The 57,671-nt window shown below is 62.2% G+C and carries 46 protein-coding genes and 1 pseudogene (2 of these 47 cut by a window edge); 8 read left to right on the plus strand and 39 right to left on the minus strand.

All coding sequences use genetic code 11. The features are described 5' to 3' along the window. The 5 genes in view from FHW69_RS17080 to FHW69_RS17100 are tightly spaced (at most 35 nt apart) and all read right to left on the minus strand, a layout consistent with a single transcriptional unit that may run on beyond the window. Positions 1-825, minus strand: partial view of a type I restriction endonuclease subunit R gene (locus tag FHW69_RS17080; RefSeq protein WP_183424313.1) — the 5' portion only. 2,172 nt of this gene lie to the left of the window's left edge; 825 of the gene's 2,997 nt are visible here — the first part of the coding sequence; it begins with the start codon at positions 823-825; its stop codon lies beyond the left edge, outside the window. Continuing rightward, a complete protein-coding gene (locus FHW69_RS17085) occupies positions 812-2,191 on the minus strand; it encodes a restriction endonuclease subunit S (protein WP_255494877.1) in 1,380 nt (459 codons plus the stop codon). The genes FHW69_RS17080 and FHW69_RS17085 overlap by 14 nt, the downstream gene beginning before the upstream one ends. A gap of 35 nt (positions 2,192-2,226) precedes the next feature. After that, entirely contained in the window at positions 2,227-4,620 is a 2,394-nt protein-coding gene (locus FHW69_RS17090) for a class I SAM-dependent DNA methyltransferase (RefSeq protein ID WP_183424315.1), read from the minus strand. Continuing rightward, complete coding sequence (locus FHW69_RS17095; RefSeq protein ID WP_183424316.1) at positions 4,620-6,377, minus strand: DUF262 domain-containing protein; 1,758 nt, start codon at positions 6,375-6,377, stop codon at positions 4,620-4,622. Before FHW69_RS17095 ends, FHW69_RS17090 begins: the two co-directional genes overlap by 1 nt. 15 nt (positions 6,378-6,392) lie before the next feature. Then, entirely contained in the window at positions 6,393-7,292 is a 900-nt protein-coding gene (locus FHW69_RS17100; RefSeq protein ID WP_183424317.1) for a WYL domain-containing protein, read from the minus strand. A 356-nt stretch (positions 7,293-7,648) separates the two neighbouring features. Here FHW69_RS17100 and FHW69_RS17105 point away from each other — a divergent pair, with 356 nt between their 5' ends. Further along, positions 7,649-8,368 carry a hypothetical protein gene (locus FHW69_RS17105; protein ID WP_183424318.1) on the plus strand — a complete coding sequence of 240 codons (720 nt, stop codon included), beginning with the start codon at positions 7,649-7,651 and terminating at the stop codon, positions 8,366-8,368. Between the two features lie 22 nt (positions 8,369-8,390). Here FHW69_RS17105 and FHW69_RS17110 read toward each other — a convergent pair whose 3' ends face one another. The 5 genes and pseudogenes from FHW69_RS17110 to FHW69_RS17130 all read right to left on the minus strand — a co-directional run bounded on the left by FHW69_RS17110 (position 8,391) and on the right by FHW69_RS17130 (position 11,978). Then, positions 8,391-9,029: an RHS repeat-associated core domain-containing protein gene (locus FHW69_RS17110; RefSeq protein WP_343204045.1), complete on the minus strand. Its 639-nt coding sequence runs from the start codon at positions 9,027-9,029 to the stop codon at positions 8,391-8,393. A 59-nt stretch (positions 9,030-9,088) separates the two neighbouring features. Next, positions 9,089-9,574: a hypothetical protein gene (locus FHW69_RS17115; RefSeq protein WP_183424319.1), complete on the minus strand. Its 486-nt coding sequence runs from the start codon at positions 9,572-9,574 to the stop codon at positions 9,089-9,091. Positions 9,575-9,691: 117 nt separating this feature from the next. Continuing rightward, a pseudogene (locus FHW69_RS17120) lies at positions 9,692-10,767 on the minus strand (IS3 family transposase). 169 nt (positions 10,768-10,936) lie between these two features. Beyond that, complete coding sequence (locus tag FHW69_RS17125; RefSeq protein ID WP_183424320.1) at positions 10,937-11,311, minus strand: DUF6869 domain-containing protein; 375 nt, start codon at positions 11,309-11,311, stop codon at positions 10,937-10,939. 193 nt (positions 11,312-11,504) lie between these two features. Next, positions 11,505-11,978, minus strand: coding sequence for a cupin domain-containing protein (locus tag FHW69_RS17130; RefSeq protein WP_183424321.1), 474 nt, complete (start codon positions 11,976-11,978; stop codon positions 11,505-11,507). Positions 11,979-12,215: 237 nt separating this feature from the next. On the opposite strand from FHW69_RS17130, the gene FHW69_RS17135 reads away from it, so the two are divergent. From FHW69_RS17135 to map, 4 genes are all read left to right on the plus strand, one after another. Then, positions 12,216-12,665: a GNAT family N-acetyltransferase gene (locus FHW69_RS17135; protein WP_183424322.1), complete on the plus strand. Its 450-nt coding sequence runs from the start codon at positions 12,216-12,218 to the stop codon at positions 12,663-12,665. 35 nt (positions 12,666-12,700) lie between these two features. Next, positions 12,701-13,315: a LysE family translocator gene (locus FHW69_RS17140; RefSeq protein ID WP_183424323.1), complete on the plus strand. Its 615-nt coding sequence runs from the start codon at positions 12,701-12,703 to the stop codon at positions 13,313-13,315. A 64-nt stretch (positions 13,316-13,379) separates the two neighbouring features. Then, on the plus strand, positions 13,380-13,592 hold the full coding sequence (locus FHW69_RS17145; protein ID WP_183424324.1) for a ParD-like family protein: 213 nt from the start codon (positions 13,380-13,382) through the stop codon (positions 13,590-13,592). Continuing rightward, positions 13,589-14,371 carry a type I methionyl aminopeptidase gene (gene map / locus FHW69_RS17150; RefSeq protein ID WP_183424325.1) on the plus strand — a complete coding sequence of 261 codons (783 nt, stop codon included), beginning with the start codon at positions 13,589-13,591 and terminating at the stop codon, positions 14,369-14,371. The genes FHW69_RS17145 and map overlap by 4 nt, the downstream gene beginning before the upstream one ends. Positions 14,372-14,397: 26 nt before the next feature. Here the strand turns inward: map and FHW69_RS17155 are convergent, their stop codons facing one another. Further along, positions 14,398-16,035, minus strand: a complete 1,638-nt coding sequence (locus FHW69_RS17155) for a hypothetical protein (RefSeq protein WP_183424326.1) — start codon at positions 16,033-16,035, stop codon at positions 14,398-14,400. Between the two features lie 156 nt (positions 16,036-16,191). Then, positions 16,192-16,839, minus strand: coding sequence for a hypothetical protein (locus FHW69_RS17160; protein ID WP_183424327.1), 648 nt, complete (start codon positions 16,837-16,839; stop codon positions 16,192-16,194). A gap of 181 nt (positions 16,840-17,020) precedes the next feature. Between FHW69_RS17160 and FHW69_RS17165 the strand changes: the two genes are divergently transcribed. Further along, on the plus strand, positions 17,021-18,229 hold the full coding sequence (locus tag FHW69_RS17165; RefSeq protein WP_183424328.1) for a hypothetical protein: 1,209 nt from the start codon (positions 17,021-17,023) through the stop codon (positions 18,227-18,229). A gap of 8 nt (positions 18,230-18,237) precedes the next feature. On the opposite strand, the gene FHW69_RS17170 is transcribed toward FHW69_RS17165, so the two are convergent. Beyond that, complete coding sequence (locus FHW69_RS17170) at positions 18,238-18,630, minus strand: hypothetical protein (RefSeq protein ID WP_183424329.1); 393 nt, start codon at positions 18,628-18,630, stop codon at positions 18,238-18,240. After that, positions 18,627-19,988 (minus strand): MFS transporter, encoded by a 1,362-nt coding sequence (locus tag FHW69_RS17175; RefSeq protein WP_183424330.1) that lies wholly within the window; start codon positions 19,986-19,988, stop codon positions 18,627-18,629. Before FHW69_RS17175 ends, FHW69_RS17170 begins: the two co-directional genes overlap by 4 nt. Before the next feature lie 112 nt (positions 19,989-20,100). Between FHW69_RS17175 and FHW69_RS17180 the strand changes: the two genes are divergently transcribed. Continuing rightward, positions 20,101-20,994: a LysR family transcriptional regulator gene (locus FHW69_RS17180; RefSeq protein WP_183424331.1), complete on the plus strand. Its 894-nt coding sequence runs from the start codon at positions 20,101-20,103 to the stop codon at positions 20,992-20,994. 60 nt (positions 20,995-21,054) lie between these two features. Here FHW69_RS17180 and FHW69_RS17185 read toward each other — a convergent pair whose 3' ends face one another. The 10 genes from FHW69_RS17185 to FHW69_RS17230 all read right to left on the minus strand — a co-directional run bounded on the left by FHW69_RS17185 (position 21,055) and on the right by FHW69_RS17230 (position 38,581). Further along, positions 21,055-21,741 carry a hypothetical protein gene (locus FHW69_RS17185; RefSeq protein ID WP_183424332.1) on the minus strand — a complete coding sequence of 229 codons (687 nt, stop codon included), beginning with the start codon at positions 21,739-21,741 and terminating at the stop codon, positions 21,055-21,057. 323 nt (positions 21,742-22,064) lie between these two features. Further along, a complete protein-coding gene (locus tag FHW69_RS17190; protein WP_183424333.1) occupies positions 22,065-23,207 on the minus strand; it encodes a serine hydrolase domain-containing protein in 1,143 nt (380 codons plus the stop codon). 162 nt (positions 23,208-23,369) lie between these two features. Further along, positions 23,370-23,762 (minus strand): VOC family protein, encoded by a 393-nt coding sequence (locus tag FHW69_RS17195; RefSeq protein WP_183424334.1) that lies wholly within the window; start codon positions 23,760-23,762, stop codon positions 23,370-23,372. Between the two features lie 35 nt (positions 23,763-23,797). After that, a complete protein-coding gene (locus FHW69_RS17200) occupies positions 23,798-24,133 on the minus strand; it encodes a low molecular weight protein tyrosine phosphatase family protein (RefSeq protein WP_183424335.1) in 336 nt (111 codons plus the stop codon). 25 nt (positions 24,134-24,158) lie between these two features. After that, entirely contained in the window at positions 24,159-25,640 is a 1,482-nt protein-coding gene (locus tag FHW69_RS17205) for an alpha/beta hydrolase-fold protein (protein WP_183424336.1), read from the minus strand. Positions 25,641-25,735: 95 nt separating this feature from the next. Next, a complete protein-coding gene (locus tag FHW69_RS17210; protein ID WP_183424337.1) occupies positions 25,736-26,695 on the minus strand; it encodes an LD-carboxypeptidase in 960 nt (319 codons plus the stop codon). Between the two features lie 99 nt (positions 26,696-26,794). Beyond that, positions 26,795-34,162 carry a YadA-like family protein gene (locus FHW69_RS17215; protein WP_183424338.1) on the minus strand — a complete coding sequence of 2,456 codons (7,368 nt, stop codon included), beginning with the start codon at positions 34,160-34,162 and terminating at the stop codon, positions 26,795-26,797. A gap of 188 nt (positions 34,163-34,350) precedes the next feature. Further along, a complete protein-coding gene (locus FHW69_RS17220; protein WP_183424339.1) occupies positions 34,351-35,343 on the minus strand; it encodes an AraC family transcriptional regulator in 993 nt (330 codons plus the stop codon). A gap of 366 nt (positions 35,344-35,709) precedes the next feature. Then, positions 35,710-37,068 carry an Hsp70 family protein gene (locus tag FHW69_RS17225; RefSeq protein ID WP_183424340.1) on the minus strand — a complete coding sequence of 453 codons (1,359 nt, stop codon included), beginning with the start codon at positions 37,066-37,068 and terminating at the stop codon, positions 35,710-35,712. Positions 37,069-37,168: 100 nt separating this feature from the next. Continuing rightward, a complete protein-coding gene (locus FHW69_RS17230; protein WP_183424341.1) occupies positions 37,169-38,581 on the minus strand; it encodes a porin in 1,413 nt (470 codons plus the stop codon). Positions 38,582-38,885: 304 nt separating this feature from the next. Between FHW69_RS17230 and FHW69_RS17235 the strand changes: the two genes are divergently transcribed. Continuing rightward, positions 38,886-41,153: a TonB-dependent receptor gene (locus FHW69_RS17235; protein WP_183424342.1), complete on the plus strand. Its 2,268-nt coding sequence runs from the start codon at positions 38,886-38,888 to the stop codon at positions 41,151-41,153. Positions 41,154-41,186: 33 nt separating this feature from the next. Here FHW69_RS17235 and FHW69_RS17240 read toward each other — a convergent pair whose 3' ends face one another. The 15 genes from FHW69_RS17240 to FHW69_RS17310 form a co-directional block, all read right to left on the minus strand. Continuing rightward, positions 41,187-42,185: a hypothetical protein gene (locus FHW69_RS17240; RefSeq protein WP_183424343.1), complete on the minus strand. Its 999-nt coding sequence runs from the start codon at positions 42,183-42,185 to the stop codon at positions 41,187-41,189. A 144-nt stretch (positions 42,186-42,329) separates the two neighbouring features. Then, positions 42,330-43,739 (minus strand): amidohydrolase family protein, encoded by a 1,410-nt coding sequence (locus FHW69_RS17245; RefSeq protein ID WP_183424344.1) that lies wholly within the window; start codon positions 43,737-43,739, stop codon positions 42,330-42,332. Then, positions 43,736-44,785 (minus strand): lysylphosphatidylglycerol synthase transmembrane domain-containing protein, encoded by a 1,050-nt coding sequence (locus FHW69_RS17250; protein WP_183424345.1) that lies wholly within the window; start codon positions 44,783-44,785, stop codon positions 43,736-43,738. Before FHW69_RS17250 ends, FHW69_RS17245 begins: the two co-directional genes overlap by 4 nt. Further along, entirely contained in the window at positions 44,778-45,509 is a 732-nt protein-coding gene (locus FHW69_RS17255) for a phosphatase PAP2 family protein (RefSeq protein WP_183424346.1), read from the minus strand. Before FHW69_RS17255 ends, FHW69_RS17250 begins: the two co-directional genes overlap by 8 nt. Before the next feature lie 12 nt (positions 45,510-45,521). Further along, positions 45,522-46,601, minus strand: coding sequence for a hypothetical protein (locus FHW69_RS17260; RefSeq protein WP_183424347.1), 1,080 nt, complete (start codon positions 46,599-46,601; stop codon positions 45,522-45,524). Positions 46,602-46,650: 49 nt separating this feature from the next. Continuing rightward, positions 46,651-47,592, minus strand: coding sequence for a hypothetical protein (locus FHW69_RS17265; RefSeq protein WP_183424348.1), 942 nt, complete (start codon positions 47,590-47,592; stop codon positions 46,651-46,653). 59 nt (positions 47,593-47,651) lie between these two features. After that, positions 47,652-50,171, minus strand: a complete 2,520-nt coding sequence (plsB, locus tag FHW69_RS17270) for a glycerol-3-phosphate 1-O-acyltransferase PlsB (protein WP_183424349.1) — start codon at positions 50,169-50,171, stop codon at positions 47,652-47,654. A 54-nt stretch (positions 50,172-50,225) separates the two neighbouring features. Then, the gene (locus FHW69_RS17275) at positions 50,226-51,014 is read right to left on the minus strand and encodes an SDR family oxidoreductase (protein WP_183424350.1); all 789 of its coding nucleotides are present in this window, start codon (positions 51,012-51,014) and stop codon (positions 50,226-50,228) included. Continuing rightward, complete coding sequence (locus FHW69_RS17280) at positions 51,011-51,607, minus strand: HAD family hydrolase (protein WP_183424351.1); 597 nt, start codon at positions 51,605-51,607, stop codon at positions 51,011-51,013. The genes FHW69_RS17275 and FHW69_RS17280 overlap by 4 nt, the downstream gene beginning before the upstream one ends. Before the next feature lie 44 nt (positions 51,608-51,651). After that, positions 51,652-52,056 carry a hypothetical protein gene (locus FHW69_RS17285; protein ID WP_183424352.1) on the minus strand — a complete coding sequence of 135 codons (405 nt, stop codon included), beginning with the start codon at positions 52,054-52,056 and terminating at the stop codon, positions 51,652-51,654. A 46-nt stretch (positions 52,057-52,102) separates the two neighbouring features. Then, positions 52,103-52,828, minus strand: coding sequence for a sterol desaturase family protein (locus tag FHW69_RS17290; RefSeq protein WP_183424353.1), 726 nt, complete (start codon positions 52,826-52,828; stop codon positions 52,103-52,105). Continuing rightward, the gene (locus FHW69_RS17295; RefSeq protein WP_183424354.1) at positions 52,825-53,751 is read right to left on the minus strand and encodes a fatty acid desaturase; all 927 of its coding nucleotides are present in this window, start codon (positions 53,749-53,751) and stop codon (positions 52,825-52,827) included. The genes FHW69_RS17290 and FHW69_RS17295 overlap by 4 nt, the downstream gene beginning before the upstream one ends. Before the next feature lie 41 nt (positions 53,752-53,792). Continuing rightward, positions 53,793-54,869, minus strand: a complete 1,077-nt coding sequence (gene metX, locus FHW69_RS17300) for a homoserine O-acetyltransferase (protein ID WP_183424355.1) — start codon at positions 54,867-54,869, stop codon at positions 53,793-53,795. After that, on the minus strand, positions 54,866-55,894 hold the full coding sequence (locus tag FHW69_RS17305; RefSeq protein ID WP_183424356.1) for an NAD(P)H-binding protein: 1,029 nt from the start codon (positions 55,892-55,894) through the stop codon (positions 54,866-54,868). Before FHW69_RS17305 ends, metX begins: the two co-directional genes overlap by 4 nt. Beyond that, positions 55,891-57,671 carry the 3' portion of a ThiF family adenylyltransferase gene (locus tag FHW69_RS17310; protein ID WP_183424357.1) on the minus strand. The gene runs 199 nt beyond the window's last position, so only the last 1,781 of its 1,980 coding nucleotides appear in the window; its start codon lies beyond the right edge, outside the window; its stop codon occupies positions 55,891-55,893. The genes FHW69_RS17305 and FHW69_RS17310 overlap by 4 nt, the downstream gene beginning before the upstream one ends.

The following is a 57,671-nucleotide window of genomic DNA, read 5'->3' on the forward strand; positions in this document are numbered from 1 at the left end:
AAACCGTGGGAACACCTGCTTGCGCCGCTTCTTGCCCTTTTCGTCTTCCTCTTCCACCACCTGCGTGAAGTTCTCGATGATGTTGGCCAGCGAGTCCTTGATCAGCACCTGCTTCCACAGATAGTCGGTCTTCAGGCCGTGCGGGTTGGGCGGGTTGCCCGCGCCGCTGTTCCAACCCTGGTTGAACGGTAGGAACCACGAGGTCTTCCCGGTGAGATGCGGGCAGAACCGCACCTCGGCGTCGTCCACCGCCATGTGCGCCACGCAGCGCCCCAATTGGAACAGCAGCTCGCCCGGGTTACGGTCAGTTTGGTACTGGGTGATGGCGTCGGCGACGGTCTGCTTGGTCAGCGAGTTTTTCAACTCGAAGGTCATCACCGGCAGGCCATTGATGAAGATGGCGACGTCCAGCGAGCGCTGCGACTCGTCATTGCTGTAGCGCAACTGGCGGGTGACGCTGAAGATGTTCTTGCCAAAGTTCTCGGCAGCGCTGACGTTGCCCGGCGTCGGCAGCAGCTTGTACAGATCAACGTGAACCGGGCCGTGGCCCACGCCCTTGCGCAGCACATCCACCACGCCCCGCTTGGCGATCTCGCCCTGGATTCGGTGCAAGAACTGAGTGCGCTTGATTCCCTCGCTTGCCAGCTCCAGTGTGTCGACCGCCTTGGGCTGGGTGGCCTGCAGAAACGCCAGCAACTGCACCACGTCCACCGCCACGTCGCGGTTGTAGTCGCTGGGGTTGCCCTGCACGTAGCCGCCGCTGTTGCAGAGGTCGCGCACGATCAAGGCCTCCAGGCCCTTTTCGCTGGTGTCAGTCGTCGCCATCGTCTTGCTCCCCATCGGTATCGATTTCTTCGTCGCCGCCCAGTAACGCAAGGTCTTCCTCGGCCACCACGTCATCCGGGCCCGGCACCCAGCCGCGCACATCCACTTGGCCGGTGACGACATCGGCGATTTGCCGGTCGCGGTATTCGCGGATCAGCTTGATTTCGTCTTCCGCCCGCAGGATGGCTTCTTCGAGTGGCTTGCACTCATCGGCAATCCACTTGCAGATGACCTTCTGTTCTCCTATCGGCGGTAGCGGGATGACGGCGTTCTTGACATCGTGTTTGCCGAGGGCGAATCGCGTGACGCCGGTTGCCAACACGTGAAATTGCTCGGCGATCCGCGCAGACCCGATGGCGCGAAAAAGGAACTCACCCTCAATTCGACCGGGCTCGGGTCGCAGCAATCCAAGGTGGTAGGCGCAGACCACACCAGGAAGCCCGACTGGCACCCATGCGGGCACAGCAATGTCGTCCGGCGTTTCGGAATCCTTGGTGATGATGACGTCGCCCGCTTTGAGCGTGAGCCGGGCAATTTCTCCTGCCGTCGCAGTGGCTTGCATCAAATCCATGTCGCCGGTGATCTTGTCGTTCTTGTAGACGTCTGTGTAGTTGCACAGGCGAACTGACGTTTCGTGATCATGCGAATGCTTGTCCACACCACTGAAGCGCACATCAGCGACGTGCTTTACCAGGGCAATATCCCAGTGCAGGGGCACATCCCCCAACCACTCGATGCCAGAAGGCTTAAACCCGACAGAAGAATCGATGCCTCGCGTAACGGCATGATCAATGATGCGCAGCTTCTGCTCGGTGAGCAGGCCGATGAGATCGCGCTTGGCCCTGATCAACCGGGCGATGTGGGTATCCTGCGCCCGCAGGTAGGCGACTATTAGGTCTTGCTCGGTGCGAGGCGGCTGAATCAGGGCTATGTCAAGAAACTGGTTCGGGTACAAGCGCAGACGCGAGGATCGGATGCCGGTTGAGCGCCCAATGTATTCAGCAACGTAGGCACGAGTGCGCAGCAGGTAGTCGAGATACGCTGGGTTAAAGCTGTCGGCACGGTGCGGCCGATACACGCCATAGGCCGGACTGACGATGCCCACGTGCCTGCTCGCACCAAGCGCTGCCATCCATGCCCAAAGCGTGTTGATCACGATGTCTCCGGGACGGCACAGCTTGGAGCCAACATAGCTCGCAGACTTGAACATCGTCACGTTCTTCTGGCTGCGCGGCGTAACCCCGGTCAGGTGCGATACCGACAGCAGCTCCTCTTCGCCAGTGCGCGAGCGCTCATCCACCTCACGGAAGAAGACCTTGGCGCGCTGCTCGTCCCAGTGCTCGGGCACCGGCGGAAGCCATTGCATCTTGGATGTCCGGTATGACTGGTATGCACCGCCCATCACGCAGCCCCCACAATCTTGTGCAGTAAGCCTTCCGTCTGCTCCTCCAGCTTCAAGATGTCGGCGCGGATTTGTTCCAGCGTGCGCAGCGGGGTCGGTTTGTAGAAGTAGCGCGCGAATGAGATCTCGTAGCCGATCTTGGTGGAGTCCATCGCAATCCAGGCATCGGGCGCGTGGGGCAGCACCTCCCGGACGAAGAAGGCTTCGATGCCACCGGACTCCTTGAGCGGCACTTGCTCGGTATCGCGCAGGTCGGTATCGGCCTCGTACTCGACCATGAAGCGATCCTTGCCCACGGTCTCGAGGTACGCGCCGTCGTAGCCGGGTTCGAAATGTTCACCCGCCTTAAGCTTGCTGCGTTTGGCAATGACCGGCGGGGCCGACTCATCGCGCCAACTCACCGCCTTGTAGATGGCCTTCTTCTCGGGAGCACCCAACTTCTTGCTGTGCGCTTTCATCGTGGCGTCAAAGCGCGCGCGGAACTCGTTGTGGTCGTCGAAGACACCTTCGCCGAGTTCCTGCTGCGCCAGCTTTGCCAATTCCATCAGGGTCTTGTCGCGCAGCCACGTCGCTGGGTCGAGCAGCTTTTTGCGCCGCTTCTCCGGCACGGCCTTCTTGGTGGCCTTGGTGTCTTCGTCGTCCGATTCCTCGTCGGCATCCTCGTCGCCGTCATCACCCTTGAGCCACGCCTCGATTTCGGGCTTGAGCTTGGCGAATTCCGTGTACAGCTTGTCGCTGTACTTGGCGTAAATCTCGCTGCGCAGGGCCTCGTCGCCCGTGGCAAAGCGCAGGCTTTCGATGGCGCTGCGTTTGAGCTGACTTTTGAGGCGTAGCGGGCGCTCGACCGTGATCTTCCAGTAGCCAAAGTCAGCGTTGTCGAACCACTTGCTTTCGGGTACTGCCTTTGCGGCTTCTGCATCGGCGGGAGGCTGGTCAAGGTAGTGCTTGAGGATGCGTTCAATGTCCGCGTCCGCCAGCTCGCAGTTCTTCTTGCCGAGGTTGCGCCGCATCGGCAGGAACCACTGCGAGGCGTCGATGAGCTGCACCTTGCCGCGTCGGTGTGCGGGCTTCTTGTTGGCCAGCACCCAGATGTAGGTGGCGATGCCGGTGTTGTAGAAGATGTTGAGTGGCAGGGCGATGATGGCTTCTAGCCAGTCGTTCTCCAGCACCCAGCGGCGCACATTGCTTTCACCTTGGCCCGCGTCGCCAGTGAACAGCGCGGAGCCGTTGTGTACCAGCGCGATGCGACTGCCCAGCGGCGTGTTGTGTTTCATCTTCTGCAGCTTGTTCACCAGGAACATCAGCTGCCCGTCGCTGGAACGGGTGATGAGCTTGAATTCGGAGTCGCCGCCGTGATTGACGATGAAGCGCGAGTCGCTGAATTCCTTCTTGCCGCCCATCCGGTCGAGGTCGGTCTTCCAACTCTTGCCGTAAGGCGGGTTGGAGATCATGAAGTCGAACTCGCGTGAGCGGAACTGATCGGCTGACAGCGTGGACTTGTCCGCGCCGCCGACGATGTTCTCGGCCTCATCGCCTTCGCCCTTGAGCAGCAGGTCGGCCTTGCAGATGGCGTAGGTCTCGGGGTTGATCTCCTGCCCGAACAGGTGGATCGACACTTCCTTGTCGTGGCTGGCGGCCAGTTCGTGCAACGCCTCTTCAGCCACGGTCAGCATGCCGCCCGTGCCGCAACTGCCGTCGTACAGCAGGTAGGTGCCAGACTGGATTTGGTCAGCCACCGGCATGAACAGCAACTTGGCCATAAGCTTGACCACGTCGCGCGGCGTGAAGTGCTCGCCAGCCTCTTCGTTGTTCTCTTCGTTGAAACGGCGGATCAACTCCTCAAACACCGTGCCCATACCGTGGTTGTCCAGCGCGGGCAACTTGACCCTGCCGTCGGCATCCTTGACCGGCAAAGGCGAAATGTTCACTTCGGGGTCGAGGAAGTCCTCGATGAGGTAGCCAAGGACGTGTGCGTCGATAAGTGTTTGGATCTGGTCGCGGAACTTGAACTTGGTCAGGATCTCCTGGACGTTGGGAGAGAAGCCATCAAGGTAGTCGATGAAGTCGTCGCGCAGACGCTGGCCAGCGCTACTGGCCTTGAGCTTTTCGAGTGTGAAGTCCGAGGTGTTGTAGAACGCCTGCCCGGCAGCCATCCGCAGCGCGCCGTCCTGCTCGGCCACCTTGTGCGTGTCGAGGAACTTCTTGCGCTCTAGCACCGCCTGCTTGGTCGACTCCAGCACGGCATCGAGCCGCCGCAATACGGTGAAAGGAAGGATCACATCACGGTACTTGCCGCGCACGTAGACGTCGCGCAGGCGGTCGTCAGCGATATTCCAGATGAAGTCAGCAACCCACTTCAGGTTGCTTTGGTCTTGTTGTTTTACGGGTTTCATTAAGCCTGCCCTTGCGATACTGTTGTTGTGTCAGGCGCTTTGCTGACTGATCCGGTTGGCGGCACTTCAAGTGCCCAGTGTTTCTTGAGCACGCCGACGAGGCGCTCTTGCCGATCAATCAGCATCGCCGGTGTCCATTTATCTTCCGAGCGGACTTCCTGCGTCAGGACGAAAGGTGATGCGGTGCCCTTGCCCTTGAAGTACACGTTTTTCTTCTTGGCGAAGTCGTAGTTGCTGGCTGACGAGTTCTTGTTACGGTCAAGCGGAACCAAGTTGGCCAGGCGGTGTGTCCACGCTTCGCGCTCGTCCTCATCGGGGAACCACTGGAGCCAGTCCGAGCCATCCGGCGGTGTCTGCGGTAGCACGTGCTCCAACGACACGGCGCTCTGCAGTTGCACTCCGGGGGCTCGCACCAATGATTCAAGACGCAAGACCAGCGCCATCCGTGCCTTGGGCAAATCGTCGTAAACGTCGCCATCGAGTGCTGCGACGAACTTGCGCTTCTGCGCGTCAGTCAGAGCTAGCGTTGTGAGATCGGCCAGCTCGCCCTTGAAGGTCTCCGGTTCGATTTCCTTGGCCAGCGCGGCGTAGGTTTCAATGCGCTCGTTGATGCCTACCTTGGTGACCAGCAGGAAATAGGTGAGCCGTTCCAGTGATTCGAAAAATTCCGCGAGTAGCTTGGGCTTTTGCCGGAAGCGCTTGAAATAGACCAGTGCCGGGGGCACCCAGTCTTTGAAGTCCACGCGGTTGAGCCAGGACAGGTGCTCGTTGATCGTCTCGGCGTGCTCGGTGGCCTCGAAGTCGGCGTCGCGCACGAAGTCCCACACTTCGGCGTAGGGCTTGATGACCTTGTCGATCAGGTCGATGGGGGACTTGTACTCGGTGACATGCTCCTGAAATTCCTTGACCAACGTGGCCCGCTGCTTTTGCTTGGCGTAGATGGTGCGGATGTGACCGAACAGATCGCCAAAGGCATCGCGGCCAAGTGCGTTTTCAATCCGGCTCCACTCCTTGGCGTAGGCACGGCTTTTGACATCGCCCGCCGTCGTGCGGATCAGACCCAGCACTTGTGCCTTGATGATGTCGATGGGCGCGAGGTCGAGCCCCCGGTTGTTGAGCACGGAGAAGATGCGGTACGCGGCTTCAAGATCAGGCGTGGAGATGACGACCAGCGAGCAGTCGTTGGCGAGGAACTGCCACAGCGCGATCAGGTCGGCAGGCGGTAGCGCCTTGGCCTTGCCCAGCAGCAGCGTGGCGTTTTCGCGGTAGCGCAGACGGCTGTCTTCCAGCTTGTCGGTGCTGGCGACCAACTGCGCAATGCCACCCGGCTCCTGAATGTTGGTGCGGAAGAAGTTGGCGTCTTCCTCGCGGGCAGTCAGGCGGTATTCGTTTTTCTCGCCGAGGCTGACCTTGCCTTTCTTGTAGAGGAAATCGGTGATGTCGTCGGCGGCGTGCGGCATGGCCTCGCGCAGCACCGCGAACAGCATCGTCAGCGTGGAGAGGCGTTGCTGGCCATCTACGACGGATGATTTCGGCTCTCGGTCGTTTTTGATCAGCACGATGCTGCCGAGGAAGTATTGGCTGGTCGCACCGGAGACGCGGGCGTCCTGCATGGCCGAGATCAAATCGTCGAACAACTCACCCGCCTGCTCAGTCGTCCAGGCGTAGGGGCGCTGGTAGTCCGGGATCTCGAACTGGTAGCTGCCTTCGAAAATCTCGCGGATCAGCTTGTCATGCGCTTCAAGTGTCTTGGCCATCGTGTTCGTTCTTTCCTATCGTTTCTTGGGGCTGGTCGGCGCTTGGTAGCCGGGAGCCAGCTTGGCGTTCTCGACGCCGTAAAGCGCTAGCGGATCGCTGAGCCATAGGCGGTACTGTTCTTCTTTGAGGCGGTGGTCGGGCGAGCAGTCCACGCTCCAGCGCAGCAGCATGTAGCCTGCGACAGCGGCGCGAACGCGCATCCGGATCGATCCGTCGGTCATCCCGTAGTCCATCCTGATGATCTCGGGGCGTTCAAGGCGCGGGTGCGGCACGAAGTCCAGCTCAACGATGCGCGTCCACTGGATATCGTTGTCCGGGCGCTCGTTGGCCTGCGGTTCTTCATCAAGCAAAGTCGGCGTTTCGATGCGGGTGACAACGAAGTCGCGGAATTCGCCAGACTTGCGGTCAAAGGCACGGACGTGCCAGCGCAGACCGGTGTCCACCAGCGCAAACGGCACGATGACTCGCTCGGACTCGCCATTGCTCATCGAGTGGTAGCGAATCGCCACTGCGTGCTTGGCTTGAATGGCACGGCATATCGGAGCCAGTACGTCCATCCGAGGGCTGCTCAAGGCTGCAGGGGACTCACAGGGCAGCAGGGGCTGCGAGTCGACATTCACGCCATCACCGAACCCAAGAGCGAGCGCCGACAAAACACGCTGCGTCGCGTGCTCGAAGATCGGGGAGAACATCTTGCCGATCCGGTAGATCTTGTTGCTGCCATCGAATTCGATGTTCTGCGGCGCGATTTCTCGGTACAGCGCCAGATCGCGCGTGGCACCGGCAGGGGCTACCCCAAAGCGGCTCGCCAAGTCAGGGCGGCCGATTTCACCCATGAAGTAAAGGCGGAAGTCGATGTAAGCCAGCCGCTCCCTTTGAGCGTGGCTCAAGCTCTCGACGCGTTGGGGGTGCATGGTCAGGCGCTCCTCATCCACGTCAGGCGACGGTAAGACCGAAAACGGAAGTTCGATTGCACATTGGTAGGCGATTTACATCATCAAAATGATGACATCATGCGCCATTGCTTGTGCCTAAGCAAGTGATCGGAGCGGCCAAGTCGTCGAATTGAGGGACTCAGGGCCGAGGCGTTACTATCTGGTTCTGATTGCGGACGCGGATTCGGTTCCGTGTTCCACCACCAATATGGCCCCCTAAGTGATTGAATTGCTTAGGGGGCTTTTTTGTTGATGGGTCTGGAATGGTCTGGATTGGCCTACGTTTGGTCCGTTTTTGGGACGTTTTGTCTGAGCGCCAGAACGCAGTCCTCCTGATGGCCTGGCAGTGCGGACTGGGGGGAGACGCTCCCAGGATTGACGCTCCTGCCAACGGACCAAAACCACCTGAAATTATCCATTTCCCTGCCGGTACACCGATTCCGGATCACCTTAAGCCTACGCCGCCCTCCGACATCATGAAAACATGGAAAAGTTTTTTACCCAGTGCCCAGAGCCTTAGCCATATTTCAGCCATTAGGCCGGGGGCATATTTTTTTGATAGAAAGAGCGACCCGAAGTGGTCTGCTATCTATTTCCCTCAAGAAAATGGATTGTGGCTATCGCTATCCTGGGATTATTTTGATGTCGAATTCAAATTCGAAATATATGGCATGTCTGTAGGTCAACTAAAAGGATCCGGCATTAGTTTGAATGAGGCGGGAGTTATTCATGATTTTTCCCAAATAAAGTTTCTTCTAAGAACTGAATGGACCCGTCCCACCAAGCCTGGAGAGGTACCGGATAGCTTTGAAGAAATTATTGAGGAAAATGGTCAGTTATCACAAGTTCCGGACACCGCCGCTTCCGTAGCAACATCCCTTTATGGCGTAATTTTCAGTGGGCACACTGAAGACCCACCAATGATGATTACAATAGACGATGCTGCGAGCTACAGTCTCAAATCCAGCACTGACCCCCTGGAAATAAATGCAATGGAGCGAAGCTGCGACTTACTCACCTTGCCTGAAATCCTGGCATGGAAACCTCCCCAATAAGGCGATGGAAAAGTTCTGAAAGTTACTGAGCGATTGGTAAAGGTGTGACGATTTTCTGCAACCGTATGGGATTGAAGCGTCCTCGTACTTTCGAGGCCAATTGAAAACACGGCGGCGACGCATGAGCTAATGCCGATTTCTCGAAAGTACGAGGACGCTTCACATCATCCCAGCTTCCGTCGTGCGAGTCATTGCCATTCTCGCCGCAGCTTCCCTCCTGACCCTTGCAATCCCAGTGAAGATGCCGGCTCTTGATTTGAGTCGCCTCATCGAAGGTGTAGTCGATTCGGATGGTACAACCGCCGCCACAATCGACTGTCTTCCCCGTTGTATGCCTGACGAGACCAAGCTCGTCCCATGCGAGTAGTGAGTTCCCGGAAACATAGCCATAGGTTGTCGGACCCGCAGTGACTCCCATCGGGTCGCTCTGAATGCATCGCCCAGACGCGGCTTCGTAATCCCGATCTACGTTGTAATTCAGCCCAGACTCCGCATCGAAATACTGCCCTGGTAACCACACCCTTGACGCGACCCTGCAGCGACGCCGGTGGCTGGCCTTGACACAGCGCGGCTTGGCGAGCACGGAGAGCACGAGCGGGCGCGGCAGGCTAAATGCTTGAGACGGCTGTCCAGGCGTCCAGGTCGGCGAGGCGTCACGCACCAGGAAGAGCGCGAGCCGTCTCTTGCGGCGTAGCCCAAAATCGATGGATGAAACACACGTCAAACGATGCGTATGTGTATTGGTCGAAAGGTGCCAGATGGCTGTTCAAGGATGAGCCCGTCATCGTCATCAATGGTGCCTTCTCTATTCGAAGTCATCGCATTGAGCGAAATATTAAACACGTCCGACACTGCATCCCAGGTTCCGACTACCTGAACCAGGTCGTGGGCGGAAATCTCTATCAACGTCGCGTCTTCTCCTTCGACATTTAGGGCGAAGCCGGAGATGTTTCCGTTGCCGAATTTTGGGATCGCTCCCTGGTTGCCTGAACAACCGCCCTTAGGTGAAAGGTTGTCGGATTGGCAGATGATGGCTAGATGGTCTCCGATCGCCAAGCTCGCGTTCGCCCAAGTCTTACTCATGCCCGACAAGTGACGTCCACCGATGGAGAGTGAAGCGACGCTCTGCTCCCAACCCGCAACCACGCTGATCACCACGAACGATGCGTCCTCAATCCAGATCGGGGGATTGTCGTTGATCGTCAAGCCGTATGTCATGTTATTACGCCCATATCACTGACATCAAATCAAAATGCGGATCACATCACCTGATGGATCTTGAAGCGTCCTCGTACTTTCGAGTCATCCAGAAGTAGAGGTGATTTATGATGCCATGGCATAACGGACGGGCAACAGGCCACCGAGAGAGCGATGTGGCCGGTCATGGTTGTAGCGCTGTTGCCAGTCGTCGGTCATACGCCGGACTTCGGCGAGCGTGGTGAAGACGTAGCGATCCAGCACTTCGGTGCGGAAGGTGCGGTTGAAGCGTTCGATGTACTCGTTCTGGGTGGGCTTACCTGGCTGGATGTGCAGCAGTTCGACGCCATGCCGTAGAGCCCACTGTTTGAGGGCCGCGCTGATGAATTCAGGGCCATTGTCTAATCGCAGTCGTCGCGCGGCGCCGCGAAGCTCAACGAGCTCGTCCAGAACGCGAATGACGCGTTGCGAGGACAAGCTCGTATCGATTTCGATACGTAGCGACTGGCAATTGAAATCATCGTTGACGTTGAATGTGCGGAAACGGCGGCCCGACCATAGGGCATCGCTCATGGAATCAGCCGACGAGGTGTGATTAGCCTGCATGGGAATCTCCAGCGGGTCGCGGGTGCGCTCGGATCAACGACGCTTGCCACGACGTAGAAGGTTCAGGCGCAAGCCCACATAGACCCGCCAACTGCGGGTCTTGCCAAAGCCCTGAGGCCGAAGCGCCTGGTCGAACAGCAGGCCGAAGCCGTGACCCGGGTTGCCTTTCAGGTGCGCCTCGATGGCGGTAAACGGAGGGCCATTGTCGCGCACCCGTGATCGGTAGTGGCGCGCCGAACGCGACCGCCTCGGCGCGCGATCCGCACGCCGGGCACTCAGGCCACGATGGGTTTGCATCGCCAGGCTCAGCTCCCGTCGCCCAGCCTGGCTTAGAGCTTTCGCGACAGGACATCCTTCAGCGCGTGGTGCTTCAGCGCCAAGTCGGCGTACATGCGCTTGAGGCGCGCCAACTCAGCTTGGACATCCTTCAGATGCCGTAGCTGCGACACCTCCATGTCGGCGTATTCGTTCTTCCAGACGTAGTAGGTCGGCTCCCTGATGCCGTGCTTGCGGCACGTTTCGGCCACCCTCGCGCCGGCCTCGACCTCTTTGAGGATGCGCACGATCTGCTCTTGGCTGAACTTCGGCTTTTTCATGTAGAGCTCCTTCGGGGGAAACTCTACTTCTATCTGGCTCGAATCAACGAGGACGCTTCACCAATGAGCATGGACGCTTTCGCATCTTCCCTATGCTCGAAGTCAAACATGACGGCGGCTTTGTTGAAGGGTTCGGTTATGCGATTGGTGAAAACAGCCACACGTCTCGTTATTTGCATGTAGATGCGAGATGAACCCGCTCCCAGATGTCGTCGGGGATGCTGTTTTTCCAGACCATCCCGAGCATGGCTTTGAAACGGTCATCTGTTTTGGCGAGCGCTTCGCACCTGTCGATAAAGGCGCTTCCCGAGGTCACCAGGAGATCTTCGAGCGGGCCCGCAGCCAGATTGGACAACATCAAATCGGAGTCGTCCAGACGCCTTATCTCGTTAATGATTTCCCAATATCGTTCTACGTCATGACCGCGAAGGTCCTCGAGCGCCTCGTATGCCCAGAAGTTGGAATTCTGGGCATCAGACCCCTTGGCAGCACGGTGCATATCAACCCAGCCCCGGGCGATGTCGGCATCCTTGAATTCAGTCATCGGTCTTCTTCTCTGTGTTTTGGTGGGCAGCCGATTATTTGGATACCGTCAATTTGTGCGGGTCGATATGGGCAAGTTCAAAGCAGTTCAGATGCTGTGTTTACGATAACAAATATGATCCGCGTGGCCACAAGACCTGCTGCCGTCAGCGGTGCGACGTTGCCAGGATTGAGGGTAGGAGCGCTGTTCGCCCTCAATACCCCCGCCCATCCTTACGCGCAAACACCCACTTCCCGTCGGCCCCCATCACCGCCTGAAGGTCATCTGCGGGATAACTGACCTCGTCCCCTGCGCTGCGATCTCCTACCTCAAGAATCACGCAATCGGTCTGCGTGCGATTCTCCAGATGATGGGGCGTTCCGCCAGCGGCAAATCCGGCCACCATGCCGGGCTCCAACACCCTCTCGCCGGCATCCGTGATGAGCGTCGGGTGGCCTTCAAGAACGTAGATGAATTCATCCTGTTTCGTATGCTGGTGATGCAGTGCTGAAACGGAGCCCGGGGGCAGGACGCTCAGGTTTACGCCGAAGTTGGTAATGCCGAACATGTCTCCCAAAGGCCGTTTCACCCTGCCCGCCATCAAGGATGCGAAGGGTTCGGGGTAGTTGCTGGGCTTCGTGCGAGGCGGAGCGTCGACGGCCTTGATCGCATCTGGCTTGTCCGGCATTCGCTACTCCGTGATGAAGGGGACATGGCTGGTGTGAGAAGGATAAGCGACGAAGTGACGTCACCGAAGCTCGGCGCAGCCATCGACTCCAGCGCGTTCGACGCAAAAACGTATAGCAAGTGATGTAAACGCTGGAGCCACGCAAGGGGGCGGCAGACATCTGCCGCCCCCTTGTCGTTTCAGAAGCCCGAATCGCCTATGCTCAGCAGACCGAAGTCACGTTCCCAGGAAAGGCCCATGTCGGCAACGGTGCGCGTAGCGGATCTGAAGGACCTGGATCAGGTAGCCGTACTTTTCGATGAGTATCGGCAGTTCTACGCACAACCGGCCGATGCCTCACTGGCGCGGCGCTTCATGGAGTCGCGCCTGTCGGAAGGCTCATCTTTGGTGCTCGTCGGTGAAACAGTCGATGGCGATATCGTCGCTTTCACCCAGCTTTATCCCCTCTTCGATTCGGTAGGCGCGGTCCCCAGCTTCATCCTCTACGATCTGTTCGTGGCCCAACGGGCCCGTCGCCAGGGCATCGCCCGGAACTTGATGGTGGAAGCGGTGAACGAGGCCCGTCGCCGGGGCGCGGGACGGCTGGAGCTGCAGACTGCTCGCGACAACATTCCCGCCCAGGCGCTTTACGAAGGCTTGGGCTGGAAGCGTGACAACGACTTCTTCATCTACGCCATACATCCCTGAAAATCAGGGTCAGCCCTCATACCCGGCACTTAGCCATGCTTGATCTCCACGCCATTGCCGTCGTCTTTTCCGTCTACATAGCGGGAGTCATTATTCCTGGCCCCAACTTTGTTGCCGTGGCGCACAGGGCTGCATCGTCGAATATCCGTCAGGCGTTGGCGCTTGTGGCCGGCATAGTGGTCGTCAATCTGTTCTGGGCCACGTGCTCCATTCTGGGCATCGGCATCGTGTTCGCCACATTCCCGTGGATTGCGCTCGCCGTGAAGATCATGGGCGCGGGCTATCTGATCTGGTTTGGCGGCCGTCTGATCGTTCGCGCGGGGCATACCAGCACGCCGGCCGTTCGCGAAAGCAAAGGGGCCGCCGGGCAGGCTTTCAGGGCGGGTGTTGCGACAAACATTGCGAACCCGAAAGCCATGGCCTTCTACGCCGCAGTGTTCGCTGCGGCAGCGCCCCGGCACGTCAACGCACCCACCTTCTTCGGCATGCTCGCCACCGTGGCTGTGGTCGCCACGGTCTGGTACGGCTTCGTGGCCATCCTGCTGGCCACGCCTCGCATCGCCGCAGGCTACCGGCGGGGCAAAGTCTGGATGGACCGGTTTTGCGGCACCCTAATCGTCGCGGCTGGCATCCGGCAACTGATTCGCTAGGGATACGCGCGCGGCGAATATATGTAACATATACGATTCATATATTCCTGAATCGGGCTTCGCCATGGGTATCGTCAACATCGACGACGAGCTTCACGACCAACTTCGCCGCGCCTGCACCGTCACGCACCGGTCCATCAACGCGCAGGCCAACTTCTGGATCAAGGTGGGGATGCTGTGCGAAATGCATCCTGACATCAGCTTTCAGGACATCGTTGCTGCTGAACTGAAAAGCGCAGGCGTGCAGTCGCCACTTCTGGGTGAGCGACACACATGATCAAGCAGCCTCACGAACTGGAGCTCATGGCACAGTCCGGAGCGCTACTTGCGCAGGTGTTTGACGTTCTGAACCGCATGCCGCTGGAAGGCAAGAGCACGCTTGAAATCAACAATTTCGTCGAACGCCTGATCGTCGACGAATTGCACGCGCGCCCCGCCAGCAAGGGCCAATATGACTTTCCGTATGTGCTCAATGCATCGATTGACGATGTCGTGTGTCATGGCATGCCGTCCGCAGAGGACGTGCTGCGCAACGGGCAGATCGTCAATCTGGACATCACGCTGGAGAAGAATGGCTTCATTGCCGATTCCAGCACCACCTACCTGGTTGGCGACGTGCCCTACCCCGCACGCCGCCTCGTCCGCGCAACGTACGAAGCGATGTGGAAAGGCATTGCCGCCGTGCGACCGGGTGCCCGCCTGGGCGACATAGGCCACGCCATCGCCCGCTACGCACGCGAACAGGGCTACACCGTCGTGAAGGAATACTGCGGACACGGCATCGGTCGTGAGATGCATGAAGATCCGCAGATCCTGCACTACGGCCACGCAGGAACCGGGCTGGAACTGAAGGAAGGCATGGTGTTCACCATCGAGCCGATGCTCAATCAGGGCAAAGCGGCGATTCGCGCGGAACCTGATGTGTGGCCGGTATATACACGCGACGGCAAGCTTTCTGCGCAGTTCGAGCACACCGTTGCTGTAACGCGTAAGGGTGTGCGCGTATTGACGCTACGGCCGGAGGAAGTGCCGTTGTGTGCCGTTGTGTGCCGTTGAGGAGCGCTGAGCAGCGACGCCCCAATCTAACTATGACGGGCCGATACGTTTGTCACTTCGATGGACGTCTTGGCGATGTATGCCTTGCTATTGCGTCGCTCCACAAGCGCTGTCGTTTCCGACGGCTCATTCATCGCCGGTTTTTGGCCCGCAAACACTGTCTTGAATCGCTTGATGCTGGCGCCGCCTTCGCCGAGGGCGATGGATCGGGTCATGCCAGACCTCGGTATGGACGTGACAGTCGCATTTACCTTGTCACTTTGCAGAATCTTGAAAACGTCCTTTCTCTGCCCGGGTTCGTGCGAGTTGGTCTTGAACTCTGTAAATGTAGCAACCGCCTGCTTGCCTCCGGAATCTGACGTTTCGGTCTTGATCTTCAAAAGGTCTGGTCGCCGGGCGCCTCCGCCCAATTCCACTTGCGGGAAGTACTGGCGCTTGGCTTTCTCTTCCTGAGGCATCTTCCGGTACTTTTTCAGTGCAGCGTGGTACTGCCGCGCCTCGTTAATCCAGCCTGCCTTGAACTTGTCTTCCGTCGTCGCATCGTGACTTTGTTTCGCTCCCCGAATGCCGTCTATCAAGCGCAATTCATTGAGGTCGGAGTCGCTACGCTCCAGCGAAGTACCGTATTTCCCTGCTAAAAATTTCGTCCGGAAAGCACCAAAGTCCTTCAGGGCAACCCGACTGCCCTTTCCATACAGCGGCCTGCCGGGAATCGCCGTCGTCGATGTCGCGAGCATCATGGAAGAAGGAACATTCGTCGGCACAGGGCTCGGGAAACCGAACGGCTGCAACAACGACGGTGAAAGCATCGGTGCCAGCGACAACGACAAAGGCTGTGGATGCATTGAAGGCTGCGGTGACGGCGACGGGTCAAACGACTGCTTCGCCCCGTGCCCTAAGAACGGGTCCGGCGAGCGTCCTGAGGAAGACTGGCCTGTGAAAGGCTGAGGCTTGCTCACCGACCGGGGCGATGAAAGCAACGGCGACAGCATTGGCGACGAACTCGGGCTGGCCACGGGCGACATGCCGCGCGGCCTCTTCTTCACCGGCCCGGAGTCGGAATCAGAATCTGAGCCGGTCAGGTCAAGATGGATCTTCGGGCGCGCCTGCTGTTGATCGTGCGGCCGCTTCTTTGTGGCCTGATCCGGCGATTTCCGCGAAGGCGAGTCAAGGCGCCGGGGCGAAGAATGAGTCTTTGATGGCTGAGTGGTCTTGGGGGGCTTCGGCGATGAACGCGTCAGTGAGGGCGCGTGGGACGACGAAAGATGCGGCTTCGCTTTTACCGGTTCGGAATCACCGGTCAGGTCGAGTACCAGCGTGGGGCGCTTCTTCTCCTGCGGCTTCTTGCCGATGCCGCTTTGATGACTTACCGAATTGTCCCGGCCACGCGGTGGAGATGGTGTCCGCGGAGCGCTGCTCCTGGGCTGGGGCATGCGCTGCGGCGCAGGGTGCCCGAACGAAGGCGCGGAACTCTTGCGGACATCAGGCTTTGTCGAAGTGGGCGGGTCGCCGTACCGGATATCGAGCTTGGGATACTTGCGACCGGGATCGGCCCTGCGTCGCTGCCGCCGCTGATCGCCCTGCGTATTCTTCGGGAGAATGAATCCCCTGTTCTTCGTTGTGGGAAGAGGCTTGCCGCCTGGCACATTCGGATCAGGATTCATGAGCGCCTCAACCAGGGTTGACGAGCGAAGAAGTCGACGGCGAATACATGCCCCGGGCGCCGCCGGATGCGACAAGCCCGGATGCGGCCTCCGGAGCCTACTGACGACAGGCCCGATCTGTCCATAGATGGGCCGACGCGTTCCGCAAGGCAGGCGTTACAGAAGAGCTGCCAGCACCTTCCGCTGGAACTGGATCAGGTAATCATCAGCGGCCAGCCCGTACGACTCGCGCACGTTCTGTTCGGAGAACATCTGGATGATGTGAGCCCCCGTGCCGCTGACCGTGACCACCGCAGGCTCGGCCTGCCCCTGAATCTCGATGCGCGTCTGAATCCAGGCCTTCATCTGGTTGGTCCATGTCAGCGCGCGGCCGAAATTGACGGGCACGTACGTCCAGAACTCCTCCACCTTCACCGAAATGGTCGGAGTGCCAGCCGGGGCCGAGGTTTTCGGCACGACGATGTAGCCGTTCTTGCGCAAGCCGGTCGTGACCAGATCGCGCACCCAGTCCTGTACGGAGTCACCCTGCTTCAACATCACGATGAAGTTGCCGTTGCCGCCTATGGCCGCCGAACGACCCGGAACACCCAGCTCCGCCTGCGCAGAGGCGTCAAGGCGTTCGCGGCTCGACTCGGGCAAGGTCGCGAAAGCGCGCCCATCCGTGACTTCGGCGATCACCACGTTGCGACCGCCGCCGGGCTGATCGGCAACAGGCGGATTCATCGCCATGCGCGTGGTGTGCAGGCCGCACCCGGCAAGGCCTGCCAGTACGAGGGTGACAACAACGGTCCTGATTATGCTCATGGCATTCCTTCGGTGAGGCGCCGGAGGTTACACCACGCACCGGAGGAAGTTGACCTGTCCAATGGCACCCTTGAACCGCCGCCTTGCGTACATTTCCGGGCATGTCTCGCTGCCCCCGGCCAGCGGCGCGTTGCCGTAAAATCGGCGGCTACCCACGAAGCCCCGGCAGGACGCGCCCCTGATGAGCTCCACTGTTGCAAGCCGCACCGCGTCACCGTTCCTCATCTTCGCGCGACTGTGGGGCTGCCTGCCCAACGGCATGCGACGCGCACTGGTTCCTTTTGCGATGTCCCGCCTGATGGTGCTGCTGATTTTCGCCGCCGTGCCGCTCATCGCGCAGGTGCCTGTGCAGCAGTGGGGACACGATGACTCGACCACGATCAAGCTGACCGGCAGTTCGATGTCTGACGGCCTGCGTCGCCTGTCGCAGGCCAACGATGCCGCGTGGTATTTCGGCATCGCGAAAGATGGCTACGAGCAACGCGCCTTCGATACCTCAAAACAGGCCAACTGGGCTTTCTTCCCCTTGCACCCGCTTCTGTGGCGAGCCGCAGCAACGGCAACCGGCGAGTGGTTCTGGTCTGGCGTGATCCTCGCCAACCTGCTGGCATTCGCGGGATTGAGCATGCTGTGGCAGCTGGCGCTGAAGCTCACCCAGTCTGCGAAGGTCGCCGATGATGCCGTGCTGTTCGCGTCGTTCTGGCCATCCAGCTATTTCATGATGCTGCCGCATACCGAGTCGCTTTTCTTCGCCCTGGTCACACTGTCGTTTCTGGCCGTCTATATCCAGCGCTGGTGGCTGGCGGGTCTGGCCGGCATGCTCGCGGGCGCCACGCGCTTCAACGGCCTCTTTCTGGCGCCTGCCCTTTTCGTCAAATGGATGAAGAGCGAGCGGAGATTTCGCGATCTGATGACGCTGGCGCCCATCGGCTTGGGCATTGCTGCCTTCATGTTTTACCTGTGGACGATCACCGGCAATCCGCTGGCCTTCAAGGATATTCAGGTCGCGTGGATGCGGGAGCTGAAGGCACCGTGGGTCGCGCTGCTGGACTACACCTCGCGACCGTCGCATATCATCGTGCCGTGGAATCCGAAGCTGCTGCATTTTCCGATCACGGTGTTGGGCATCGTCAGTGCAGTGACCTGCTGGAAGCGCGGATGGCGCGGACTGGCCGTATTTACCGCGCTGACATTGCTTGCTCCTCTGGCCACCGGCACGCTGATTTCCATCACCCGCTACCTCGGCGTGGCACCGGGCGTGTACATGGCGCTGGCGGTATGGAGCGAGAAACATCCGCGCTTCGGCCAGCTGTGCCTCGCGCTGTTTGCCATTGCCATGGCGCTGCTTTGCACACTATTCGCCGCCGGTATCAACGTCGGCGGCGCATAAGCCGGCAATCAGACCTCCGCTGGCGTTTCCTGCAGCGCCAGCCATCGCAATGCGCCTTCTTCCGTCCGCATGAAGATGGCCAGCGCCTCGCGAGCAGATGCCGCGCCCATGCCATCGTGGATCTCGCGATAACGCACCACCAGGCCATCGTGCGTGGGAGCGACCAGCGTCAAAGCGTCGATGCCGATGCGCAACCCGGGCCGGCTTCCATGCGCTCCCGTGAAAAACATGGACAGCGCCGCCTTGTTCAACCGGATGCCGCGAATGCCCACCATGTGGAAATCGTCCGAAAAGCGCTCCAGCAGTGAGCCAAGAGCCTCCGCAGGTACGCGTCCGTTGAACCAGTCTTCCAGCATGTCGTGAAGTACATGCACTTCGTGTACAGCGTCGGGTGTTGTCATGTGGGATGCTCGTTGAGGGACAAAGAAGCAGGTGGCAGGCGCCAGATCAGCAGCATCGGCAGGAGGGTCAGTGTGCTGGCCAGCCACAGCGTCAGCGCGAACGCGGCCTGAGCCAGGCTGACCGACAGCACGCCAAGCACGCACGCCAGCACAGCAGCCACGAGACAGAAACTCAGTTGCCGATTGATATTCCATAGCGAACTGCCCGCCAGCATCTCGTCAGGGGACAGTCGTTGAAACGCGAGTATCTGCGCGGTGCTGCTGCACAGGCTTCCGCCGAGGCCCATCAGCACAAAGGCAAACGCCGCAAAAACAGGCTGCGCAGCGCCAACCCAGGGCAAGGAGGCAATCCCGGCCGACTGGAACAGCATGCCGAAAGTCAGCAGAACACGCGGCCCCACGCGCGTCACAACATGGCGGGTGATCGCAATCGCCACGGCAGACGCGCACGCCCAAGGCACCATCAGCATGCCGATGGCTTCAGCGCTGTAGCCCAGCTGATGCAGGCGCAGGGTCGCCACCAGTTGCGTGCCGATGAAGGTGCCGGGCACCAGCAGGTAGATCAGCATCGCGGTGCGCAGTGATGCGTGACGCAACAGCGACCATTGCAGCACCGGATGCCTTGCACGTGCGGATGCGCGCGCATAACCCAGCAGAACCACGGTCGCGGCGACGGCCGCTACGACGCCAGCAGGACGACTGGCCGCGTCGGTCAACAGACTCAGGGACACCAGCAGCAAGCCGATGCCGAGCGAGCCCAGCAGCAGTCCGGCGACGTCCAGAGAGAAGTCCTGCGACGGGCGTGACTCCGCGCGTATCCATGTCGCAGCAAGCGCCAGCGCAGCCAGCCCGGGTGGCACGCTGACCAGCAGCACGCTACGCCAGGAGCCGGCCGTTACCAGGAAGCCGCCCAGCGTGGGTGCCAGCGCCGGCACAAGCAATGCAACTGCCATGATCCGCGCGGTCATGCGCGCACGATCAGCAGGCGGGCAATGGCGGTAGGCCAGCGCCTGTCCCACGGGAATCAACAGACCGCCGCCCAGGCCCTGAAGAAAGCGCCATCCGATCAGTCCGGTAATCGTGGAAGCCTGCGAGGCAAGCAACGCACCCAGCGTGAAGGATGCCAGCGACACGCACAAAAGGCGCCGCTCGCCCCACCGCACCGATAGCCACAGCGCCAGCGGGATCACCAGCGCCAGCCCCAGCATGTACGCATTGCCGACCCAGGCCAGTTGCTGCACGGAGGCGCCAAGATCGGTCGCCATGGCCGGATATGCGACATTCGCAATGAACATGTTGATGAGGTCCAGCGAAAACCCCAGCAGATACAGCGCTTCCACTTTGAACCGGTATGTCATTGCACTATCCGCCACATCAGGGGGCGATAGCGTGACCGGCCTAAACGTCTTTATATACGGGACGTTCGGTGCAAGACTGTCAAACAAAACTTGACAGTGAGGCGTGCGCGCCATGGTCAGCCTGGATCGCTTCGATACCTTCAAAGCCATCGTCGATGCCGGCAGCCTCACGGCCGCCGCGCAAACCCTGGGGCAGAGCAAGGCCGTGGTGAGCTTCAACCTGAAGAAGCTGGAAGAAGAACTCGGCGTCACCCTGCTCGTACGAAACACGCGCAACCTGTCGCTGACCGACGCCGGCGAGCGCTTCTACCAGCACTGCCTCACACTCCTGGCGGCTGCCGAACAGGCCATCGACGATGCCCGGAGCGAGCACGTGCAACTGCGGGGCACCCTGCGCCTGACCACCACGCCGGAGTACGCGCAGGCCAGGGTCATTCCGCTGCTGACCACCTTTCAGGCCGCCCATCCCGCGCTCCAGGTACACCTGTCGACATCGCCTGCCCACGCCGACCTGATTCCCGAGCGCTTCGATATGGCCATCCGTCTGGGTCGGCTGCAAGATTCACAGCTGCGCGCCACATTGCTGGAACAGCACGCGCTGCTAGCGGTGGCGGCACCCGCGCTGCTGGCCCGGCTTCCGGACAACGCTTCGCGCGACGACATGGAAGCGATCCGCACCCTGCCCCGTATCGGCTATCCCCGACTGGCGGATATTCCTGTCGTTGCGCCTGATGGCACGCACGACAATATCCCTGCCAACCCACCTCAGGCCGTTGTCTCGGTAGACAACGCGTCCACGTTGCGCGCCTTCGCGCTGGCCGCAACGGGCGTGGCCATCGTGCCCGAATGGCTGGTGCACGATGATCTGGCGCAGGGCAGCCTTCAGCGCGTACTGCGGCGCCACACGTTACCCACTCAGGGCGTACATGCCGTTTTTCCCAACGTGGCCCATCCGGCGCGCAAGGTGCGGCTGTTCCTCGAACACCTGCGCGAACATCTTCAGTAGCCTCAACACGCCGTACTACGAAAGAGCCGCCTGCGTTGACGAATGCCTGCGGACAGACGTTCAGGCGCAGGCGCGCGCGGCGCGGATTTCCTGGTCGCGCTGTTCCATCAGCAGGTCCAGCCGGCGTGCCGCCTCAGCCAGCATGTCCCCCCCCACGGGCAGCGCTTTCACGACCGCGTTGATGGCATTCATGACATCGGCGTCGCGATGCTCATCACCCTGACCATCGCGAACGGCGTATTGCACGCGCTCGACCAGACGCCTTACTACGTGCCGGCCATCGTCATCGCTGGCCAGCGGCGTGGCCACCCACAGCTGCGACGCCCATTGCGAACGGGCGTCGAATGTCACCAGATCCCGTTGTGCGGTTGTCTGCGCGAACGTGCCGGTCGCCGCGTGCATCAGCACCCAGCCGAGAGCCAGCAGGCAATACCAGAAAAAGACGCAATCCCACGCTGGGGCAGCCAGCTCGGAGAAGCCCGCAAGCACGCCGCCCACGGCAACAAGAAGCAGTGATGCCGTCCACGCGCCAGCGGCCCCGGCGAGCCAGCTCGTGCTCACGCGATGGGCCTGCCCGGACGTGGGCAGCAGAAAAAGCGGAATGCCGCCAACCGACAACACGAGCGTCACGGCAGCGGCCACGGATGACGAATTCCAGAGCTTCGCAGGCACGGCCACGGCAAGCACAGCAGCCACAGTCATCCCTACCACCACACCAGCAAGGCGCAGCCAGGCAAACGATTTCACAGCGATACCTCGAATCCGAATCTTGCGTGCCAGTCCCTGTGCAGGTGAGCATGCACGGCAGCAGCCCGGGTAACCCCCAGCCGATGTCGTGACCATCTCCCCTGACGACCCGCCGCTGTCGGTCCCTTCGCTCCGCCCCCTGGACGGACACCGTGTGGCGCGTTCAGGCCACCGCATCAGGCTCTACGACAGCAAAGCCGAGGCAATCATGCCTGCTCGCCTGAGCGCTCGCAATAAAAAATGAGACCTGCGTCTCATTTTTTATTGCACTGACGGGCCTCAAGTTTTGCGCATCCTTGCCGCGCTATCCGGGCACCGGGACATCACGGCGCCCCGGGTGCGCCGCGCAGCGACGGCGCGTAGAGGTAAAGCAGCTTTTCCACCAGGTCGCCCGGCGAGGAGGCTTGCAGGTTGGTCAGCACGATCACGGTCAGGTGTTTGCTGGGCACGGTCGTCACCCAGACGGCCGCGCCACCGCCGGATGAAACGGTCAGCGTGTTGTTCACCATGTATGGCATGACCGCGAGGCCGAAGTCGCCTTTGCGACCGTCCCGCAGCGCATAGGGTTGGGACATGATGGCCAGTGTGGCCGGCTTGATGACTTTGCCATTCCACAGCGCCAGCTCCCACGCCGTCAGGGCATCCAGATTGCCGCTCAGTCCAGCGGCAGGCATGAGCCATCCGGGTACCACTTTGGAGCCAAAGGCGTTGATGCCCGTTGTGGAATACACCGGCCGGCCTTTCGCATCCAGCTGCAACTTCGACCGGTCGGCCGTAGGTTGCAGCGCGGTATACAGCGAAGCGCGGCCGGGAATCACCGTCCATCCATCGCCCCACCGCATGCTGGTGATACCCAGCGGCCTGAGCAAGCGTTCGGTGATGTAAGTCTGGTAAGGCTCGCCACTTACCCGCGCGATGATGTCGCCGAGCAGCATGAATTCCGTCTGGTTGTAGACCGTCGCCTCGCCGGGGGCTTTTACCGGCTTGTCTGCCAGCAGCTTCAGCAGATCGTCGCGCGTGCCAGCCAGTGGCAGCACGTTGACGTCGTCTGGCGCGTCGCCGTCCGGCAAGCCGGAAGTGTGTGCCAGGCACTGGCGAATGGTGACAGGCGCCCAGCGGGCGGGAAGCTCGGGCAGGTACTTTCGCACCGGATCATCCAGCCCGATCTTGCCCTGCTCCACCAGCGACATGATCGCCACGCCGGTGAATTCCTTGGTCGTGGAGGCCAGCGTGTAGAGGGTCTGATTCGTGGCGGGTACGGCGAGTTCGACGTTGGCCACGCCCCAGGTTTTCTTGAGCACAACTTGCCCATCCTGGATTACGGCGACGGATACGGCAGGCGTACCATGTTTCGCCATATCGTCAGCAACAACCCGGTCTACATCCGCAGCGACAGAAGTGGGTGGCGCCGCGATAACTTGCGCCGACAGCAGCAACGCAGCAACACTCAACGAGAACCTCAACATGCCCCACCTCCGCACCACGCGACGATTCGCGCAGCCTGAGGTTACGTACGGCGCATGCGTGCTGCGCCTGCCGGAAGTCGCCGTGACCTCTGGCATGAGCGCGCGCCGGCGGTCATATCGGGCAACAGATACCCTTTCATGGCAGGGTCTGTACGCAGAATCTCAGGCCACGTGTTCGCGAAACTGCACGACGTTGCCTTCCGGGTCCAACCCGTCGCATACGCGGTGCCCCTGAAACGTCCACTCTTTTTCTACGCCGTTGAATGCGCCGCCGTGCGCCAACGCCGCATGGCGTGACGCCGCAATGCTTTCAACGAAGAACACGAGTTTGAGCGGCGTGTTGTCCCGGCGCCGGGGTGGCACCTCGATGTCGATTTGCCCCGCCATCTCCGCGCTCACCCTCAGGATCACCAGCTGAAACGATGCCGCCTGAAGAACGACATGATCGTCTTCCACGTGCTGCGCTTCGCATCCTGCCGTCGCTTCATAAAATGCCTTCAGCGAGGTTACGTCCTTCGCGTAGAGCACGGCACCTGCGTGGATCTTGCCTGACATCAAATGCGGTTCCTTATGGGGATTGACGATGTGGGTTAACGCGGTACCGGAAGAAACCCCGACACCTTGGTCTTCAGCAACTGCACCAGCACGGGGTCCATGAAATCGTAGTCATCCGGAATGCCCAGGCAAATGACCCGCTTGCCGTTCAACGACGAACGAAACTTTTTCGCCAGCTTGTTGCGATGCGTATTTTCCATCACGAAGATCAGGTCTGCCCAGCCAAGCAGCTCTGGCGACACTGGTATGTCGGCGTCGTTGCCCAGGCCCGCCGATTGCGTCTCCACACCCGGCCAGTCTGCAAATACCTGCTCGGCCGTCGGGCTGCGCAGGCGGTTTTGCGTGCAGATGAAAAGTACATGGCGCAACAATCAGCACTCCATCAGAAGTAAGTCGTCACAGCCGCATAAGCGGCGGCATCACGGGTTCCTGCGTGCCGGATACATACTGGAACACGGTCACGCTATTCGCAGCCGTGCCACTCTCGTGGTGAAAATCAACCGACAGGGAATGCACACCCGCCTTCAGCGGAAGCACCAGCCAGTCACCGTGCTCGGCGGGGTGAACGTCATACGGCAGGTAGCGCTTGCCATCAATAAGCAGCGTCGCCTTGTCGGTGCCTTCCAGAAGGAACAGATGATAGCCGTCCTCCTTCACCACAAAATCGCGATCCGCGTGAGCCACGAAAACAGCAGGACCAGGATGGTTGATATCCACCGTCTCGCCCGCGCCTTCTTTCAATGGCTTCGAATGCGATGACCGGGCACCATCGAAAATGGCGTAGCGCCACGCCGCCGGCACACGTGATGCGTTGCCACGTCCTGCAATGGCTTTGCCGGTCACCAGATGATGCGCAATGTCCTGGTCGTAAATGCCCTTGTTGGACATCAGACGGAAGCGGGTCTTTTCCGGAACAGACACCATCGCGGTCAGTTCCATGCGCGCCGATTGTTTACCCGGTTGCGTGCCGTCCGTGGTGTACCGGATGTCTTCGTCTTCGGACGCAAAGCCCACGGCGATGGGCTTGCCGGGCAGCACGATGCCGCCGAACGGATCAAGATGGATGGGCGCCTGGCCGTAGCCTTTCCACGTATAGCGGAAGCCGTCGTAGGTACCTTTGAACTTGATCGAACTATGCGTTTCGTCCGCGTATTGCACCACCTTCCACGACAGCTCCTTCGGCGCCTTGTCGCGAAATACCGGTTCCAGCGCGGAAATGCCCATGTCGTCGTAGCCGCGGCCGCTTCGGGCCGCAATGTAGATGGCTTTGCCGCGAACATCCATGGTGGGGAGCTTCTGCGCAAACGCGACGAGCAATCCTTCCTTGTCGGCCCAGACGGAGGGATCGAGGATCACGTATCCACCAAACAGGGACGGGTCCGTGGCCAGCGCATACAGGGCAAACGTGCCGCCCAGCGAATGGCCGTGCAACGTGCGCACGCCATTGGAGGGAAAGTGCGTGTCCACATACGGCAGCACTTCGTCGCGCAGGAAGACCAGAAACACATCAGCCTTTCCGGAGCCGGCCAGCTGCGGAAGAGCTATCGGCGTGAAGTCGCGATTGCGCGAATCGCCTGCGGGGGTGTCCCTGTTGGGAAGGCTGACCACGATGGTGGGCTGCATCAGTCCCACCTGGGTCAGAAACCCCGTCACGTTCCTGACCAGCGGGCCGTTGGAGGCACCATCCAGGACGTACAGCACTTCAAAACGACGCTTGGGCTGTTTTGCAGCCTCGTCGGGCACCCACACATCAAAGGCACGGGATTCGTGCAGCACCTTCGATTCGATCTCCACGTGTACCGGTTTGGCTTCTTCAGCCATCGCCACCATCGGCATCACGGCAAGCACGCCGATCACCCGGCCGATCCATCGCTTCATGCGCATTCCCACAGATTTCCCCAGCCGGACACGTTCAGTCCGCGCAGGCTAGCGCATCCGGAGCCTCACTCCCATGTGACAACCGGGCCAGTAGGTCAGCTGGGAACCGCGCGCGGCAGCGAAGGCTGGCCGGCGTAGCGGTAGTTGGTCATGTCCAGCGTGGCCGTGCCGTCGATCACTTCCAGCACCGCATGAGCGCCAAAAGGCAGCGTTGATTTCTCAAGCCCATGGCCCACGCTGATACCGCGCAGGAACGGCGTGGCCGTGCCCTGGGATACGCGGCGAAGCGCGTGATCGCTGTCGTAACCGTTGTCGTATTCGCTGATGCGCTGACCACCGAGATTGCCAATCAGCACGGCGCGCTGAGCGTCAAGCACGCCAGCAAGCTTCAGCTCGAACAGCATGCGCTCGATACGGAAAGCATGCTCGCCGCTTTCTTCCAGAAACAGGATGCCGTCGTCGATGCACGGGAAATACGAGGTGCCCAGCAGGCTGCAAATGGCCGAAAGATTGCCACCCCACAGCGTGCCCTCCACCTTCAGGTCGTTCACATCTTCCGGAAGCTGCCATGCCACCTGGCTGGTGGGCGACTGTACGGTCTGCCAGAAGTGACGCCAGGTGGAGTCGCGCAGAAAGCCCGCACCGAAATCGCCCGCAAGCATCGGGCCATGCATGGAGGTGAGGCCGCAGCGCGTATAAAGCGCAGCCTGAATCACGGTGAAATCGCCGTGGCCCACCATCACGGTGGACGATTCCTTCATGCGCTCGCGGATGCCCGCGTAATCGAGGCGGTCCAGAATCGCAATGGCGCCGTAGCCGCCGTGCGCCGCAAGCACGATATCGGGCACGGGCCGATCAGGATCGGCCAGTGCGTTGATATCGGAGGCTCGCTGCTCATCGCTGCCTGCAAAGCGCAGCTCAACGCGGTCCACCGTGCTGTTACCGGTCACATGATGTCCGGCGGCCTCAAGACGCTCGATAGCCCGTTGGCACGCCGTACGGTCTTCCGCATATCCCGATGGCGCAATGATCCTTATGTCGAATCGCTTTGGCATGGTTACCCTGTAGATCGCTGAGCTAACCAATACGCTTCCTGCTCCGACAAGGCAATCAAAATTTGCGAAATTTGTTTTTTCTGCGGCTACCTGTCGCGGCTACCATTCCATACCTGCGCCAACGCTGAAGCCTGCGTCACCGCGTGAGTTTGCGGTTCCGCTTACCTTGTAAACCCAGCCGCCGCCATCGGATACCGTAGAAAGACCGACGGCGATGCTCGATTCGCCCCGGAACGTTCCGCCCGCTACTGCCGCCATATTCCGGCCGGGGGTCATGGCCTGCGGCAGGCCCGCCATCGCCATGGCCGAGGCCACGCCTGCGCTGGCCCGCGAGTTGTTCCGCTGGATGTCCTGGTTGAGCGAACCCACGCGCTGGTCGGTGTAGCTGCGCGACCAGTCCATCGCCTGGCTCACCTGCCCCACGTTGGCCGCATCGGTGGCCGATGTGCCGGGCGCCACGTTGTGAATGGTCGTGGTGGTGGTTCCGCCAGGACCGCCCAGCGTCATGCTGGTGTAGTCATTCGCGCCCGTGGGCGTCGTGTCGTAGTGCGCCGTGCCGTTCTGGGCGGCGGTCAGCTGGCCGACGTTCACCGCGTCGGTCGCCTGCGTGCCGGCCGCCACGTTAGTGATCTGCCGATTGTTCTCGGCCGTGCCGACAGATACTGAATTGGCCCGGTCGGCGACCGACCCTGCGCCTACCGCCACCGAGTTGCTGGCGGTGGCCTGTGCACCGTTGCCGATGGTCGTGGAGTTAGCACCCGAAGAGGATGCACCCGCGCCCGTCGCCACGCTGTTGCCGCCTCCGGCCGTGGCCGCGCCCAGGCCGTTGGAGTCATTCACCGCCAGACCCGTCGTGTTGCCGCCGGACGGATTGCTCTGTAGAGCGAGGATGCTGTTGTAGAGGGAGGTGTTGCTGAAGGGGTTGCTCGTGTCCTGGGTCCAGCCGAACAGCTGGCCACCATTGATGGCATCCAGGCTGCCGCTGGCAATCGCCCCGTTGGCCACATTGGACAGCCGCACCGAGGCCCCGCCGCGGTTGAGCGTAGCCGTGGAATGGGACATGTCGTCGTACTGGATCGCCAGACCGCTGAGGTTGCCGATCTGCGCGTCCACCGCACGAAGCTGGCGCACGTTCACCGCGTCAGTATCTTCGGTACCACCCGCCACATTGGTGATCTGGCGTTCGGCACCGGCCGAGCCCACCGACACCACGCCCTGCGCCGGGATGGCCACACCGCTGAAGAGTTCCACACCAGTACCGGTGCGATTCGCGACCGAGCCCGTACCCAGCGCCACCGAGCCTTCGGTGGTGGCCTGGCTGAGATTGCCCATCGCTACCGCGCCAACGGCCTGCGCTTGCGCGCCACCGCCTGCCGCCAGGGCGCCATTGCCCGTTGCCACCGCACCATCGCCGATGGCCGTGGCACTGGCTCCGGTCGCATTCGCTTCACCACCTACTGCAAGCGCACCGTCGCCAGCGGCCACCGATTCGCCACCCAGTGCAACCGCATCGACGCCCGTCGCAGTGGCTGCGGCTCCGGTCGATGAAACACTCAGATACGGCGTCGGCGTTCCTGCCGAGATGCCATTGATCCGCGCGTTCAACGCGCTGATCGAGTCATCCACCGAGGTAAACGCGGATGCCGTGGTGTTGTAAGTGCCCGGCGTCACCACGCCCGTGGGCGAAATGTTGCGCAAGGCCATGACCGGTCCCTGGAACGTGCTGGTCAGCGGATCGAACGACGCACTGCCGCCGAACGCCGTGACCATCGCGTTGTAGGCAGCATTCAACTGGCCACCGTTCACCGCGTCCAGGCTGCCGGCAGTCAGGGCGCCATTGCTCAGGTTGTGCATCGCCACCGAACCCGTGCCGTTACCCAGCACCACCACGTTGGCCGCGTGACCCGTGCCGTCGTCCTGATAATGGACGTCCAGCGCGTTCATGGCGGCGGCCTGATCGCTCACCGAACGCAGCTGTGCCACGTTGACGGCATCATCGTCCACCCGCCCGGCGGACACGCCACTGATGGTACGCGTGCCGATATTCACTTCACCCAGCGACGTCTGCGGGGCCGTGAGGCCATAGGCGAGATAACCCAGCTGTGCGCCAACGGTCGTGGCCGAACCGGAGCCCAGTGCCACACTGTTGGCGTTGGAGACCGTCGCACCACCGCCAATCGCCACTGATTCGGCAGCCGTCGCCGCGCTGGCCACCCCGGTCGAGTTCACCTGCACGTACTTCGAGCCGGTGGTGTACAGCGAGCTCAGGCGCGTGTTGACGTTGTTCACCGAGGTGTTCATCGCACTGAATGCCGTGCCGACCGACGTGTAGTTGGCCGTGCTGGCGCTGCCGTCCGAAGTCACGCTGGTGATGGCGTAGCTGGGTGCCGTAAACGTACCGGTCGCCGGATTGAAGGTAGCTCCGCCGCCAAGCGACGTGGCCACGTACGTATTGGCCGCACTGAGCTGCGAGCCGTTCACGGCATCGGTGCTTGTGGCAGCAAGGCTGCCGGCCGCCACGTTGTGAATGCCCACCTCACCCACCCCGCTTCCCGTCAGCGTGATGTTGTCGGTCGGGTTGCCTGCTCCATCGTCGTCGTAACGCACCGCCAGTGCGCTCAGGTCACCCACGCTGGTGCTCACCGAACGCAGCTGCGCCACATTGACCGCATCGTTGTCCAGACGTCCGGCCGACACACCGCTGATGGTGCGTGTGCCGACATTCACTTCACCCAGCGAGGTCTGCGGCGCGACCAATCCGTAAGCGCTGTAACCCACCTGTGCACCCACCAGCGTCTGCGAACCGGCGCCCAGCGCCACGCTGTTCGCGTTGGATGCCGAGGCGCCTGCGCCGATGGCGATGCCATCCACACCGGCCGCCGTGCTGGCGGCTCCGGTGGAATTGATCTGCACGTACTTCAGGCCGGTGGTGAAGATCGAATTGACCCGCGAGTTGACGTTCGTCACCGAGCCATTCACCGCACCGAACGCGGCATCCACGGTCGGATAGTTGGCAGTGGTCGCGGTGCCATTGGGCGCCACCGTAGTGATCGCGAAACTCGGTGCCGTGAAGGTGCCGGTCGCCGGGTTGAACGTCGCGCCGCCACCCAGCGAGGTCGCCACGTAGGTGTTGGCTGCGCTCAATTGCGAACCGTTGACCGCATCGGTGCTGGTGGAAGCCAGGCTGCCGGGCGCCACATTGTGGATGCCCACGGCGCCCACGCCGGTGCCCGTCAGGGTGATGCTGTTGCTGCGGTTGCCGGTGCCGTCGTTGTCGTACAGCACGGCCAGCGCGCCCAGATCACCCACGCTGGTGCTCACCGAGCGCAACTGCGCCACGTTGACGGCGTCGTTATCCAGACGACCCGCCGAAACACCACTGATCGTGCGCGTGCCGACGTTCACCTCACCCAGCGACGTTTGCGGCGCGACCAGACCGTAAGCGGTATAGCCGGTTTGCGCACCCACCGTCGTGACCGAACCAGCGCCCAGTGCCACGCTGTTGCCGTTGCCGGCGATGGCGTTGTGGCCGATGGCGAGGCTGTCTGCTGCCGACGCATTGGCCGCGCCACCGATGGCGATACCTTCCGCTCCTCCCGCCGAACTTTCTGCGGCAACAGAGTTCACTTTGACGTAGGCCGAATCAGAAGCGCTCAGCAGATTGATGCGCGCATTGACGTTGCCCAGCGACGTATCCACCGATGCAAACGCATTGGCCACGGTGCCGAATGTACCGGGCGTCACGGCGCCTGTAACGCCGATGCCGTTCAGCAGATACGAGGGCGCGACGAACAATCCCGTGCCTGCATTGAACCCCGCGCCGCCGCCGAGATAACCGGCCAGCGTCGTGTTGGTGGCATACAGCTGCGCGCCGTTGATGGCACCGGTACTCGATGCTGTCACCGCGCCTGCAAGTACATTGTTCAGACCGACCGCCCCCACACCCGAACCGGTGAGGCTCACCGAATTGAGCGGGTTGCCGCCGCCATCCACGTCGTAGTGCACCGTGATCCGGCCAAGATCATTCACGGCGGTGGTCAGCGAGGTATTCACGCCGGCCAGCTGACCGACGTTCACGGCATCGCCCAGCGCACTGCCCGCCGCCAGCCCCGTGATCTTGCGCGTACCCACGGCCACTTCACCCAGCGAGTTCTGGAGACCGGTCACGCCGATGGCGTCGTAGCCGGTCTGCGCACCCACACTGGTCACCGCACCGGCACCCAGCGCGATGCTGTTGTTGTTGGCAGCGGTGGCGCCTGCGCCAAGCGCGATGGAATCCACGCCTGTCGCCACGCTGGCGACACCCGTGCTGTTCACCTGCAAATACTTCAGGCCCGTGGTGTAGAGATTGGTCACCCGCGTGTTGACGTTGCCAAGCGACGTGCCGATACCCGTGAACGCGTCACCCACGTTGCCGAAGGTGCCTGCGGTGACCGTGCCGTTCGCCGCGATGGTCGGCACCGAAAAGGTCGGCGCCGTGAATACGCCCGTCGCGCTTACCCCGGCACCGGCACCGAGATATCCGGCCAGCGTCGAGTTGTAAGCGAAGATCTGTGCGCCATTGATCGCATCCGTGCTGGCCGCCGTGACCGCGCCCGCCGAGAGGTTGCCCAGCCCGACCGTGCCCACACCCGTGCCAGACAGCGTGACGTGATTCAACGGATTGCCGCCACCGTCCACGTCGTAATGCACGGTGATGTCGGCCAATGTGTTCACTGCGTTGCTCACGCCGGTCAGCTGCGCGACGTTCACGGCATCGCCCAGCGCGCTGCCCGCCGCCAGCCCCGTGATCTTGCGCGTACCCACGGCCACTTCGCCGAGCGAGTTCTGCGCGCCCGTCACGCCGATGGCCGTGTAGCCGGTCTGCGCGCCCACCGAGGTGACCGCGCCCGCGCCCAGCGCAATACTGTTGTTGTTGGCAGCCGTGGCGCCTGCGCCCAGCGCGATGGAGTCCACGCCCGTCGCCGCGCTGGCGACACCTGTGCTGTTCACCTGCAAATACTTCAGGCCCGTGGTGTAAAGGTTGGTGACTCGCGTGTTGACGTTGCTGAGCGACGCGCCGACCCCCGTGAATGCATCGCCCACGGTACCGAACGTGCCTGCGGTCACCGTGCCGTTCGCCGCGATGGCCGGTACCGAGAAGATCGGCGCCGTGAACACACCCGTCGCACTGACCGCCGCGCCCGCGCCCAGATACCCGGCCAGTGTGGAGTTGGAAGCGAAGAGCTGCGCGCCGTTGACCGCATCCGTACTGGCCGCGGTGATGGCGCCCGCCGTGAGATTGCCGAGCCCTACCGTGCCCACACCCGTGCCCGACAGCGCAATGTGGTTCAGCGGATTGCCGCCACCGTCCACGTCGTAATGCACGCCGATGCGCGCCAGGTTGGTGACCGCCGCGTTCACGCCGGTCAGCTGCGCCACGTTGACGGCGTCGCCCGGTGCGCTGCCTGCTGCCAGCCCCGTGATCTTGCGTGTACCGACGGCTACCTCACCCAGTGAGTTCTGCGCCCCGGTGATACCGATGGCGGTATAGCCCGTCTGTGCACCCACCGAGGTCACCGCGCCCGCACCCAGCGCAATGCTGTTGGCGTTGGCGGCTGTCGCGCCCGCACCCAGGGCAATCGAATCCACGCCGGTCGCCGCGCTGGCGGTACCTGTGCTGTTGACCTGCAAATACTTCAGGCCAGTGGTGTAGACATTGGTGAGTCGCGTGTTGACGTTGCCGAGCGATGTATTCAATCCACCGAAGGCCGAACCCACGTCGGAGTACGTTTGCGCCGTGACGCCACCACCCACCGCGATGGTGGGCACCGAATAGGTGGGCGCGGTAAGCGCACCGGCCACACTCACGGCCGCGCCGCCACCGAGCAACGTGGCAACACCCTGATTCGCGGCGCGCAACTGCGTGCCGTTCACACCATCAAGGCTGCCTGCCGCCAGGGAACCCGCCGCGAGGTTATGCAGGCCGACCGGCCCGGTTCCAAGACCCGCGCCCAGCAAGGTGAGCGAATTGGTCGGCAGACCGTTGCCATCGGCGTCGTACAACACGCCCAGCAGATCCAGCGCAGACACGCTGGCCATGGCGCCTTTCAATTGCAGCACGTTCACGGCGTCGTAGTTGTCGGTGCCCGCGGCCACGTGCGCGATCTGGCGCTCGGTGCCCGTAGCACCCACCGCCACCGCGCCAGCGGATGTCTGAGGCGTGCTGAGCCCGTATGTGGTGTAACTCGCCAGGGGTGCGCGATCAGCGACGGAACCATTGCCCAATGCCACGCTGTTGAGCGTGGAGGACGTCGCGTTAGCGCCGATGATCGTCTGCTTGTCGTTCGTGCCACTCGCGCTGTCACCGATAACCACTGAGTTGCCCATGCGCGTGGCGAAGGCATTGGTCGGCACGCCGGACGGATTGGTCGGATCGTTGCGCGACGTGCCAGGGAATGCCACATCGGCGGAAACCGCCGGGAGCGTGTGACTTGCACCGCGCCCGATGACCACTTCCTGCGACCCGTTGGCAGTGGCCTTGTCGCCCATGATTACCTGGTTGTCCTGGGCGGGGTTCACCGCCCAGCACCGCGCGAGGGGAATGCCCAGAAGGCTCGCGCAATCGGCAGACCATGCGGGGGAGCCGTTTGGCAGGAGTACAGAACCCAGGAGGCCCGACGAGAAGCCGTCCACGCCCCGGTTGATGTTGGTGATGTAACTGTCGGAGGTAACGCCGCCAACCAGCGTCAGATGCTGGTTCTGACCGAGCGCTGTTCCGTTGATCGGCTGGGTGAGGCCGAGGAGATTCACGCCCGTATTGATCGAACCGATGCCCAGGCTCTGGTACGCGCCGGTGACATTGACCGTAGCGAGCCTCTGCGCACCATTGCTGAGGTAGTTGGTGGTGGGGTCGAGCAACGTCGTCAGCACAGGATTCAACGTGCCGGTCAGAGCGCCCACCAGTCCACCCGTGCCGATGAACGTACCCGCGCGAACCGCCTCGGCAGGAAGCGGATAACGCGGATCACCGGGGCCGATAAGCGAAGGCGAGGCCATGCCGCTGACCAGCGTGGCATTGGACATGTCCGAGCGCGAAGCACTGGAACTGAGCGACGAATGCATGGACGCGGCGGGCGCTGACCATGCAGACATGGCCGCAGCCTCCGCGATGGCTGTCGTGCCATCGGTGCTCCTGGCGGCTTTCGAGTCGTCGTCTGTCGTCGTGGTTTCGCCGGATGCTGTGACCTCCGCTTCTTTCCTGGCAGCAGCCTCCGTGGTGGCGGTAGCAGCCGGCGCGGCAGGGACTTTGGTGTTGACGGTCACCGCTTCGGTGCCGGCAACGGTACCGCCGACAAACACGCACAATGCCGTTGCAAGAATGCGCAAGGCGGTCGAGACGTGTTGACGACGAACATCCGCATGCGCGGACAGGGATAGGCGCGCAGCACGCATGCCGCGTACAAAACGGTTCTTGATGAACTTCATTACCCCGCTCTCCCTTTCAGCCCCACGCGCCACAGTGCAGCGCGAAAAAAAAGGGCGGCGAGAGTTCTCGCCGCCCGAATGGTTCTGATTAGAGAGAGGTGGCCATCATTGCGATGGCCACAAACGGCAACGACAAAAGCAATTCCGGCAACACGCAAATCGTTTTCGGAGCGATGTGAATAGCGCGTCTACCAACCGTCGTATTCGTCTGCCATCGACATATCTTCCGTAGGCTGCGTTGCCCGCGTCAGCGTTTCGCGTGGCTGTTCGCCAAACATGTGCCGATACTTTTCAGCGAAGCGCGACAAGTCCCACATGCCGCAACTCAACGCCACCGACTTCACCGAACGGCGTCCAGCTTCCGCAGTCACGAGGCTGCGATGCGCCACACACAGGCGAAGCATGGCCAGATAACGATTGGGCGGAACACCCAGAAGATCATCAAACGCATAGCGCAAGCCGCGCTCACTGGCACCGGCTGCCTGACACAGCTCCTGCGCGTAGATGTCGCGACGAAGATTGGCCCGCATGAAACGCTCGGCACGCCGCAACACCTGATAGTGCGCACGCCTGCCCCGTGAAGACATCGGTCGATCTTCCGAACTGGACGCCATCGCCGCCGCGATGTGCTGATCGAGCAGATCCTCCACAGGCCCCAACGCTGCCTCGCCGTCGCGCGGCAATTGCTCGCGGATGCGTTCGAACGCGCGGGTCAGCACCGGCGAGCGCGAACTGAACAACCGCAAACGTTGCGCGTAGAACTCAAGATCACCCTGCTCCAGCGCCGCAAAGCGCGTGCGGAACTGGGCCGCATGCACCATCGCCAGCGTGATGCGAGCGCCGCGCTCGAACATGAAATCGGTAGATACACCAGGCAGCAGCGTCACCGCCATATCCGATTCCACACTTACACCCTGACACCAGCTGCGCTCCGAGGCCTGGTGCACATAGGCCACCATGCACCAGTCGTCCGGCACTGTGAAACTGCCTCGCACGTCAAAACCGACGTCTGCCGTGAGGTAGAAACTGCCATCACGCATCACAGATGCGACGGTGGCTCGCGGACGTGCCGGATTGAGCATCAGCAAATCCACGTCACAAAACTTCAGGGCGGACCCCAAAGTCACCAGATCAAATTCTTCCCAGCTGTCCAACCCCTGCTTGTCGGACTTCATCGACATTAGCCGTCCCTCCATAGCCGATCCGTGTAGTCGTTGGTTTCACTCAGTGTCGTTAGGGGGAGAGGCGCAAGGAGCGTCTCAATCGGCCTTCATCTGGCCGATCGTGCCGAAACCCGGTGGATGCACGCACGCCCCCGGCGCGCACCACGGTTATCGAGGAAAACAAACAGTTGCTCATCGCCGGCACCCCCCCTTTGAGAAGACCCAGGAGCGGCAGAGAAGATACGGCACCCGGGCATGGTTTGCATAATTGAATGCCGGATACGCATCGAATTGCCGCACTGGCGACGTTTATGACCTAACTACGGCTATGCGGTGTGAAATTGCCGAATACGCTTAGGAGTTTTTACTTAGATCGGTAAAAACTCAAGAAATTGCGGCCCTTGCGAGACCTGAGACGACACCCAGCGATGGATCGCCATGGACCACGTCAATGCCGGGAAAGCTCATTCGCACCCTCTCCTGCACCTGGGGCGAACGCGACGTGCCGCCGGTGAGGAAGATGCTGCCCGGGGCTTCGGGGAGGTCAGAGCGGGTCTGCTCCAGAAGGCGCTGCATCCGGTCGAGGAAGTCTTCCGAGGCTACCTTGAAGTCGGCGTCGGTGGCCTCGACAGCGAGATCCGCTTCGATGAAGTCCAGCGCGGCGCAGGCACGCGGGCCAGCGCTCAGCTCGATTTTCACGCGCTCGGCCGACTGATTGAGGCGGGTCGTTGCACCCGTGGATTGCAGCGCGCGCAGGCGGCTGCCGAATGGCTCGTCCACCTGGCGGTAGTCCTGCTTGCGGAATTCACGCTGCTTGGGAAGATTGTGGACACTGGCCGCTTCCACGAAGTGGTGAACGGGGACGCCGGATGTGTCTTTGCCGAAATGGGGCATGAAACTGTAGAGGCTGATGCCCACGTCCAGATCCGTACCGCCACGGGGAAGACCCCAGCTGCGATGCACCTGCGGTTCGAGACCGCCGCCCAGTTCGGCATAGGCCACGTCAGTGGTACCACCACCGATGTCCACGATGATCGCGCGCTGCCGCTCTTGCAGTTGCATGTGGTACGCCATGGCAGCGGCGGCCGGCTCTTCCAGGAACGACACGCCGTCAAAGCCGGCAATATCGGCGGCCTCGCGCAGAATGCCCAGTGCCTGATCGCCACCAGCCGGTCCCATGGAACTGCGAAACTCCACCGGACGTCCAATCACCGCCTCACGCACCGGCACGCCAAACTGCTGGGTGGCCGTCAGGCGGATGTGTTCGAGGATGTGCGCGGCAATGCTCACGATGGTCTTGCGGACGCGGGGGTCCAGCTTGTAGCCGAACATCGACTTGGGCGATTCGATCAGGTTGCCGGTGCCCTCTTCCAGATAGGCGTCCACGGCGTCCTCGCCGAACAGCGCATCCTGGAAGCTGGCCACCGAAGCAGACGCTGCACGAGTCTGCTCTTCCATCCACTGGCGCCGCACGATGCGCACGGCTTCCCGGTGCAACTGCACTTCAGGACGTGGCGAAAGACCCGCCGCACGCTCATCGGCGCGCGACGCGCGGATGATGGATTCGACCTGAGCCTCAAGCACAGGCGTCAGCACGAAGTCTTCGACGTTGGGCACTACCTCGGGGAAGAACACCGCCGTGCGGAACTGGCGGGCCTCCCCGAAACGAACGAGCTTCAGCTCACCATCAATGATGGCAGCAGCGGCCGAATAGCTGGTTCCGAAGTCGATTCCGATGCGCATGAGAGGGACTGAATGCTTTGGGGAACCGCCAAGTATCGCGGGTTCCCCTCCCCGGGGCCACCTTTCGATGAGGGCGCGGCCCGCCAGGCCGCGCCCGGACTCAGAAATTGACCTGCAACTGGAGCCGGACCAGATCGCCATCCACCCGCTTGTACGGCGCCGCCGTGACGTCCGTCCGACGCATGTTCGCGTAGGACAGGGCGATCTCAAGCTCCGTGAGCGGCTGCCACTCCACACCCACTTCCAGTTCGTCCACCAGCATGCGCGGCGCATTGGTGTCGAACTTCGCGGCACCGCGATAAGTCTGCCACTTGGCATACGGCATCAGCGAGCCGTAATTGCCGTCCACCTTGTACATCACCTGGGCGTAGCCGCCGCGCAGTGACATCGTGCGGATGGTGCGGCGGGCCACGTCCAGCTGCGGGCCGCGCCCCACGGTCCACTCCGCCTGGAAGCCAAACGGCTGCGGGTAATAAATGACGTGCGCGGCAACACGGCGATCTTCCGATCCCGCTTCGGGCGCATCCACGCGCGGCGTGAACGTGCTGCCCGTGGCAGACAACGCCGTGCCGGTGGTGACCTTGTAACGACCCGAATAGGCATCCGCGCCCACTTCCAGATACTGACCGTTGCTCATCTTGAACGGATAAGTGAAGTGCAGCACGGTGTGCAACTGGTCGTTGCGATCCGGACGATTCGCGCCCTGGCCGTTGTACACACCCACGCCGAACACGCCGTAGTCGCCGGACCCCTTCAAGCCCGACTTTTGCAGGTAGGCGAAGCGCTCGCGCGCCACCGTGGGCGAGTAGTAGAAAAACAGGCCCAGATCGCGCTCGTCGCGAACTGCCGAGTTCAGCGCATCGGCGCGGTCAAGCGCCAGACGGTTCTGGCTGGACTGCAAATCTTCCCAGCCATAAGGCACTTTGGACTGACCTGCGCGCAGGCGCCAGGTCTTTTCCTTGTTGAAATAGATGTCCGCATACGCATCGCGTAACTGCGCGAAGTTGGTCGTCGTGGAACCGGTGGGCGTGCTGCCGAAATCCGGCTGGATGTAGATCGACACGTTGTCCGACACGTCACCGCTGATGACCAGGCGCGCACGACGGATGCCAAAGCCCTGATCCTTGCCGATGAAGCGGTCACCCGGCGAACGCAGGTCGCCGTGATCGCCACCCACGCCCTGGTTGTAGCGCATCTGCAGATAACCACGCAGACCGATGCGGTCGTACCACTTGGTGGACTTCACCGGGGCCGGGCCGGAGGCAACCAGCGGTGCCGCTGTGGGCGTCTGGACGGCCGCAGCAGGCGTCGCTGCAACCGTCGTAGCGGCGCCTCCCTGCCCCTCTTCGCTGCGCACGAAACGCCCCAGTTTCGTGCGACCCGGACCCGGCTCCGCATAAATTTGCTGGGTCTTGCTGTCCACATACAGTTCCAGCGCCGTCTGCGGAGCGGCCTCGGCAGCCGCCGTCGCACACATTCCCCACACGGCCGAGGCCAATACCCGCTTCTTCATGCCAACCTCACAATTTTGAGAAAATACTCAAACGTCGGCGATTGGGTTGCTAAATGATCGCAACATCGCATCGCCAAACGAAGGAGCGGCACGTTAGCGACCCAATATGTCGACGGCGTGACAGCCTCCGGCGGGCTGGCGGTAACCGTTTCGTTGTCGCGGTGCAACACTTTCGTAACGAACGCCTGTCGGTGGATAATTGCGATGCCAGCGCGCAGCCAGGGGACCGGCGATCAGGGGTGGCCGGTTCTTTATCGCGCCCACCGCGCTTCACGACTCCAAGCCAATCGGGAACTAAAGAGCCATGACCCTCCGGAACACGCGGACGCCGCGACGTCTAGCCATTGCCTTGCATATCGCAGTGGCACTCGCCGCCGGCACCGCTGCCGCACAGGACGCACCCGCCGCCAACACGGCCAACACGCCACCGAAAACCGCCACACTGCAGACCATCAGCGTCACCGCTGAAAAACGTGTGGAAGACATGCAGAAAGTGCCCATCTCGATGACGGTACTTCCGGCAGAAAAGCTCGAAGCGTTCGGCCAGGCAGGTGACGGCGTGCTTCAGCTGGCCTCACGCGCACCCAGCGTGTATGCCGAAACCTCGTATGGTCGTGAGTTCCCGCGCTTCTACATTCGCGGCCTCGGCAACAGCGACTTCGATCTGAACGCGTCGCAGCCGGTGTCGATGGTCTACGACGACATCGTCCAGGAAAACCCCATCCTGAAGGGCTTCCCGCTGTTCGATCTGGAACAGGTGGAAGTGCTTCGTGGTCCGCAGGGCACGCTGTTCGGTCGCAACTCGCCTGCGGGTGTCATCAAGTTCGAATCGCGCAAGCCCACCCAGGAAACGACCGGTTATGCCCGCGTGTCCTACGGCTCGCTGGGCACGGCCAATGTTGAAGCGGCACTCGGTGGCGCGCTCAGCCCGAACTGGTCGGCACGCGTGTCCGCGCTTGCGCAGCATCGCGACGGCTGGATCGACAATGCCTACACCGGCAAGAAAGACGTGCTGGGTGGTTACAACGACCGCGCCGTGCGTTTGCAGGCGCTGTACAAGGCCAGCGAAAACTTCGACGCACTGATCAACGTGCACGGTCGCTGGCTGGATGGCAGCGCGATGGTCAATCGCGCCAATGCCATCGAACTGGGCGCACCCAGCTTCGTTCCTGGCTTTGATCGCGACACCGTGGCTCAGGACGGCCGCAACCGCCAGCACCTGTTCACCTGGGGCAGCAACCTGCACCTGAACTGGCACTTCAACGACCTGACCCTTACGTCGATCACCGGCCTGGAGCGTGCCACCACGTACAGCCTGGGCGATGTGGACGGTGGCTACGATGCCTCCGAAACGCCGGCCACGCCGAACCTCGGCAACCGCTACATCACCCCGTTCTATTCGGAAACCGCCGATGCGCTGCCGAAGGATCGTCAGATCAGCCAGGAATTCCGCCTTGCCAACGATCCGTCCAACCGCCTGAAGTGGCAGGTCGGCACGTACTACTTCGACGAAGACATTGCGATCCGCAACTACTCGTACGACACGCTGAACAACCACGTGCTCAACGGCGACGTCAGCCAGGCGCAGCGCACCAAGGCGTGGGCAATCTTCGGCTCGGCCGACTACAACATCACCGACGCCTTCGACGTTCGCGCGGGCGCCCGCTACTCGCACGACAAGCGTGATTTCTCGGCTACCCGCACACTCGGTTTCACCGGCCCCGTGGGTCCGCTGACCGCCGATCCGGTGGATGCGCGCTGGAGCGGCGACCTGACCGGCACCTGGACGCTGTCGCCCAATACCAACGTATACGCACGCGTTGCCAACGGCTTCCGCGCACCCAGCGTGCAGGGCCGCATCAACTTCAGCAACACGATTTCCACCGCGAAACCGGAAACCATCACCTCGTACGAGCTGGGCATCAAGACGACCAGCGAAGACAACAAGGTTCGCTTCAACGCCGATGTGTACAAGTTCAACATGCACAATCAGCAGCTCACGGCCGTGGGGGGCGCGACCAACGTCACCCAGCTGATCAACGCGAAGAAGACCGAGGGCTACGGCGCGGAGTTCGATCTGGAAGCCTACCTGTCGCCGAACCTCATCGTGACGGCCGGCGGCAGCTACAACCACACCGAACTGAAAGACCCCAACCTCGCCGTCGCTCCGTGCGGTGGCGGTTGCACGGTCACCAATCCGCTGAACGCCGCGGGCAACGCCATCATCGACGGGAACAGCCTGCCCAACGCGCCGAAGTGGATCGGCACGCTGACCGCACGCTATGGCATCCCGTACGGCGAAAGCGGCGAGTTCTTCGTGTACACCGACTGGAACTACCGCTCGGAAGTGAATTTCTTCCTGTACGACTCGGAAGAATTCCGCAGCAAGGCGTTCCTGGAAGGTGGCGTGCGCGTCGGCTACAACTGGAACTTCGGCAAGCGCGAAATCGCCCTGTACGGTCGCAACATCACCGGCAAGCAGGTCATCACGGGCGGCATTGATTTCAACAATCGCACCGCTTTCGTGAATGACCCGCGTGTGGTGGGCATCGAGTTCCGCGCCGAGCTGTAAGCGGCGCTTTGCGATACATCAGGCGGCCGGTCCTCAGCGACCGGCCGTCCTGCGATCCATCGGGCCCACTTCGTCAGGATTGAACGGCCACTTCTGAAGCGGCCCATGCACGCCAAAGTGAGCGGCTGCCTCTTCGGCACTCAGGGGGCCGAGCTTGTCGATCATCCGCTGCACGATCTGGCCACGGGTGCCTTTGGTTCCCAGCGTGGCCGCGTAGATCACCGCCGCGTTGCCACCGATGCGATTGGACAGGAAGTCTTCTGCCTCGAACGCCGAGAATGGCGCGTAGAACACCTGCATGACCTCCATGGTCCACGCCCCGAAGATCGACGCGCCCGGCACATAGCATCCCGGGTTGCTGGCCGTGGAAATCACGTGCTTCAGATCCACCCAGCCGGCCTTCGTCGTGTAGACGTAGCGGGTCTGCTCATTCATGCCGCGCCCGGCCAGCGTCTTCCACCAGTCGCCCGTGGATGCGTGCGCGATGGCATCGTCCACGATGGAGGCGACGTCCGCCGGGTTGGCGTACTGCTCCAGATCTTCGCGGTCGTGCCACAGCGGCTTGCCCTGCCCGCCCGGAACATCCGGTGCACTCATGCGCTCGACACGCGGCGCGTCCTTCGTCACCAGCCGCAGACGCAACTGGTTGTCGGTGTCCGGTTGAATGTCGATGTTGTACTCGCCCAGCGGGCGACCGGTGAGGTGCTTCATGTAGCTCACCGTAAAGATGTGAACACCGGGGGTGAGAAAAACATCCACCTTCTGGCGGCGATCAAGCATCGCCACTGGCTGCCGGTCAATCAGCAGCACGGTGTGGGTCATGGACCCTACCGTTCCCTTGTCGCGCACGATGGTCACCGGCAGCGTGCGCTGCGCATCGGCCTGCAACAGGTCGTGACCCAGAATGCCCGACGCCGGTACCGGCCTGGCGTCGGCCGGGCGCACTGCCCGGGACGATGACGCACAGCCTGCCAGCGCCGCGCAAAGCGACATGGCCAGAAGGCCGCCCTGAATCGTTGCCCCAATCTTCATTCGTGTCCTGTCCTGCGTGTGTGATGGCCCCATGTGTGCCATGCGTTGTCTGGACGTGCGCCGGTAACAGCAATGGCGTGCAGCACGATGAAGCGCAGCACGAATCGCCAGAGCGGCCCGGCGTTCACCGTTTCGTTGTGTTCCTCAGGGCGCGCATGCACAGTCGACCAGCTCCGGCGGCGGTGTCGGGCAGAGGATGAGCGCCGCATCCGGTCGCGCGAAGGCGCGCTTCAGCACCGGGGCGCCGCATGCGTAGCCTTCGCCTGTGCAACCATTTTTCGGAAGCGCCATGCAGGCATCTGCCTCGCTGAAGTCAGCCAGCCACGAGGTGAGCTGGGCCGAGACGTATTTCATCTTCCCGCCGACCATCACGAAGTGGACGTTGGTGCTCCGCGACTCGATCACTTCAACCGCCATCATTCCCGGATCGGTATCGCCGACGCGGAACGCGGCAAGGTCCGCCTGTGCGCCCGGTGCGATCACGCCGATCTGGCCGGTCATGCCGAGGGCTGAGGCGGGATGCGACGTCATCATGGCCAGCAGCGACTCGCTGGTCACATCCGCGTCGTCCATCCGCAGGGCGCGGGCAAAGCGCGCTTCATCCAGCAGCGTGGTCGACCCGCTGGGCATCCAGTCTGTGCCGAGGCTGATCGACACGCCCTTGCTTTGCAGAAGCCCGATGGGCGCGGTGGCGTTGTACAGATCCATGTTGCTGCGCGGCGACCAGAGCATGGCGGTGTGCGTCCTGGCCATGCGAGCGGCAAGTTCGTCGTCCACTGCCACCGCGTGCACGAGGGTCAGGGGCTCCGTCTGTGCATAGGTTTCCCTGCTTTCCAGAAGGCAGGCAAGCTCTCGCCGACTGGCCGCATCCGTGCCCTCGCCCGCATGCACCAGCGTGGGATGCGACGAGGACAGGATGCGATGTTGCGTGCAGTCTTCAGGCGGCAGCTTCGTGCCGCGCCCGAACGGAAACGTGATGTTCTTCACCGGCGCGAACCAGCCCGCATCCGGATTGCGGGTCAACCCTTTCGCACCGCCACGGCCGGCAAGCGTCGTGGTGCCCGATGCCAGATGGCGCAGCTCTACCAGTGCAATGGGCGGCTTTCTGCCGGTGCGGTTGACCAGGTCGCCGGGCCACAGCGACGGATCAGCCTGCCAGTCGCGATGGGATGCCATGGTGTTCGCAGGACGCTTCAGCGGCTCGCCGGTGCTGTAATTGAGATGTTCGTGCAGGTTGATGAGCCCTGGCGTGACCACCTCGCCGGGGCAATCCATCTGCGTGGTGTCGGCGTCGGGAGCCACGGCATCGCATCCCACGCTTTCGATCCTGCCATCGGCACCGATCTGCACCGTGCCGCCCAGCAGAAGCTTTTCGCCGGCCAGGATGTTGGAGCGAATGGCCAGCCGCCCGTTGGCCGCCTTTGCCGTGACGTTGCACACCTTGTGCGGGTCCACATAGCCCGACACGCAGGTCACCACGTCGGCAGCGGACGCCGCCATGGATATGCCAGCCAGCAGCGCGCCGGCGATGCACAAAACCATCTTTCCGTTCATGCGCTTTTTTCCTGAGGGGTGGCCGATGCAACGCGCGCGGCCCGGTCGTCGCGGAGTGCTTCGCGCACGTCCGACAGGCCCGCCTGACCACCCACGAAAGCAATCAGCGATGCCGAGGCAACAACAAGGAAGTTGAGCAGGCACAGCAGCGAGAAACCGGTGGCCTGCGTTTCAGACAGGCCAAGCGCGGTGAGCGCCGAGGCCACGGCGACTTCGCGGGTGCCGATACCGCCGATGGACAGCGGCAACGAGGCGACGATAGTCGCCATCGTCACAATCGCGTAGGTCACCAGCGGATTGATGTCTGTGGACACGGCGCGGCAGAACACATAGGTCTGCGCCACGATCAGCGCCTGCGACGCCACCGAGATCACAAATGCCTTGAACATCGTGCGCCGGCTGATAAGCGCCACCACCTGATGGTCAGCCGCCGTGCCAGCCGCCAGGCGGCCCAGTCGCGCGAGCGTCTTCGCCGCCAGCTTTTCCACGCGCAGCTGAAACCAGCGCGGCCAGACCAGCAATGCCACCGACGCCAGCGCCAGTACGGCGAATGCGACGCGCACGCCAATCACCACATAGCCATGATTGCCGGAGCCCACCGTGGCGCCGAACGCGGCGGCTACCACCAACGTGGGCACCACATCGAATATGCGATCGAACACCACGGAGGTAGCTGACGAAGGAAGCGAGGAGGCGTGTTCGCGCGCCAGCCAGATGCGGACCAGCTCCCCCACGCGTCCCGGACTGACGATGCCAAGAAAGAACGCGGCACCGTAGGTACGCAGCAGCTCGCCCGTCGGAAGCGGGCGGCCCACGTCGGCCATGATGACGTTCCAGCGGACGGCACGGATGCCCATCACCGCCAGGCCCAGCACGACGCCCACGCCCGCATACGCCGGATGCAGTCCGGCAATGTCGCGGTCAATGTGCGAGAACACACGGGACTTGACGCACAGCCACGAGAAAAGGCCAAGACCCACCAGCAGGCGCAGCCAGCTGGATCGCAGCAGCGGCGCCAGCCGCCGTCGCGAAAGCACGTTATCCATGAGCATGGGCCTTCCGGCGCGCGTCGCCGAGCATCGCCACCGGCACATAACCGCAGATCAAGCCGACGTAGATACCCGCCACCACATCACCCACGAAATGCGTATTCGTCATGACGAAGAAAAGCAGCGAAATGACGGAGAACACGATCAAAGGCAAGCGCCACCGGGGATACATCGCCATCAACGGAATCACCACGGCCAGCAGCGCCACGGTGGAACCGGAAGGAAATGCGCTGTATTGCTTGTCCGCGCCCTGGAAGGCATTGAACGTGTGGATGCCATCGTTGATGAAGCCGTGGCTGGCGATGCAGTCGTAGGCGCGACTTTGCGGCGCTCCTACGTTCATCACCTCGCGCGGCCAGGTGCGGCCGAACGCGAGCTTCAGCACCGACTTGACCTCCAGCGCCACCAGCAGCGACAGGCTGACCACAAACCACTCCGACTCGCCGCGTGAGGCAGGACGCGAACTGCGACGCAGCACGTAAACGATGGCGTAGATCATCGCCACCGGAGTCAGCACGATGGGCACGTCCAGGAAGCTGCGCATCCACAGATGCGTGTCCAGGCCGTGCAGGTGAATCCAGACCGCCAGCGGCCGATCCACCCACAGGATGCATGCCAGAGAAAGCGGCACGGTGATAAGAAGGCCCCAGACCATGATCCGGAACACGTTCCGCCAGGCAAGGTGATCCGTCGGCCCTGCGGTTGCCGTTGAATAATTCATGTGCATCCTTCCTCAGCCGATGTGGCCCGGCGCCGTTGACTCTTCAGCGACGACGTCAACCGCCCGCGCCCTCCCGACCTTTTCACCATTCAGGAAGCGCGCGGCGAACTCTTTCCGGTGGTCGTGATACTTGGAAACGATGCCCACGCCCTTCAGCAGTCGGATCATCTGGAACGGGATATCGACCTGGCCACGCATGAACGCCGTATTGGCCGATGCGCGGAACGCGTGGTGGTTGTTGTGCCACTCGCCGGCCAGGTAGCCGTAGAAGCGCTGATTCAGCGCGAGCGTGCGGCGATCCATATCCCAGCCATCTACCTGCTTCGGCTTCTCCGGCGTACCGTGCCCGCGGAAGTTGAAATCCCGCACGATGGCATGCCAGCAGAACTGCACGGCAAACCATGCCATCAACGTCGGCATGCCGCCCATGGCGTAGAACACACCCGCCCAGAACACCGTGGCAAAGGCCCAGCGGCCGAGGTAATGCGGAATGGACTCCACGCAGGCCCAGCGCTGGAACGACTCATAAGACGAAAACGGCATGCCCACGTGGGCCAGCCGCGCTTTCACGTGCTCGTACTGCGCCGGGGTAATGTCCGTGTCGATCTCGAAGTACGACGCCGCGTAATTTCCCAGCCAGCTCAGCTGCGGGCCATTCGGGTCTTCGTCTTCATCCGCCTTGGTGTGATGCACGTGATGCACCAGCGCATAGACTTCTTCGCGGTAACCCAGCGGATTGAACCAGAGGCACAGTTTGGGAATGATCGGATGGGAAAACTGGAACGCCCGATGACTGCAATAACGGTGATACCAGATCGTGTTGGCCACGTTGGCCAGCACCGAGAAGATCACGAAATACAGCACCATCGTCGACACGCTGACGTAGTACGCGAAGAAGATGATGGTCGGAATCACCATCAGGAAATGACTGAACTCGAACGCCGCGTGCAGCGTGCGGCGGCGATCCGCCAGGAAGTTCAGTGACTGGCCGTACTGGCGCAGCGCCTCCCTTACCGTGACCCGCTTGCGCTTCCCTTCGGCATCGCGCAGGGAATAAGCCCTCGGCAGCAACCTCAAACTTTGATCGTTCACTTAAAAGTCCCCACGTTCAGCCGCCACTGCGGCGTATCCAACAACCAGGTCAGGAATCGGCCGCGACAGGCGTGCCGCGACGGGTGAATCGGGTCAGCGCATGGATGCGGCTGCGGACATGCGCCGCGAACAACGCTTTCAGGTACATCGCCACCGACAGGCGCACCTCACGGTGGGTGAGGCATCCGCAGATCAGCAGCGCGTCGCCCGCTTCCAGGCGGATGTTGTCTTTCCAGAAACGCGCGAGCACCGGCTTGATGCTTTGCGCCGAGGTGAAGGGGCGCCCATAGATGTGCCCCGGGTAAGCGCTGCGAATCACGGACACATCGCTTTCCCACGTTTTCCCCGGCGACAGGACACCCGCCATGAAGGCCGCTACCCGACGGCTGCGATCCTCATCGCGCGCCTTGCGGCGGTCGATGCGCGGATACACGCTGTGCGGAAGGATCGAATAGGCCAACCGGTACACACTCGGGTTCTGCGTGCGGAATACCACCGACATCGGTTTGCCCGAATACGGAAAGTGCGCGCACAACATCTCGTGCACCAGCATCGAGCCGATGGTGTGCCGACCCACGGCCATCAGCGGAATCGAACGGATGTTCATGTTGTCGATGTAGACGATGCGCTCGCCCACGCCCTCCACGATGCGGATGCCGGTGAACCCCACCAGTTCGCGATCCAGGAATACGGCCCACAGGTCGTTCAGCGTCTTGAAGTAATCCGGCTTGCCCAGCCAGTGAAACGAGGTATCCGCCTGGTACAACGCGTCGGTCTCGCGCGCGAAGCCTTCCAGCACGGCACGCTGAGCTGCCGCGTCCAGCCGGGTGTCCGGCCGGCTCACGCGAAATACGTCGAACCGTCCGCGACGCTTCTTGGCGCCCGCAGCCTTGTGGAAAATGTCGTACAGCACCGCACTCGCTCCTTCGATGGATGTCTTGATCCGTTTCTTCAGGCCAAACGCCACCCCCGGGCCTGTTCCCGGACACATTGACGTCGTCTCTCGCATGAACTTTTTGCGCCAGCCCCCGCTGGCTCCCCTGCTTCTCTTTACGTAGCCTTGCCTGCTTCCGGCACGATGCGCTCGATGGCATGGCGCAGCTCGCGGCCCAGAAGTTCGCGCGCATCGCGCGCCCATAGCGCCAGCGTGTCATCGAACACGAGGCATCCCGCATCGTTCAGGCGCACCAGACCGGAATCGCGCAGTTTGTGGATGAAGACGCGGAATAGTGATTTGTCGAAGAATTCCGGCGCGGCCTTTGCATGCAGCAGGCTCAGGCGCTGCGCGGCGTAATGGCAGATGGTTTCCAGCTGGCCGGTAGACAGCGTGCCGCTGCCGTTCTTCACCAGCACGGCCATCGTGATGTAGTAGCGCTCCAGCGCCTGGCGCAGCGGTTGACCCACACCGCGCAGCAAGGCCGCCCCGTCGGAATCACCCGAAAGCGTTTCGACCACTTCCTGCCCCGGCTCGCCGGTGACGACCAGCAGGCCCTCGCGCAACAGCAACGCATGCGCCGAATCCATCTGCGCCATGAAGCCCGCCTCGTCCCACGGCAGGAACAGCTCGGCTTTGACGAAAGCGTAGATATGCCGCGCGATGGTCCGGATGCGCGACAGCGGCATGCGCTGGGTCTGCATCAGGCAGTTGGCGATCACGCCCGCCGCCACGAACAGATGGAGACTGTTGTTCCGGTACCACGACAGCAGAACCGCGTCGGCCTCGCGAATGCGCAGGACATCGCCCAACTCATGCTTCACCCGTTCCAGCACGCCCAGTTCCAGGCCATAGCCCACCATCTGTTCGGGGGTCATGCCGGTTACGGTGACGCGCTGGTCGTACACCACCTGGCTCAGCAGCGTTTTCAGCAAGGCCAGATGGGCCAGCAGATCACTTTCGGCCATTGCATGACGCGGCGCAGACAGCAGCGCCGTCGCCAGCAGGTTCACCGGATTCACGTCCGCAGCCGCATTGACGTTGATGTTGATGCGCATGGCGAGGTCGTCGATCGCCCTGGTAAGCCATGCCGGTTTCTCGCGTGCGCCCGGTGAGGCTTCGGCCTCCCACCCTGGCGCACTGGCATCCAGCACATCGGCCAGGTACACGGGCTGGCCGAAGTTGACGACGACCTGGCCGTAACGCGAGCGCAGCACGCCCGGCAGGCTGGTGATCAGCTTCCAGATGCTCTCGTTTTTCTTCGCCGCCCCAGACAGCTCGTCGATGTAGCTGCCGCCTTCCATGATTTTTTCGTAGCCGATATAGACAGGCTGGAACATCACGGGGCGCGACCGTTCACGCAGGAAAGCGCGCACCGTCATGGACAGCGTGCCCGCTTTGGGCTGTTGCAGCCGGCCCGTGCGCGAGCGGCCGCCTTCAATGAAGTATTCGATGGAATAGCCACGGCTGATGAGCTGGGCCATGTATTCGGAGAACACGGCCGAGTACAGCGGACTGCCCTTGATGTTGCGGCGCAGATAGAAGGCACCGCACTTGCGCAGCACACGTCCCACGAGCGGCAGATTGAGGTTCACGCCGGCCGCGATGTGTGGCGGCACGATGGAGTGCGTGTACAGAATGTAGGACAGCAGCAGATAGTCCATGTGGCTGCGATGGCTGGGCACATAGATCACCTCGTAGCCCCTGGAGGCATCCTTGAACGCATCGAGGTTGCGCACGGAAATGCCGCGGTACAGCCGGTTCCACACCGGCTTGAGGATGAAGCTGAGGGAGCGGACAGCGGGATGGGAATAGTCCGCTGCAATTTCCAGTGCGAATGAAAGTGCCTGCTTCGTGGCGCGATCGGCCGTCATGCTGGAACGACGGGCGTGATCGGCGATGGCGTCACGCACGGAAGGCGATGCCATCAACTGATCAATGACCACGCGACGCGTGGACAGGTCCGGCCCGACCACGGCCGTTCGGGTGCCACGGAAATGCGAGCGCAGCGTACGGGCCAGCTTGCGCACCGTACGTTCGGGCGCCTGCCCCTCGTCCACCAGCGTGCGCAGCGACACCGGTACAGCGAAGCGCACATGGGTGTCGCGGCCGTTCAGAAGCAGTGCCATCAGGCGGCGCATGCGCCCGCCCAGGCCCCACGTTTCGGCGAACAGCACCGAGAACCAGCCTTTGCTGCGGGTGGGCGCGCGACCCACAAACATGGACACGGGAATCAACTCGACATCCAGCGAGGGATCGCGGCGGTGCGCCTGAACCAGTGCGATCAACTCGACCGGATAGGCACGCCTGCGCTGTCCCCGGTTGTGCAGCGCGAATGCAGCACGGTGGCCGGCCCCAGCCTGCTCGTCCAGTGGCATCGGCAGGAATGCTGGCGGCAATCCGGCTTCGCGCGCCGCCTCATCCAGGATCAGCAGATTGGACAGGCCGTCCTGCTCAAACACGTAACAGACCGCACGCTTACTGTCCTCAGGCACACGGCACAGGATGTCGATTTTCAGCCACGGCGCCACCAGAGCGCCCAGGAGGCGCGCCCACAGGGGTTTCTCCCCTGGCGTCGCGGATGCGTGACGGGAGCGGAGAAAGGACGGCGATGTATCGGACAGCGGCTTGGACATGAGACCTTGAAGCGTCAGGTGGAACCGATAAGACAAATGCAGAGCGATCCGGCGTCAGGCCGGAGCGGACATCGCCATGACCATGCGGCCCAGCGCACGGCGCGGTATGAAGCGCACAGCGAACGCCATGATCTTGTTCATGGCTCCGGGCACCATCACACGGTCACCGCGCATCATGGCGCGGTAGCCAGCCATGCCGACGCCAGCGGCGGTGGCCAGCGTCTTGCCTTTCACCAGCTTTGAATCCTGCATCGCCGCCTTGTCCTGGAAACCCGATGAGGTGGGACCCGGGCAGAATGTGGTGACGGTGACGCCGGTATGCGCCAGCTCGGTGGCAAGCGCATCGGACAGCGACAACAGGTATGCCTTCGTGGCGTAGTACACCGCCATGAACGGGCCGGGCTGGAAGGCAGCCAGCGACGACACATTCATGATCTTGCCGCGCCGCTCGATCAGCTGCGGAAGGAAGCGCTTGCACAGCACCGTCGGCGCCAGCATGTTGAGCTGGCTCATGGCCAGTTCCGCTTCCAGTGACGCGCCGACGAACTCGCCAAACACGCCCACTCCGGCGTTGTTCACCAGGTAGTCGATGGCAATGCCCCTGCCCTGCACCGTCTCGAACAGGCCCTGCGCCGCGCCCGGCACACTGAGGTCGGTCGCCACCGTGGTCACGCGAATACCATAGGTGCGCGTCCATTCGGTACGCAGTTCATCCAGTGCCGGCTGGCTGCGTGCGGTCAGCACAAGGTCAATGCCGTCCGCCGCGAAAGCTTCAGCAATGGCCCGGCCAATGCCGCTGCTGGCTCCGGTCACCAGCGCGGTCTGTCGCTCTGGCGCGTTCAACGGCCCATCTCCTTCCAGCGGAAGAACCGGGTCTGTGCCATCTCCAGCATCTCCATATCGTCCTTGGTGTCGCCGTACGCGTAGATATGCTCGTACGTGTTGAGGTCGTAGGCTTCCGACACGCGGCGGCGCTTTTCTTCGCCGATGCATTGCGCCTCGCGGTAACGCCCGGTCAATACGCCATCGCGCGATTCGAGGCGCGAACAGACCAGCTCAAGGCCGTGCTTTTCGCACCAGTGCGACAGGTAGATGTCCAGGCCGCCGGAGACCACCACCACCTTGTCGCCGCGCTCCTTGTGCCAGAGGATGCGGCGCATGGCCACTTCGCGCAGCACGCCGGGAACGGCTATTTCACAGAACTGTGCAGCAAGCTCGCTCACCGTGGCGTGCGGCACGCCCCTGAAACCGAAGCGCACGACGCTGGCCCGGATGGTGTTGCCGGTGACCCAGCCGGCCTTGTAGCCAATGATCAGCGGGGCAAAGATGAAGTTGCCCGCCAGGCGCCGCGGCCGCGACACAGCATGGCGCACGAAGTCGCCAAACATTTCGCGTGTCGTGATGGTGCCGTCAAAGTCGAACAAAGCCAGATTCATGTCGTGCCTTCCAGGGTAAGACGTGGCGCAAGCGCCGGATGATTTCAGGACAGCGCAGGAGCCGCGCGCGCATCCGTCCGTGCGCCCGCAAGCGCCCAGAAGAACAATGCCGCAAATACCAGGTCACCGGACACCATGCCCAGCGTACGCGTGGTGATGGCCGAGGTTGCCCACAGGCCCGCCACCACCGCGAAAGCAGCCAGCTTGCCGATGGCCCCAAAGACCACCAGCGGGCGCTCGATGCGCGGCGCGGCGGCAGCCCATGCGTACGCGCCACCGAACAGCAGCATGAAAAGCACAGTCAGCGCGCGATAAAGCGGCGGAACCTCGGCGGGCAGATCGAACATCTGGCTTAGCGCCGAGCCCGAAAAAGCAAACAGCCCCACGCCACCCATGTTGAATGCCGCCGACGCCCACAGAAAGCGCCGCAACCACTGATCCCTGTTCATCCCTGCATCCCCCTATGAAATGTTGTCCTGCTGATAGATGGGCTCATCATGCGTTGACGTCCTTGCCGGCGAGCATGGCCGCGACCTGATGCTCGCGGTCGCCCCCGAAGCCCACTTCGAAATCCGCGCGATCCGGATTGCAGAACGTGCCAAACATCACATCCCACACCGGAAAGCCATAGTTCTGCGCGTGGTGCCCCAGCTTGTGATGAACCCGGTGCATTTCCGGCCGCTGCACCACCAGCCCCAGCCAGCGGGGCGAACGGATGTTGCAGTGCGCGTAATAGTTGTTCACGCCATAAACGAAAACCGACCACGCGATCCCTTCCGCATTCAGGCCCAGCAGCACGATGGCCGCGAAGCTGTTGAACAGGGTGTACACGATGTAGTCGAGCGGGTGCGTGTAGTCGGTCGCAAGAATGTCGATCCGGCTCGGGCTGTGGTGCAGCTGATGGAACGTGCGCCACAGGAAGTCGCTGGCGTGCTCGGCACGGTGCCAGCCGTACTGGAAAAAGCTGGAAAGAATGGCCGCCGCCATGCCACCCAGGATCGGCGGCCAGCTCTCACCGATGGAGAACAGCGCGTACTGGCCAAGCCACGGGTTGAGCCACAGGGCAAACAGGAGCATCAGCCCCAGTTGCACCATGTTCATCACCAGCGCCCGGATGAACCAGCGGCGATTGAAGGGCAACGACTGGTCCGGGAACACGCGTTCCAGAATGAACAGCAGAACGAAAACAACAGCCAGCGAGGCGTAGATGGCAGCAATCATGAGCGCAGCACCTGGGTGGCGCCGATGCGGATAGCACCGAACAGCGAGGTCTCCGTGGTGTCTTCATCGCGCACGTAGCCCACCGCTTTCAGGTGCCGGTACAGCGCCGGCAGCCGGTGCGTCTGCACGCTGGGGTACAGGTGATGGCACAGGTGATAGGTGTAGCCCATCAGCATGAAGCGCAGGACGGGCGACGTGCAGTTGCGCGCATTGTTGCCCTCCACGTCGGCGGTGTCGCCGTGCTCGATGTACGGGTGAAGCGCCCAGTACAGCTGCGCCACGATGGCCGGAGCCAGCACGAGGAATACGAAAAGCGTCGGCGCCGCCAGCGCCAGAGCGACGTAGCCCGTGGTCGCCGCAGCGACCATGACCACGTTCAGGCAGGCATAGAAGCGCATCCGCGCCGCGCTGAGCGGGAAGGTCCGGTCCAGCTTGTCGCGTGCCAGGATCAGCCGCACCACGTTGCGGACGCAGTACAGGTTGGTATCCAGCGACACGCGCATCTTCGCCAGCAGGTTGCGGTTGCCGCGATACAGCTGAAGGTCCGGGTCCTGCGGCGTGTTGGTATGCAGGTGGTGACGCCAGTGGTAGATGTTCACACCCACCGAAAGGAACAGCGGCGCGCCCAGCGACGCCAGCATGCCCATCACCATGCTCACGTCCTGATGGCGGTTCATGTTGCGATGAAAGCCCTCATGGCCCAGTGAGCCCATGTAGAACATGCCGAATCCGGAACTGATCACGGGCAGCGCCATCGCCACGACACGCAGCCACAGCGGCCAGGCGGCGTGCTGGTAAATCGCATAGGCGAGCCAGCCCGAACCCAACCAGAGCACCAGGCCATGCACGATGTAGTACAGGCCCATCAGATTGCTGGTTTCCCGAAACTCTGCCGGCAGCGGTGGGCGTCTGGTGGGTTTCATCGTCTGATTCCTTTCTTTTTCATGGTGGTTCCGGGGTGCCTTCACGCCAGCGCCTCCTCGCGGGACACGCTGTCCGCAATGAAGCGCACGATGCGCAGTGAGATGTCGCGTGCGTGGGTCAGGATGCTGTCGTGGCCGTAATCGGAGTCGATCACCGCGAACTGCGCCCCCGGCGTCATGTCGGCCGTGCCACGCACTTCGTCCACAGGGAAAAGCAGGTCGTCCTGAAGCGCGACGAAGAGCACCCGCGTTCTTACCGCCGCCAGCGCGTTGCGGATGGACCCGCGACCGCGACCGACGTTGTGACTGTCCATCGCTTTGGTCAGCGTCCAGTACGCGCACGCGGAAAAGCGCCGGGTGAACTTGTTGCCGATGTGCCTCTGGTAGCTGCTGGCCCGGTAGCCGTCGCATACCTCGTCGTTTGCTTCGGCCTGGGTGGTGTTGTAAACCCGCTGGCTGCGGTAGGACATCACCGCCAGCGAACGGGCAGCAGCAAGCCCGCGCTGGCCTGCCCCTTCGTTACCCGAGCCGAACGTGCTGTCGCTTTCCATCGCCATGCGCTGGGTTTCGTTCAGCGCGACCGCCCAGGGCGACTGCCTCGCGCCGGCCCCGATGACGCAGGCATAAGCGAACAGATCCGGCGCACGGCACATCCATTCCATCAGCTGCTGACCACCGTAGGAACCGCCGATGCCCAGGTGGATGGCCTCGATGCGAAGATGCGCCCGGACCTGCTCGTGCAGTGCCACCACATCTTTCAGCGTGATGAGCGGGAAATCGGTGTGGTACGGGGAATCCGTGGCCGGGTTGATGCTGTCCGGGCCGGTCGAGCCGTAGCACGAGCCCAGCGAATTGACGCAGACGATGAAGTGTTCGTCAGCATTGATCGCCTTGCCGGGGCCAACGAATTCGGGCCACCAGTCCATGGGCTGCGCGTTGCAGGTCAATGGATGAAGAATCCAGACGACGTTGTCGCCCGATGGCGACATCTGTCCATAAGTTGAATAAGTAAGCACCACATCGTGCAGCACGCCGCCCCGTTCGCAATGAAAGGTGCCCGGCACATGCAGGGTGTGCACGCACGGTTCGGCGGTTACCACGGCCATCACGGCGCTCACGTGGAAGTCTCCGTTGCAACACCTGCCTGCGGCGCCAAAAGGCGAAACTTTCGCGCCAGATACGTGCGCGCGTCCGTCAGCGCGACGCCGTAGCTGATGGCAGAGAACCGCTTGTCCACCTCGGTGTCGCACTGTCCCAGAATCCACAGGATGGACATCTGATTGGCCAACGCCTCGGAGAACGGACGCGTCAACCACACAGCCAGCCGGAGCACTGGCACGGGAATGGCAAACACGCGGATCGGCCGCTGGTACCGCTCGGCAAACAGGCTGCCCACGTCGTGCCACGACAAGGCGCGCGGGCCGGTCACATCCAGGGTGTGGCTTTCTCCGTCGTCCCGCCCCATGGCTGCGATGGCGAAGGCAGCCACGTCGCTCAGTGCCACAAAGGCGTGGCGACGCGCAGCGCTGCCCGGCACCAGAGCAAAGCTCCAGCGATCAATCGACTCACCCAGCATGCGACGCATCCAGCGCGTCATCCCGCGCGAGCGATCCAGCGTGGCGGCCTTTTCGCCCAACAGCGGCACACGACTGCCGATAAGCGCGAAGTAGTCGTCCATGAAAGGCGCGCAGCGCAGCACGGTATGCGGCACGCCAGAGGACGCAAGCAGACCCTCCACGTGCGCCTTCATCCGGTACGTGGCCGACAGATCGACATAACGGGATTCAAAGGGAACGCACAGCGACACAAACACGATGCGGCGGACGCCAGCGGCCTTGCAGGCGTCGATCAGGTTCCGATAGCCCTGCCCCTCGTCCTGCGCAAAACTGTACTTGCCCTTCGGAAACACCACGGTCGCCGTGGCGATCACTACGTCAACGCCAGCGCAGGCGCGCGCCAGGCTCGGCGCATCGCGAAGATCACCCACGTACTGCGCCACCGCATCACCAAAAAGCCGTTTGGCCTGCGCATGCGGACGCACCAGCGCCCGAACCGCATGCGTACCCGCCGAAGCCAGCGATTCCACCAGCAGCGAACCTAGCTGCCCGGTGGCGCCGACCACAAGGACGGTAGCCGGATTCACGCCAGCACCTCGTCAGCAACGTTGTGCGCCTGCGTGGCGACGGCGTGGAAGTCCGGCGCAATGGCACAGAACGACGCGATGCTCCGACGCGGCGAGCGCGAAGCATTCAACACCTTCGCCCGGCCCACGCGCAACAGCACCACGGGACGCTCGCCGGACGTCAGCCCGAACATCGCGGCGACCGCGTCGCGTCCTTGCGGTGTGCTGATCGGGAAATCAATCGGCTGGCAGACCAGGTGCTCTGCGGTCAGCTCCAGCCACGTGCGCATGATGGCGCGGCCTACGTCGATGCGGCCCCGTGCCGTGAAGTCAGACGTCGCGATCAGGGCAAAGCTCGACGGCGAGCGAATGGTCGCCGTGGCGTTCTTCGCCATCGCGCGAGCCAGGCCCAGCGGCGACAACGCCCGACGCAGCGGAGCCAGCCTGCGCAGCAATGCCATGGCAAATGTTTCGGCGCGACCGAGGCCAAGCCCGTCGGGTGTGAACCCGGTGGGGTCGGCGTCAACCTCTTTGCGACTGAGCCGCATGAAGTCGAACAGTTCGTCCATGTACGCGCGGCTCCGGAACAGATCCAGCGCACCACGATGGCCCATGCGATACAGCGTGGCGTTGGACTGCTTCATCACCACCGCGCGCGAACGGAACGGTGCGACGAGCCGGTCGCAGCGACGCCCCACCTCATCGGCCACCGGCACATCAATGAAGCGATGGCGGTTGGACGTGCGACTCTCCAGCAGGCCGCGGGCACGCACATAACCGTCCGCTTTCAATCCATGGACGGTCAGCACGCCTGCGACATAGTCCGGCGCCAGAATGTCTTCCTGCTCCGAATGGCGAAACCCGATATCCGCCACGGATGCAGCCGCTTCGATGGCACAGCCAAGGCCATAGGCAATGGCGAAGCCTTCCGGGTCCACGGCTGGCAGCGCGCGGGAGCGGTCCCAGCCAATCTGGATCTCGCGATCATTAAGCACCGTGAAGTGCCACGGCTGACAATTGTGCGGCGACGGCGCGAGCACCATCGCCTCAATCACGCTGCGCAGCACCGGATGGGCTGCAAGCACGGCATCCACCGGGCTTACCTGAGCAACGGCCGGTGTGGCGGACGGACCTTTCTTCGCAGCAACCAGCGCATCTACAAGGCGCAGGGGTACTTTCGCGACCTGGGCAATACGGGCGAAGCGCCCGCGCATCTTCATGTGCGTGTCGAAAGCCACGATGTGCGGCACCCGCCGGCACATCAGCAATTCCAGCACGCACCGCGTACCCAGTGCGCCCATGGCCAGCACGCAGTAGGACACCTGCGGCCACGGCTGCTTCGTCACCATGCGATCGGAGATGACCGGCAGGAAGTCGGCGGGAAAGTGGGTATAGCCGAGCCAGGTAAGGCATTCGGACAGGCGGCCTTCGCGGTGCGCTTCTTCCGATGCGCGGCCGTAGAATGGCCGGGTTTTCTTCCGGCGATAGTCGAAGACGTAAAGCACCGCCTTGCCACCGAAGTCGAAGCCGGAGATCACCGGAATGCGGCGTTCGGCTGCGAGCTGGTGGACGCGATACTTCACCCACGGCGAAGACGCCGCGTCGATGGCATCGAAGATCACGCTCACACCGGTCAGCGAGGCTTCGAGATTGGCCTCGGTGAGGCCTTCGTCGTAGACCGTCGTGTCCAGATACGGATTGATGGCGTGCAGCCGCTCATCGAGCACGCGTGCCTTCGAGCGACCCACATCGGCCAGCACGCATGCCTGGCGGTTGATGTTGTGCAGGTCAAAGGACT

Source organism: Luteibacter sp. Sphag1AF (assembly GCF_014192715.1).
Lineage (GTDB): Bacteria > Pseudomonadota > Gammaproteobacteria > Xanthomonadales > Rhodanobacteraceae > Luteibacter.

Coding starts and splice junctions, on each gene's coding strand:
- FHW69_RS17145 (WP_183424324.1), top strand. CDS start 13,380: ATGGGTATCGTCAACATCGACGACGAGCTTCACGACCAACTTCGCCGC.
- FHW69_RS17245 (WP_183424344.1), bottom strand. CDS start 43,739: ATGAACGGAAAGATGGTTTTGTGCATCGCCGGCGCGCTGCTGGCTGGC.
- FHW69_RS17295 (WP_183424354.1), bottom strand. CDS start 53,751: ATGAAACCCACCAGACGCCCACCGCTGCCGGCAGAGTTTCGGGAAACC.
- FHW69_RS17240 (WP_183424343.1), bottom strand. CDS start 42,185: ATGAAGATTGGGGCAACGATTCAGGGCGGCCTTCTGGCCATGTCGCTT.
- plsB (WP_183424349.1), bottom strand. CDS start 50,171: ATGTCCAAGCCGCTGTCCGATACATCGCCGTCCTTTCTCCGCTCCCGT.
- FHW69_RS17205 (WP_183424336.1), bottom strand. CDS start 25,640: ATGAAGCGATGGATCGGCCGGGTGATCGGCGTGCTTGCCGTGATGCCG.
- FHW69_RS17215 (WP_183424338.1), bottom strand. CDS start 34,162: ATGAAGTTCATCAAGAACCGTTTTGTACGCGGCATGCGTGCTGCGCGC.
- map (WP_183424325.1), top strand. CDS start 13,589: ATGATCAAGCAGCCTCACGAACTGGAGCTCATGGCACAGTCCGGAGCG.
- FHW69_RS17165 (WP_183424328.1), top strand. CDS start 17,021: ATGAGCTCCACTGTTGCAAGCCGCACCGCGTCACCGTTCCTCATCTTC.
- FHW69_RS17155 (WP_183424326.1), bottom strand. CDS start 16,035: ATGAATCCTGATCCGAATGTGCCAGGCGGCAAGCCTCTTCCCACAACG.
- FHW69_RS17265 (WP_183424348.1), bottom strand. CDS start 47,592: ATGTGTCCGGGAACAGGCCCGGGGGTGGCGTTTGGCCTGAAGAAACGG.
- FHW69_RS17210 (WP_183424337.1), bottom strand. CDS start 26,695: ATGCCAAAGCGATTCGACATAAGGATCATTGCGCCATCGGGATATGCG.
- FHW69_RS17105 (WP_183424318.1), top strand. CDS start 7,649: ATGGCCTGGCAGTGCGGACTGGGGGGAGACGCTCCCAGGATTGACGCT.
- FHW69_RS17250 (WP_183424345.1), bottom strand. CDS start 44,785: ATGGATAACGTGCTTTCGCGACGGCGGCTGGCGCCGCTGCTGCGATCC.
- FHW69_RS17100 (WP_183424317.1), bottom strand. CDS start 7,292: ATGCACCCCCAACGCGTCGAGAGCTTGAGCCACGCTCAAAGGGAGCGG.
- FHW69_RS17170 (WP_183424329.1), bottom strand. CDS start 18,630: ATGACAACACCCGACGCTGTACACGAAGTGCATGTACTTCACGACATG.
- FHW69_RS17225 (WP_183424340.1), bottom strand. CDS start 37,068: ATGCGCATCGGAATCGACTTCGGAACCAGCTATTCGGCCGCTGCTGCC.
- FHW69_RS17130 (WP_183424321.1), bottom strand. CDS start 11,978: ATGCCGGACAAGCCAGATGCGATCAAGGCCGTCGACGCTCCGCCTCGC.
- FHW69_RS17090 (WP_183424315.1), bottom strand. CDS start 4,620: ATGAAACCCGTAAAACAACAAGACCAAAGCAACCTGAAGTGGGTTGCT.
- FHW69_RS17160 (WP_183424327.1), bottom strand. CDS start 16,839: ATGAGCATAATCAGGACCGTTGTTGTCACCCTCGTACTGGCAGGCCTT.
- FHW69_RS17220 (WP_183424339.1), bottom strand. CDS start 35,343: ATGTCGATGAAGTCCGACAAGCAGGGGTTGGACAGCTGGGAAGAATTT.
- FHW69_RS17195 (WP_183424334.1), bottom strand. CDS start 23,762: ATGTCAGGCAAGATCCACGCAGGTGCCGTGCTCTACGCGAAGGACGTA.
- FHW69_RS17135 (WP_183424322.1), top strand. CDS start 12,216: ATGTCGGCAACGGTGCGCGTAGCGGATCTGAAGGACCTGGATCAGGTA.
- FHW69_RS17230 (WP_183424341.1), bottom strand. CDS start 38,581: ATGAAGAAGCGGGTATTGGCCTCGGCCGTGTGGGGAATGTGTGCGACG.
- FHW69_RS17140 (WP_183424323.1), top strand. CDS start 12,701: ATGCTTGATCTCCACGCCATTGCCGTCGTCTTTTCCGTCTACATAGCG.
- FHW69_RS17235 (WP_183424342.1), top strand. CDS start 38,886: ATGACCCTCCGGAACACGCGGACGCCGCGACGTCTAGCCATTGCCTTG.
- FHW69_RS17085 (WP_255494877.1), bottom strand. CDS start 2,191: ATGCAATGGCTTCCGCCGGTGCCCGAGCACTGGGACGAGCAGCGCGCC.
- FHW69_RS17175 (WP_183424330.1), bottom strand. CDS start 19,988: ATGACATACCGGTTCAAAGTGGAAGCGCTGTATCTGCTGGGGTTTTCG.
- FHW69_RS17280 (WP_183424351.1), bottom strand. CDS start 51,607: ATGAATCTGGCTTTGTTCGACTTTGACGGCACCATCACGACACGCGAA.
- FHW69_RS17285 (WP_183424352.1), bottom strand. CDS start 52,056: ATGAACAGGGATCAGTGGTTGCGGCGCTTTCTGTGGGCGTCGGCGGCA.
- FHW69_RS17180 (WP_183424331.1), top strand. CDS start 20,101: ATGGTCAGCCTGGATCGCTTCGATACCTTCAAAGCCATCGTCGATGCC.
- FHW69_RS17290 (WP_183424353.1), bottom strand. CDS start 52,828: ATGATTGCTGCCATCTACGCCTCGCTGGCTGTTGTTTTCGTTCTGCTG.
- FHW69_RS17255 (WP_183424346.1), bottom strand. CDS start 45,509: ATGAATTATTCAACGGCAACCGCAGGGCCGACGGATCACCTTGCCTGG.
- FHW69_RS17125 (WP_183424320.1), bottom strand. CDS start 11,311: ATGACTGAATTCAAGGATGCCGACATCGCCCGGGGCTGGGTTGATATG.
- FHW69_RS17095 (WP_183424316.1), bottom strand. CDS start 6,377: ATGGCCAAGACACTTGAAGCGCATGACAAGCTGATCCGCGAGATTTTC.
- FHW69_RS17190 (WP_183424333.1), bottom strand. CDS start 23,207: ATGTTGAGGTTCTCGTTGAGTGTTGCTGCGTTGCTGCTGTCGGCGCAA.